General features: G+C 63.2%; 53 protein-coding genes (2 of these 53 only partly in view). 25 read left to right on the forward strand and 28 right to left on the reverse strand.

The window, feature by feature from the left end:
- From JF545_RS09170 to JF545_RS09215, 10 genes are all read left to right on the forward strand, one after another.
- Nucleotides 1–123, forward strand: the final stretch of a protein-coding gene (locus JF545_RS09170; RefSeq protein WP_206941454.1) for a TRAP transporter substrate-binding protein. Its footprint begins 930 nt before the window's first position; 123 of the gene's 1,053 nt are visible here — the last part of the coding sequence; its start codon lies beyond the left edge, outside the window; its stop codon occupies nt 121–123.
- Between the two features lie 114 nt (nt 124–237).
- Nucleotides 238–840, forward strand: coding sequence for a TRAP transporter small permease (locus JF545_RS09175; RefSeq protein ID WP_206941455.1), 603 nt, complete (start codon nt 238–240; stop codon nt 838–840).
- Nucleotides 837–2,111 (forward strand): TRAP transporter large permease, encoded by a 1,275-nt coding sequence (locus JF545_RS09180; protein ID WP_206941456.1) that lies wholly within the window; start codon nt 837–839, stop codon nt 2,109–2,111. Before JF545_RS09175 ends, JF545_RS09180 begins: the two co-directional genes overlap by 4 nt.
- Nucleotides 2,112–2,176: 65 nt before the next feature.
- Entirely contained in the window at nt 2,177–3,637 is a 1,461-nt protein-coding gene (locus tag JF545_RS09185; protein WP_206941457.1) for an aldehyde dehydrogenase family protein, read from the forward strand.
- Between the two features lie 62 nt (nt 3,638–3,699).
- Nucleotides 3,700–4,599: an NAD(P)-dependent oxidoreductase gene (locus tag JF545_RS09190; protein ID WP_206941458.1), complete on the forward strand. Its 900-nt coding sequence runs from the start codon at nt 3,700–3,702 to the stop codon at nt 4,597–4,599.
- A gap of 76 nt (nt 4,600–4,675) precedes the next feature.
- The gene (locus JF545_RS09195) at nt 4,676–5,896 is read left to right on the forward strand and encodes a mandelate racemase/muconate lactonizing enzyme family protein (protein WP_206941459.1); all 1,221 of its coding nucleotides are present in this window, start codon (nt 4,676–4,678) and stop codon (nt 5,894–5,896) included.
- A 316-nt stretch (nt 5,897–6,212) separates the two neighbouring features.
- Nucleotides 6,213–6,743 (forward strand): (2Fe-2S)-binding protein, encoded by a 531-nt coding sequence (locus JF545_RS09200; protein WP_206941460.1) that lies wholly within the window; start codon nt 6,213–6,215, stop codon nt 6,741–6,743.
- Nucleotides 6,730–9,111: a xanthine dehydrogenase family protein molybdopterin-binding subunit gene (locus JF545_RS09205; RefSeq protein WP_206941461.1), complete on the forward strand. Its 2,382-nt coding sequence runs from the start codon at nt 6,730–6,732 to the stop codon at nt 9,109–9,111. Before JF545_RS09200 ends, JF545_RS09205 begins: the two co-directional genes overlap by 14 nt.
- Nucleotides 9,112–9,173: 62 nt before the next feature.
- Nucleotides 9,174–10,172: an XdhC family protein gene (locus JF545_RS09210; RefSeq protein WP_206941463.1), complete on the forward strand. Its 999-nt coding sequence runs from the start codon at nt 9,174–9,176 to the stop codon at nt 10,170–10,172.
- A 39-nt stretch (nt 10,173–10,211) separates the two neighbouring features.
- Nucleotides 10,212–10,793, forward strand: a complete 582-nt coding sequence (locus tag JF545_RS09215) for a nucleotidyltransferase family protein (RefSeq protein WP_206941465.1) — start codon at nt 10,212–10,214, stop codon at nt 10,791–10,793.
- A gap of 20 nt (nt 10,794–10,813) precedes the next feature.
- Here the strand turns inward: JF545_RS09215 and denD are convergent, their stop codons facing one another.
- From denD to ltnD, 5 genes are all read right to left on the reverse strand, one after another.
- Entirely contained in the window at nt 10,814–11,788 is a 975-nt protein-coding gene (gene denD / locus JF545_RS09220) for a D-erythronate dehydrogenase (protein ID WP_206941467.1), read from the reverse strand.
- A complete protein-coding gene (gene otnI / locus JF545_RS09225; protein WP_206941469.1) occupies nt 11,788–12,603 on the reverse strand; it encodes a 2-oxo-tetronate isomerase in 816 nt (271 codons plus the stop codon). The genes denD and otnI overlap by 1 nt, the downstream gene beginning before the upstream one ends.
- Nucleotides 12,604–12,713: 110 nt before the next feature.
- A complete protein-coding gene (gene otnC, locus JF545_RS09230) occupies nt 12,714–13,361 on the reverse strand; it encodes a 3-oxo-tetronate 4-phosphate decarboxylase (protein WP_206941471.1) in 648 nt (215 codons plus the stop codon).
- Nucleotides 13,358–14,650, reverse strand: a complete 1,293-nt coding sequence (gene otnK, locus JF545_RS09235) for a 3-oxo-tetronate kinase (protein ID WP_206941473.1) — start codon at nt 14,648–14,650, stop codon at nt 13,358–13,360. Before otnK ends, otnC begins: the two co-directional genes overlap by 4 nt.
- A gap of 91 nt (nt 14,651–14,741) precedes the next feature.
- Nucleotides 14,742–15,689 carry an L-threonate dehydrogenase gene (gene ltnD / locus JF545_RS09240; RefSeq protein ID WP_206941474.1) on the reverse strand — a complete coding sequence of 316 codons (948 nt, stop codon included), beginning with the start codon at nt 15,687–15,689 and terminating at the stop codon, nt 14,742–14,744.
- 318 nt (nt 15,690–16,007) lie between these two features.
- Between ltnD and JF545_RS09245 the strand changes: the two genes are divergently transcribed.
- Nucleotides 16,008–17,039, forward strand: a complete 1,032-nt coding sequence (locus tag JF545_RS09245; protein WP_206941475.1) for a LacI family DNA-binding transcriptional regulator — start codon at nt 16,008–16,010, stop codon at nt 17,037–17,039.
- Between the two features lie 47 nt (nt 17,040–17,086).
- A complete protein-coding gene (locus JF545_RS09250; protein ID WP_206941476.1) occupies nt 17,087–17,230 on the forward strand; it encodes a hypothetical protein in 144 nt (47 codons plus the stop codon).
- A gap of 4 nt (nt 17,231–17,234) precedes the next feature.
- Here the strand turns inward: JF545_RS09250 and JF545_RS09255 are convergent, their stop codons facing one another.
- Together JF545_RS09255 and zapE are read right to left on the reverse strand one after the other, a co-directional pair.
- Complete coding sequence (locus tag JF545_RS09255; protein WP_222237691.1) at nt 17,235–17,705, reverse strand: GNAT family N-acetyltransferase; 471 nt, start codon at nt 17,703–17,705, stop codon at nt 17,235–17,237.
- A 112-nt stretch (nt 17,706–17,817) separates the two neighbouring features.
- Nucleotides 17,818–19,032: a cell division protein ZapE gene (gene zapE, locus JF545_RS09260; protein ID WP_206941478.1), complete on the reverse strand. Its 1,215-nt coding sequence runs from the start codon at nt 19,030–19,032 to the stop codon at nt 17,818–17,820.
- Between the two features lie 180 nt (nt 19,033–19,212).
- Between zapE and JF545_RS09265 the strand changes: the two genes are divergently transcribed.
- Together JF545_RS09265 and JF545_RS09270 are read left to right on the forward strand one after the other, a co-directional pair.
- Nucleotides 19,213–19,641, forward strand: coding sequence for a DUF2946 domain-containing protein (locus JF545_RS09265; RefSeq protein WP_206941479.1), 429 nt, complete (start codon nt 19,213–19,215; stop codon nt 19,639–19,641).
- A gap of 68 nt (nt 19,642–19,709) precedes the next feature.
- Nucleotides 19,710–21,068, forward strand: a complete 1,359-nt coding sequence (locus tag JF545_RS09270; RefSeq protein ID WP_206941481.1) for a PepSY-associated TM helix domain-containing protein — start codon at nt 19,710–19,712, stop codon at nt 21,066–21,068.
- Nucleotides 21,069–21,188: 120 nt separating this feature from the next.
- Here the strand turns inward: JF545_RS09270 and JF545_RS09275 are convergent, their stop codons facing one another.
- On the reverse strand, nt 21,189–22,124 hold the full coding sequence (locus tag JF545_RS09275; protein ID WP_206941483.1) for a DUF808 family protein: 936 nt from the start codon (nt 22,122–22,124) through the stop codon (nt 21,189–21,191).
- A gap of 95 nt (nt 22,125–22,219) precedes the next feature.
- Between JF545_RS09275 and JF545_RS09280 the strand changes: the two genes are divergently transcribed.
- The 5 genes from JF545_RS09280 (at nt 22,220) to JF545_RS09300 (ending at nt 30,214) form a co-directional block, all read left to right on the forward strand.
- Entirely contained in the window at nt 22,220–22,501 is a 282-nt protein-coding gene (locus tag JF545_RS09280) for a hypothetical protein (RefSeq protein ID WP_206941484.1), read from the forward strand.
- 219 nt (nt 22,502–22,720) lie between these two features.
- Complete coding sequence (gene wecB, locus JF545_RS09285) at nt 22,721–23,878, forward strand: non-hydrolyzing UDP-N-acetylglucosamine 2-epimerase (RefSeq protein WP_206941486.1); 1,158 nt, start codon at nt 22,721–22,723, stop codon at nt 23,876–23,878.
- Nucleotides 23,871–26,069 carry a glycosyl transferase family protein gene (locus tag JF545_RS09290; RefSeq protein WP_206941487.1) on the forward strand — a complete coding sequence of 733 codons (2,199 nt, stop codon included), beginning with the start codon at nt 23,871–23,873 and terminating at the stop codon, nt 26,067–26,069. Before wecB ends, JF545_RS09290 begins: the two co-directional genes overlap by 8 nt.
- A 68-nt stretch (nt 26,070–26,137) precedes the next feature.
- On the forward strand, nt 26,138–29,188 hold the full coding sequence (locus JF545_RS09295) for an NfrA family protein (protein ID WP_206941488.1): 3,051 nt from the start codon (nt 26,138–26,140) through the stop codon (nt 29,186–29,188).
- A 36-nt stretch (nt 29,189–29,224) separates the two neighbouring features.
- Nucleotides 29,225–30,214, forward strand: coding sequence for a DUF4434 domain-containing protein (locus JF545_RS09300; RefSeq protein ID WP_206941490.1), 990 nt, complete (start codon nt 29,225–29,227; stop codon nt 30,212–30,214).
- Between the two features lie 178 nt (nt 30,215–30,392).
- On the opposite strand, the gene astB is transcribed toward JF545_RS09300, so the two are convergent.
- From astB to JF545_RS09325, 5 genes are all read right to left on the reverse strand, one after another.
- Nucleotides 30,393–31,748, reverse strand: coding sequence for an N-succinylarginine dihydrolase (gene astB, locus JF545_RS09305; RefSeq protein WP_206941492.1), 1,356 nt, complete (start codon nt 31,746–31,748; stop codon nt 30,393–30,395).
- Between the two features lie 5 nt (nt 31,749–31,753).
- The gene (gene astD, locus JF545_RS09310) at nt 31,754–33,223 is read right to left on the reverse strand and encodes a succinylglutamate-semialdehyde dehydrogenase (protein ID WP_206941493.1); all 1,470 of its coding nucleotides are present in this window, start codon (nt 33,221–33,223) and stop codon (nt 31,754–31,756) included.
- Nucleotides 33,223–34,266, reverse strand: coding sequence for an arginine N-succinyltransferase (astA, locus tag JF545_RS09315; protein ID WP_206941494.1), 1,044 nt, complete (start codon nt 34,264–34,266; stop codon nt 33,223–33,225). The genes astD and astA overlap by 1 nt, the downstream gene beginning before the upstream one ends.
- Nucleotides 34,266–35,336: an arginine N-succinyltransferase gene (locus tag JF545_RS09320; RefSeq protein ID WP_206941495.1), complete on the reverse strand. Its 1,071-nt coding sequence runs from the start codon at nt 35,334–35,336 to the stop codon at nt 34,266–34,268. The genes astA and JF545_RS09320 overlap by 1 nt, the downstream gene beginning before the upstream one ends.
- A gap of 62 nt (nt 35,337–35,398) precedes the next feature.
- Nucleotides 35,399–36,613 (reverse strand): aspartate aminotransferase family protein, encoded by a 1,215-nt coding sequence (locus tag JF545_RS09325; RefSeq protein ID WP_206941496.1) that lies wholly within the window; start codon nt 36,611–36,613, stop codon nt 35,399–35,401.
- A 275-nt stretch (nt 36,614–36,888) separates the two neighbouring features.
- Between JF545_RS09325 and JF545_RS09330 the strand changes: the two genes are divergently transcribed.
- The gene (locus tag JF545_RS09330) at nt 36,889–37,545 is read left to right on the forward strand and encodes a class I SAM-dependent methyltransferase (protein WP_206941497.1); all 657 of its coding nucleotides are present in this window, start codon (nt 36,889–36,891) and stop codon (nt 37,543–37,545) included.
- On the opposite strand, the gene JF545_RS09335 is transcribed toward JF545_RS09330, so the two are convergent.
- The 7 genes from JF545_RS09335 to fabV form a co-directional block, all read right to left on the reverse strand.
- Nucleotides 37,516–38,520, reverse strand: a complete 1,005-nt coding sequence (locus JF545_RS09335; protein ID WP_242520759.1) for a GlxA family transcriptional regulator — start codon at nt 38,518–38,520, stop codon at nt 37,516–37,518. The two genes, JF545_RS09330 and JF545_RS09335, sit on opposite strands and share 30 nt — an antisense overlap.
- Nucleotides 38,521–38,578: 58 nt before the next feature.
- Entirely contained in the window at nt 38,579–39,133 is a 555-nt protein-coding gene (locus tag JF545_RS09340) for an isochorismatase family protein (protein WP_206941499.1), read from the reverse strand.
- 270 nt (nt 39,134–39,403) lie between these two features.
- Nucleotides 39,404–39,628, reverse strand: a complete 225-nt coding sequence (locus JF545_RS09345) for a hypothetical protein (protein WP_206941501.1) — start codon at nt 39,626–39,628, stop codon at nt 39,404–39,406.
- Nucleotides 39,629–40,111: 483 nt separating this feature from the next.
- Complete coding sequence (locus JF545_RS09350) at nt 40,112–40,333, reverse strand: hypothetical protein (RefSeq protein WP_206941503.1); 222 nt, start codon at nt 40,331–40,333, stop codon at nt 40,112–40,114.
- Nucleotides 40,334–41,011: 678 nt separating this feature from the next.
- Nucleotides 41,012–41,515 carry a DUF417 family protein gene (locus tag JF545_RS09355; protein ID WP_206941505.1) on the reverse strand — a complete coding sequence of 168 codons (504 nt, stop codon included), beginning with the start codon at nt 41,513–41,515 and terminating at the stop codon, nt 41,012–41,014.
- A 910-nt stretch (nt 41,516–42,425) separates the two neighbouring features.
- Nucleotides 42,426–43,403 carry a GlxA family transcriptional regulator gene (locus tag JF545_RS09360; RefSeq protein WP_206941507.1) on the reverse strand — a complete coding sequence of 326 codons (978 nt, stop codon included), beginning with the start codon at nt 43,401–43,403 and terminating at the stop codon, nt 42,426–42,428.
- A gap of 230 nt (nt 43,404–43,633) precedes the next feature.
- Entirely contained in the window at nt 43,634–44,830 is a 1,197-nt protein-coding gene (fabV, locus tag JF545_RS09365; protein WP_206941509.1) for an enoyl-ACP reductase FabV, read from the reverse strand.
- Nucleotides 44,831–45,027: 197 nt separating this feature from the next.
- On the opposite strand from fabV, the gene JF545_RS09370 reads away from it, so the two are divergent.
- Nucleotides 45,028–45,414, forward strand: coding sequence for a DUF7079 family protein (locus JF545_RS09370; protein ID WP_206941511.1), 387 nt, complete (start codon nt 45,028–45,030; stop codon nt 45,412–45,414).
- A 36-nt stretch (nt 45,415–45,450) separates the two neighbouring features.
- On the opposite strand, the gene JF545_RS09375 is transcribed toward JF545_RS09370, so the two are convergent.
- The 3 genes from JF545_RS09375 to JF545_RS09385 form a co-directional block, all read right to left on the reverse strand.
- Nucleotides 45,451–45,936: a glutathione peroxidase gene (locus tag JF545_RS09375; protein WP_206941513.1), complete on the reverse strand. Its 486-nt coding sequence runs from the start codon at nt 45,934–45,936 to the stop codon at nt 45,451–45,453.
- An 84-nt stretch (nt 45,937–46,020) separates the two neighbouring features.
- Nucleotides 46,021–46,599 (reverse strand): NUDIX hydrolase YfcD, encoded by a 579-nt coding sequence (yfcD, locus tag JF545_RS09380; protein WP_206941516.1) that lies wholly within the window; start codon nt 46,597–46,599, stop codon nt 46,021–46,023.
- A 137-nt stretch (nt 46,600–46,736) separates the two neighbouring features.
- Nucleotides 46,737–47,345 carry a LysE family translocator gene (locus JF545_RS09385; protein WP_206941518.1) on the reverse strand — a complete coding sequence of 203 codons (609 nt, stop codon included), beginning with the start codon at nt 47,343–47,345 and terminating at the stop codon, nt 46,737–46,739.
- A 234-nt stretch (nt 47,346–47,579) separates the two neighbouring features.
- Between JF545_RS09385 and JF545_RS09390 the strand changes: the two genes are divergently transcribed.
- The gene (locus JF545_RS09390) at nt 47,580–48,290 is read left to right on the forward strand and encodes a response regulator transcription factor (protein ID WP_206941520.1); all 711 of its coding nucleotides are present in this window, start codon (nt 47,580–47,582) and stop codon (nt 48,288–48,290) included.
- 132 nt (nt 48,291–48,422) lie between these two features.
- On the opposite strand, the gene JF545_RS09395 is transcribed toward JF545_RS09390, so the two are convergent.
- Nucleotides 48,423–48,827, reverse strand: coding sequence for a GreA/GreB family elongation factor (locus JF545_RS09395; protein ID WP_206941522.1), 405 nt, complete (start codon nt 48,825–48,827; stop codon nt 48,423–48,425).
- Between the two features lie 240 nt (nt 48,828–49,067).
- On the opposite strand from JF545_RS09395, the gene JF545_RS09400 reads away from it, so the two are divergent.
- Nucleotides 49,068–49,673 (forward strand): exopolysaccharide biosynthesis protein, encoded by a 606-nt coding sequence (locus tag JF545_RS09400; RefSeq protein WP_206941523.1) that lies wholly within the window; start codon nt 49,068–49,070, stop codon nt 49,671–49,673.
- A 564-nt stretch (nt 49,674–50,237) separates the two neighbouring features.
- Entirely contained in the window at nt 50,238–51,155 is a 918-nt protein-coding gene (locus JF545_RS09405; protein WP_206941524.1) for a LysR family transcriptional regulator, read from the forward strand.
- Nucleotides 51,156–51,180: 25 nt separating this feature from the next.
- Here the strand turns inward: JF545_RS09405 and JF545_RS09410 are convergent, their stop codons facing one another.
- From JF545_RS09410 to JF545_RS09425, 4 genes are all read right to left on the reverse strand, one after another.
- Entirely contained in the window at nt 51,181–52,731 is a 1,551-nt protein-coding gene (locus tag JF545_RS09410) for an aldehyde dehydrogenase family protein (protein WP_206941525.1), read from the reverse strand.
- The gene (locus tag JF545_RS09415) at nt 52,728–53,630 is read right to left on the reverse strand and encodes an NAD(P)-dependent oxidoreductase (protein WP_206941526.1); all 903 of its coding nucleotides are present in this window, start codon (nt 53,628–53,630) and stop codon (nt 52,728–52,730) included. Before JF545_RS09415 ends, JF545_RS09410 begins: the two co-directional genes overlap by 4 nt.
- A 137-nt stretch (nt 53,631–53,767) precedes the next feature.
- On the reverse strand, nt 53,768–54,922 hold the full coding sequence (locus JF545_RS09420; RefSeq protein ID WP_206941527.1) for a M20 aminoacylase family protein: 1,155 nt from the start codon (nt 54,920–54,922) through the stop codon (nt 53,768–53,770).
- Nucleotides 54,923–54,942: 20 nt separating this feature from the next.
- Nucleotides 54,943–56,241 (reverse strand): DUF3100 domain-containing protein, encoded by a 1,299-nt coding sequence (locus tag JF545_RS09425; RefSeq protein ID WP_206941528.1) that lies wholly within the window; start codon nt 56,239–56,241, stop codon nt 54,943–54,945.
- Nucleotides 56,242–56,657: 416 nt separating this feature from the next.
- Between JF545_RS09425 and JF545_RS09430 the strand changes: the two genes are divergently transcribed.
- Nucleotides 56,658–57,199, forward strand: partial view of a flavin-containing monooxygenase gene (locus tag JF545_RS09430; RefSeq protein WP_206941529.1) — the start only. It continues 790 nt past the right edge of the window; the window shows 542 of its 1,332 coding nt (coding positions 1–542); its start codon is at nt 56,658–56,660; the stop codon falls past the right edge of the window.

Genomic DNA, 57,199 nt, shown 5'->3' on the forward strand with positions numbered 1-57,199 from the left:
GTGGTCGAGGACATCGACAAGGCACAGTTCCAGGCAGCCGTCGAGCCGTCTTACTCGGTCTATACCGATGAGTACGGCTCCGAGATGCTCGATCGCATTCGCGCCAGCGACTGCGGCAACTGATCTCGCGGGGTCGTCCGGGGTGACTCGGACGCGCCTGGCCAGCTAGCGCCTGTCGCGGGCTGGCCAGGCGCTCCCCGTGGCCGACTCCCTGTCACTCGAGATGAGGAACGTCTCATGCTGGATCTGTTCTTCCGCTTCGAGCGCGCCGTTTCCCAGATCGCCCTGTACGCAGCGGTGCTGATGCTGGTGGCCTCGGTCAGTCTTGGCTTCTACCAGGTGCTGACGCGCTTTGTTTTCGATGCGCCGTCTACCTGGTCCGAGGTGATGGCCCGCTCCACCATGATCTGGTGCGTCTTTATGGGTGCTGCTGCCACCTTCCGCGGCGGCTACATGATGGCCGTCGAGGTGATCTACAAGCTGGTGCCGGCCCCTGCGCTGAAGGTGCTGGAAAGCGTGATTGCCCTGTGCTGCATGATCGTGCTGGCGATCCTGGTGATCTATGGCTATCAAATGACCCTGCGGGTACAGAACCAGATGCTCTCTGGGGTTGGCATTTCGATCGCCTGGATCTATGCCGCCATCCCGATCGGCGCGGCCTTCTCGCTGCTGTCGGTGATCACTCGCCTGGTCGCCCAGTTGACCGGGCGCGAGACGATCGGCGTGGCCGACGCCGAAGCCCCCCTGGCACCGCCGGCGACGCCTCCCTCTGCATCTACCAGCTCTGCATCAACTACCTCGACCGCCAGCGCTGCCGACGAGGGGAGGAAGACACCATGAACGCTGCCATTGGCCTGTCATTGATCATCCTGTTTGCCCTTGGCGTACCGATTGCCGTCTCGATTTTGCTGGCGTCGGTCATCGGCATCGAGTTCTTTACCCGCTTTCCGCTGCTGATGGTGCCCCAGCAAATGTTTGTCGGCATCGACAACTTCCCGCTGATGGCGATTCCCTTCTTTATCCTGGCTGGCAACCTGATGGCCGCCGGTGGCATTTCCCAGCGCCTGGTCGACCTTGCCAAGTCCATCGTGGGGGGCCTGCAAGGCGGCCTGGCCATGACCTGCGTGCTGACCTGCATGCTGTTCGCTGCGGTATCGGGCTCGAGCGTGGCCACCACCTTTGCCATTGGTTCGATCCTGATCCCGGCGATGGTCGCCCATGACTATCCGCGTCCCCTGGCCGCCTCCATTCAGGCGTCCTCGGCGGAACTGGGGGTATTGATCCCTCCGTCCATTCCGCTGATTCTCTACGGCGTCAGCACCGACACCTCGATTGGGCGCCTATTTATCGCGGGGATCGGGCCGGGGCTGCTGATCGGGTCGGCGCTGCTGCTGTTTCTCTACGTCTTCTGCAAGCTCAGAGGCTATGGCCTGCGTGACCGCGAAGATCGTGCCTCCTTTGGTTCCTCGCTGCGGCGCGCCTGGGCGGCCTTGCTGATGCCGGTAGTCGTGATCGGCGGTATCTACGGCGGGGTCTTCACCCCCACCGAGGCCTCTGCAGTGGCGGTGTTCTATGCACTGATCGTCGGCGGGCTGGTCTACCGTGAACTTCCCCTGCGCGAACTGCTGCCGATTCTGCGCCAGAGCGTCATCTCTACCGCCACCGTGATGCTGATCATCTCTGCCGCAGCTCTGTTCAGCTTCCTGATCAGCCGCTCGGGACTGCCTGGGGAAGTCGCCGCCTGGGTCACCCAGGTGTTCGAGAGCCCGGTGAGCTTCCTGCTGGCGGTCAACGTGATGCTGCTGGTGATCGGCATGTTTGTCGAAACCTCGGCAGCCATTCTGGTGCTGGCCCCTATCTTCACGCCTATCGCCGTGCAGTACGGCATCGACCCGGTGCACTTCGGGCTGATCGTGGTGGTCAACCTGGCGCTCGGCATGTTCACCCCGCCGCTAGGCGTCAATCTGTTCGCCGCCTGCGCCGTCGCCAAGCTGTCCATCGACCAGCTGATTCCGTGGCTCGCGCGCTTTGTTCTGGTCGTGCTGGCCTGCCTGATGGCCATCACCTACCTGCCCTGGATCTCGTTGGGCCTGGTGGACCTGCTGTACTGACACCCTGTACCTCGCGTTAGCCCGCGTCGCCCGGCGCGGGTCCTCTCATCCTTGCGGAGACCTTCATGAACACACTTCCCGTCCAGCCACCGTCCGGCGCTCTGATTGGCGGTCAATGGCATGCCACCAGCGAGACACTCGAGGTCTTGCGTCCCGCCAGCGGCGACCCGATTGCCCGTATCGCCGCCAGCACTGCCGACGATGTCGATGCCGCGGTGGCGGCCGCCCGAGCGGCATTCGCCGGGGAGCTGGGTAGCTGGGCAAGCTGGTCTGCCCGGGCACGCAGCGAATGGCTGTACCGCTTCAGCCAGGCCATCGACGCCGATGCCGACCATCTCGCGGCACTTGAATGCGCCGATACCGGCAAGCCCATCAGTCAGGCACGGGGCGACATCGCCGCCTGCGCGCGCTACTTCCGCTTCTATGCAGGCGCGGCGGACAAGCTTCACGGCGAGACGATTCCCTTCGACCCTGACTACGCGGTGATGACGCTGCGGGAACCCTACGGCGTCTGCGCCCAGATCATCCCCTGGAACTATCCCGCCCAGATCTTCGGACGCTGCGTGGCGGCAGCCCTGGCGGCGGGCAATACCTGCGTGTTGAAACCCGCCGAGGATGCCTGCCTCAGTGTGCTGCGACTCGCCGAGCTGGCCGTGGACACGGGCCTGCCAGACGGCGCCCTCAACGTGGTCCCGGGCCTCGGTCGCGTCGCCGGCGCTGCCCTGGCAGAGCATTCCGATATCGATCACCTGTCCTTCACCGGCTCCCCGGATACCGGCACGCTGGTCACCCAGGCGGCGGCGGTCCACCACGTCCCGGTCACCCTGGAGCTCGGTGGCAAGTCGCCCCAGCTACTGTTCGCCGACGCGGATCGCCAGAGCGCCCTAGACGCCGTGGTGCGAGGCATCATTCAGAATGCCGGTCAGACCTGTTCAGCCGGCAGTCGACTGCTGGTCGAAGCCAGCATCCATGACGAGGTGGTCGACGCCCTGGCCCGCCGCTTCGAGGCGCTGGTATGCGATGCCGGCGAGCAGGACCCGGACTGTGGCGCGCTGATCAATGCCCGTCAGCGAGACAAGGTGATGACCTTGATCGAGGCAGCGACAGAGGACGGTATCCAGATCGCTGCCCGTGGCCGCCTTGCCGACGATGCCCCTGCTGGCGGCCACTTTGTCGTGCCTCACCTGCTGACACAGGTCCCCGAAGGCCACGGCGTCAGCCGCGAAGAGTTGTTCGGGCCGGTACTGGTAGTGCAGCCGTTCGCGGATGAAGCCGAGGCGGTACGTCTTGCCAATTCTACCGACTTCGGCCTGTGCGCTGGCGTATGGACCCGTGACGGCGGCCGCCAGCTGCGCCTGGCCAAGGCCATTCGCTCCGGCCAGGTGTTCGTCAACAACTACGGCGCTGCAGGGGGCATCGAACTGCCGTTCGGCGGCGTCGGCAAGTCCGGGCACGGCAGGGAAAAGGGCTTCGAAGGCCTCAAGAGCTACACTCGACTGAAGACCGTGGCCATTCGCCACGGATGAGCCACGGAGGCGTCGCCTCTGTGCCGCCTCATGACAGCTTCATCTACCATAAGGAACCGGGAATGACCTCTTCTGTTCATGTAGGCCTGATCGGCGTTGGCCTGATGGGCCATGGCATCGCTCAGAGCCTGCTGCGCCAGGGACATCGGCTGAGCTATCTGGATCACCCAGGCAACCAGCCCTGCGATGACCTTCAGACGGCAGGCGCCACGCCACTGGAAACACCGCGAGACGTGGCGTCTGCTGCAGAGCTGGTTATCCTCTGCGTCACCGGCACCCCCCAGGTGGAAAGCGTACTGTTCGACCCCCAGGGGGTTCTGGAAGGACTCAAGCCCGAGCAGATCGTCGTCGACTGCTCCACCGCCATTCCCAGCTCCACGCAGGCGATTGAAGCTCGCGTGCGGGAGGCAGGGGGCCGCTTCGTCGACGCCGCCATGACACGAACGCCCAAAGAGGCCGCAGAGGGGCGACTCAACCTTATCGTAGGCGCGGACAAGGCGCTGTTCGACGAATTGACGCCGCTGTTTTCGGCGTTTGCCGAGCACATCACCCACGGCGGCCCCGTCGGGGCAGGCCATACCTTGAAGCTGCTGCACAACTTTGTCTCCTTGGGATTCACTGCCGTACTGGCCGAGGCCAGCGCCGCCTCGCAGAGGGCGGGCATCGACAACAGCGTGCTGCTGGAGGTACTGGGCAACGGTGGCGGCGGCGGTGTGGTGCTGGAGCGGCTGCGACCGTATCTGGTGGACGCCGATCCCTCGGGCTTTCGTTTCAGCCTGTCCAACTCGCTCAAGGACGTGGGCTACTACCACAGCATGAGCAAGGACCTGGGAGCCTCACGCCAGATGGGCCAGGCCGTCCATCAGCTTTATGCCGATATCGTGGCCGAGGGCAACGGCGAACGACTGCTGCCTGAGCTGATCAGTCTGCTGGCCGACGCCTCGACTCAGCGAGGGGACTGAGGAGTCGCCTCCCGCCATCACGGCCAGCGCATTTGACGCCCGCTTTCCACACCACTGACAATCGCCAGGAGTCTCCATGAAGATCCAGCGCATTGATACCTTGCGTCCGAAGGCTCGGCCCTCGCTGATCTGGGTGCGTCTGCACACCGAGGACGGGCTGATCGGCCTGGGAGAAAGCTGGTTTGGCTGCGACGCCATCGAAGCCGACATTCATGGCCGCCTGGCGCTCCTGCTGCTGGGCGAGGATGCCCGTCGCATCGAAGCCCTGCACCGCAAGATGCAGCCCTACGTGGGCTTCACCGGCACCAGCGCCGAAACCCGCGCGCTGTCTGCGGTCGACGTGGCACTGTGGGACCTGGCGGGACAGCGGGCGGGCTTGCCACTGCACGACCTTCTGGGGGGCAAGAGCCGTGACCGGGTGCCGCTCTACAACACCTGTGCGGGTCCCGACTACGTGTCCCAGTCTGCCGACGTACGGCCGGGAAATTTCGGTCTGGGCAGCGGGGCCGCAGCGGCATCCGTCCAGGCCCGACCGCGTTACGAGGATCTACAGGGATTTCTCGAACGTCCGGCAGAGCTCGCCTCGGAGCTGCTCGACATGGGCATTTCGGCGATGAAGATCTGGCCCTTCGATTTCGCCGAAGGCGCCCACGATGGCATGACCATCTCGCCCCAGGATCTCAACCGCGCCCTGTGGCCGTTCGAGGAGATCCGCCGAGTCCATGGCGATCGCATGCGTCTCAAGGCCGAGCTGCATGGACTCTGGAGCGTGAACGCCGCTGGTCGGATTTGCCGTGCGCTGGCGCCTATCGATCCCGACTGGGTTGAAGACCCGCTGTGGATGGATCGCTTCGATCCGTTAAGCGAACTGGCCGACATCGGAATACCGCTGGCAGGAGGAGAAACACTGGGCGGACTCGGCCAGATACGTGACCTGCTGCAGCGGGGCCGCATCCACACGCCGATCATCGATGTCACCTGGGGCGGAGGCATCACCTTTGCCCGCAAGGCCGCCGCCCTGGCGGAGGCAGAAGCGCGACCGATCGCCTTCCATGACTGTTCCGGCCCGATCACCCTGGCCGTTTCCACCCACCTGGCCATGGCCCTGCCCAACGTGGCCGAACAGGAGTTCACCCGCGCCTTCTACTATGGCTGGTACGGCGACTGCATCGACGGGCTACCCCCCATCGAAAACGGCATGATCCGCGTCAGCGGCGAACCGGGACTGGGGGTGAGGTTGAAGGTAGATACCGAAGGCGTGGATAACGCTGTCAACTGTACCACCAGCCAAGGCTGACGCGACATTTCAGACTCGCCGGACACTCGATCGCCCTCCATGTCACGTTACCAGTCGGCCAACCATTTCAACGGCCTGTCCAGCACGCCTCGTTCTGCTAAAGCACACTCTCGCATTTTCAACGTTGCCCTCTAGTCGACTGGTCTATAGTATCGCCGCAACGCTTTTAAAATGTCTTTCATGTGCTGCTGAACGCGCCAGGACAGGCGGTCACGCCCTGACCAAGGTAAAACGCGGTACACGACGGCGCCCATAACAACAACGTATCCAAGACCGCTCGACAGACCAGCAACGAGACTGCGAGGAACCCCTACCCATGACCAGCTTCACCCTTAACGGCGAGGCGGTAAGTGTCGAGGTGGATCCACAGACCCCACTGCTGTGGGTGCTGCGCGATACCCTTGGCCTGACCGGCACCAAGTTCGGCTGCGGCATTGCCCAGTGTGGCGCCTGTACGATCCACTTCAACGGCTCTGCCACGCGCAGCTGCGTGCTACCGCTGGCCGCCGCGGAAGGAGCCGAGATCACTACCATTGAAGGCCTGGATGCCGACGGCAACCATCCGCTACAGCAGGCCTGGCGGGAAGAGCAGGTGCCCCAATGCGGCTACTGCCAGTCAGGCCAGATCATGCAGGCAGCCGACCTGCTCGCACGCAAGCCCTCCCCCAGCGACGACGAGATCACTCAGGGCATGAGCGGCAACCTGTGTCGTTGCATGGCCTATGTGCGTATTCACCGAGCGGTCAAGCGTGCAGCGAACATGGCGCAGGCCGGTGTACAGAGCTGGGAGCCCCCCACGGGTGAAGCCAGTGATAGCGCGGAGGGCAACCAGCATGCCAAGGCCTAACGATCCACGGGTTGGCGATGTCCACGGCCGTGACCCGCAGCAGCGTTCATCCAGCAGTGCCTCAGGCATCAGCCGTCGGGGCTTTCTGATCGGCACCCTTGGCTCGACAGCGGTGCTGGCGTTTGGCCTTCCCGGCATTGCCCTGGCCCAGGACGCAACCGATACCGCCCTCAAGGAAGGCCAGTACGAGCCGACCTTGTGGTACGCCATCGATAGCAACGGCCAGGTCACACTGCACTGCACCAAGGCCGAGATGGGCCAGCACGTGGGAACCAGCCTGGCACGTCTGGTCGCCGAGGAGCTTGAGGTCGACCCGGCGACCATGCGTATCGAGTACGTCGACAGCGATCCCAAATGGGGATACATGATCACCGGTGGCAGCTGGTCGGTGAATCACAGTTTTCTGCCACTCTCCCGCGCGGGTGCCGCTGGCCGCGAAGCGCTGATCGACGCCGGAGCTCGTCTGCTGGATGTGGACCCCGCACGCTGCCACGCCCGCAATGGTCAGGTCATCTGCGACAATCAGCGGATCAGCTACGGCGAGATCGTTGCCAGCGGCACCCTGTCGCGTAGCTACAGCGCCGAAGAGCTGGAAGCGATTGCCCTGAAACCCGCCAGTGAGCGACGCGTACTGGGCAGCCCCGGTAGCGCCCAGGACATCCCCGACAAGACCACCGGAGCCGCCCTCTTCGGGATCGATGCCAAGATCGATGGCATGGTCTACGCGCGCCCGGTGCTGCCACCTGCCCGTTTTGGTTGCCAGGCCGTCTCGATCGATGACAGTGCTGCAGCAACGATCCCGGGCTATCAGCAGACGCTGCGCCTAGAGGATCCCTCAGGCCTATGCCAGGGCTGGCTTGCGGTAATTGCCGACAGCTTTTCGGCGGCCATGCGTGCGACCGATGCGCTCAAGGTCGAGTGGGACGTCGGTCCCGCTGCCGCCATCAGTGAAGCGGACATACAGCAGGAAGGACGACGTCTGACCGAGGCGCCGACCCGTGACAATGGTGCTCTGTTTGTGGACAGCGGCGACCTGGCATCCGCCTTTGAGCGTGCCGACGCCGACAGCGCGACCCTGGTCGATGCCACCTACACCACCGCAAGCGTTCTGCATTTCCAGCTGGAGCCAGTGAATGCCACGGTGGTCGAGCGCGACGGGCATTGGCACATCCATTGCGGCAACCAGCAGCAGTCCGCCTCAGTGCCGCTGGTGGCCAAGGCGCTGGAGGTCGACGACAGCCAGGTGACCTTCCATCAGTATTACCTCGGCGGTGGTTTCGGGCGACGCCTCTATGGCGACTATGCTGTTCCGGCGGCGCTTGCCGCCAAGGCTCTGGGCAAACCGGTCAAGATGGTGTTTACCCGCCCCGATGATAGCCGTCTCGATTGCGTTCGCTCGCCGTCGGTGCAGCGCCTGCGCTCAGCCGTCACGGCAAGCGGTGAGATCCTGGCCAGTGAGCATGCTGCTGCGGCGGGATGGCCCACCGCGGCGATCGCGCCCGGCTTTCTGGGCGAGTTCGTCGATGGTGGCGGCAAGCTAGATTCCTTCGCCATCAGCGGAGCGGACCACTGGTACCAGGTCGCTGCCCAGCGGGTGTGGGCTCAGCAGAATCACAAGGCCCACGAGGCCTTTGTCCCTGGCTACCTGCGTTCGGTGGGGCCGGGCTGGACCACCTGGGCAGTCGAGAGCCATATGGATGAACTGGCCCAGGCGGCAGGGCTCGACCCGGCCCGCTTCCGCCTGGCACTGCTCCAGGCGGAAGGGCGCAACGCCGGGGAAGCGCCGAACAGCGTGGGTGGCGCCGAACGCCTGAAAGCGGTGTTGCAGCGCGCGCTGGAGAAGTCGGGCTGGAGCGAACGCGATAGCTTACCGGAGGACACAGGGCTCGGCGTGGCACTCAGCTTCGGTCAGGAACGCCATATGCCAACCTGGGTGGCCTGTGTCGCCCGCGTCAAGGTGGATCGGAGCAGCGGCGACGTCACGGTCGAAAAGCTGACCTCGGTCGTCGACGCCGGCACCCTGGCCCACCCGGATGGCGCCATGGCCCAGCTGGAAGGGTCACTACTGTGGGGCCTGTCCATGGCGCTGCACGAAGGCACCGAGTATGCAGAGGGGCAGCCCAGCGATCTCAATCTCAACAGCTACACCCCGCTGCGTATGCATCAGGTGCCAGAGCTGGATCTTGAGTTCATGATCAACGACCACACGCCGGTCGGGCTCGGTGAGCCCGGCACCTGCGTGGTGGCGCCCGCCATCGGCAATGCTGTCGCGCATGCCTGCGGTGTGCGTTTACGCGATCTTCCGATGCGGGCACAAACCCTCAAGACACGGCTCGGCAACCGCGCCGATGACAAGATGACGAGCTGACAGCCGCAAGGGTGCCCTCCGGCCAACAACGGAGGGCTCCCCCCGAACAGGACACGCAACCCATGCAACATCTGGATCTAACGGTGGTGCGTCGTGCCCTTGAGTGGCTGCACGACGGACGCGAACTGTGGCTGGCCACGGTGCTGTCCACCTATGGCTCTTCCCCTCGTGAGCCCGGTGCCTGGCTGATTGCCACCCAGGACGGCGAGCATGTCGGCTCGCTATCTGGCGGCTGTGTCGAAGACGACTTTCTTGAACGCCTGAGTCGTGGTGAGTTCCAGCAGCCAGTGACCCGCGTGCGCTACGGCGCAGGAGACGACGTCGACTATCCCGCACCGACATTACCCTGTGGAGGCGTGCTGGAGGTGTTGATCGAGCGCTTTGCGCCTGACGAGGCAGCCGTGACCCACTTCACTGCACTGGCAGCAGCACTGGAGGGCAAGGGTCCGCTGCGACGACGGGTCTCGTGGTCGACGGCAGAGCGGCAACTGCTCGATGACGATGGCATCGGCGACCGCGTGCAGCTGCAGGAGATCGAGCAGCAAGCCTTACTGCGAGTAGGCCCCAGCGCCCGCCTGGTGCTGGCAGGCGTCTCACCGGTTGCGGTGTTCTGCGCCCAGTTCGCCCTGGGTCTGGGCTTCGAGGTCATCGTCTGCGACCCGCGGGAGGGCAAGCTGGAAGAGCTTGTCGAGGCTCTGGGCGAATCCGCAGCACGCATCGACACCATCGCCCGGCTTCCCTCGCGCTTCATCGCAGAAGGCGGATGCCACGCGGCGACCGCCGTCGTAGCGCTGACCCACGACCCGCGCATTGATGACCTGGCGATGATGGAAGCCGTGCACTCCCAGGCGTTCTATATCGGCGTGATGGGATCGAGGCAGACCTCCAGCGCACGCGCAGCGAGGCTCGCCCGCAGCGGTGGTCTCAGCGAGGCCGACATCGCGCGGATCCATATGCCGATCGGTCTGCACCTGGGCAGCAAGACCCCTGCAGAAATTGCGCTGGCGGTGATGGCAGACGTGATCAGGGTACGTCGTGGCAAACCACGTGATGGGCTTTAAACCGATGTCACAACCGATAAACCGGAGGAGCCTCAGACGATGACAACCCTGTGGTGCGTGATGGCAGCTGCCGGCAGTTCGCGCCGGTTTGGCAGCGCCGACAAGCGCCTTGCCCGCCTGAGCGACAGCCGCACACTGCTGGCCGCAAGCCTGTCCGCCAGCGCCGCCCTGTCGGCCAGACGACTGCTGGTGATCGGTCCACATGACACCCTGGCTGGCTTGTCCGTCCCCGCGTCCTCCGGACTCGAGGTGCTGACCCTGACACAGACCAGCTGCAGCCTAGGGGATAGCCTGGCCCAGGCGTTCAACTGGCTGGAACACCATGCATCAACGGCCGAGGCGGCGGCGGTGTGGCTCGCCGACATGGCCTGGGTGACACCGGCCAGCTGCCATCGTCTGGCGGCGCAATCCCGGCGGGATCGCCTGGTCAGGCCGACGTATCAGGGCCAGCCGGGACATCCAGTCATCATTGGCCGCGACTTCTGGGGCGAGATGGGAAGCCTGCATGGCCAGGAGGGGGCCAGATCCGTACTCGCACGCCACCCACAGGCGCGGGTGGACATTGCGGTGGACGACCCGGGCGTGGTGCGTGACCTGGACCGTCCGCAGGACCCTCGCTAGCGCCTTCGACCTGATCCGCGCTAGCGCGCCCTGGTGTGTTCCGCCATAAAGGCATCGACAATGGCGTCAAAGTCGCTATCGCCTACAAAGCCAAGGGCATCTGCCTTGGCCGTGCGGAAGCGACCCGGCCAGCTGGAGACGATGGCATTCACCCGCTCGTCCGGGCGAAAGCTCACCCGAGCCCGCGCTTCGGCGCCGCCCTTGCGTTCGAGGGCGTCCAGCATCTCGGCCACGCTGACGGTGATACCCGGCAGCATAAAGGCGCGGAAATCCCCCAGGGAGTCAGCAGCCACCGCCGCCCCATGCATCAACGCCTCCACTACCTTGCCCGGCGACATCACGAAGAGCTCGAGCTCTGGGGACACGGGACACACGGCGTCTTCACCATTGAGAGGTTCACGCAGGATACTCGACGCGAAGCTCGACGCCGCCGCGTTGGGCCGCCCCGGGCGAATCACGATCGTCGGCAGACGCAGGACCAAGCCATCGACCAGGCCTCGGCGGCTGTAATCCTGGATCAACAGCTCGCACATCGCCTTCTGGGAACCATAGGAGCTTTGCGGCCGTAGCGCGGTCATGTCATCGAGCACGTCGGGCAGCTCGCCTCCATACACCGCCACGGAGCTTGCCATGATCACCCGGGTATCGCTCATCCCGCGCTGATGGCAGCCTTCGAGCAGGCGACGGGTGGCATCAAAGTTGACCGCTTGACCGAGGGCAAGGTCCGCCTCGGCAGCGGAGCTGACAACCGCCGCCAGGTGATAGATCACCTGTGGCCGGCCTTCCAGCAAGGCATCCCAGGCACCGTCCTCGGTCAGGTCTCTGGCGGTCGTGGTGATCGCCACTGCCCCTTGCGCGGTCGGGTGGGGCGGCGTGCTCTGGTCGACCAGGGTCAAGCGGGTCAGTGGCTCGCCACGACACTGCCCGGCCGCCAGCAGCGCCTGGGTCAGGCGCTGGCCAAGAAAACCTGCCGCACCAGTGATCAGAATATGCATCAGGGCGTCTCCTCAGCGTGTCCAGCGATGATCCCATAGGGGCGCGCCCAGCCTAGTCCTGCGACAGTGCCCGCCCCGGGGCGGTACTCGCAGCCGACCCAGCCGTCGTACCCTTGGGCGTCGAGGTGCTCGAGCAGCGCGCCGATATTCAACTCACCCTGGTCAGGTTCGTGACGTTCCGGCACCCCGGCAATCTGCACATGCCCCACCTGAGCGAACTGCTGCTCCAGGGTGCGCATCAGATCACCCTGCATGATCTGGCAGTGATAGAGGTCGAACTGCAGGCGCAGGTGCGGCGATCCTACGCGTCGAATCACCTCCCGCGCCAACGCCTGGTGCTGCAACAGATAGCCCGGCATGTCGCGCCCATTGATGGGTTCGATCAGCAGCGTGCGCCCGTCCTGGCCACAGCGCTCAGCGGCGTAGCTCAGGTTATCGACGTAGGTCTTCAGGTAGGCGTCGCGGGTGGCGGGGTCGGCGTTGTCGGGCAACAGCCCGGCCATGGCGTGCACCCGCGGGCAGTCCAGCGCCTGCGCATATTCGAGAGCACGTTCCAGTCCGTCGCGAAACGCCTGCTCCCGACCCGGTAGGCCAGCCAAGCCGCGCTCGCCGGCCTCCCAGTCGCCTGGGGGCAGATTGAACAGCACCTGGGTGAGTCCCTGGTCATCCAGTCGAGCGCGCAGCTCGCTTGCTGGGAAGTCATAGGGAAACAGATACTCGACACCGCGAAAGCCGGCCTTGGCGGCGGCGGCAAAACGGTCGAGAAAATCGTGCTCCGTAAACATCATGCTGAGATTGGCGGCCAAGCGAATCATCGGGCGCTCCTGCTGCTGTCGTTGTCGTTATCGCTGTCATCGCCCCGGCACCCTGCAACTGGCACCTCACATCTGATCTGGCGCCCATAACGGGCACCGGGGCGGCAGACTCAGTCCCGCGGGAAGCGCGCCTCCAGCTCGGCGACCTGCTCCGGGGTCAGGCCTCGGGGATTCTGCCCGCGCAACAGCAAGAATAGCTTGGCGGTCTCCTCGAGCTCTTCGGTGGCGTACACCGCCGCCTCCAAGGACTTGCCGGCCACCACCGGCCCGTGGTTGGCCAGCAGTACCGCGCTATGCTTGCCCGCCAGTCCCCTGACAGCATCTCCCAGCGCCGGATCTCCCGGTACATGGTAGGGCACCAGCGGCAAGCGACCGACACGCATCACATAGTAGGCGGTCAGCGGTGGAATGCAGTCGCAGTGATCGACGTCCGGCAGGCAGGATACCGCCACCGAATGGGTCGAGTGCAGGTGCACGATGGCCTCGGACTGGGGCCGCTCGGCGTACATCGCCATGTGCAGAAAGCTTTCCTTGGTCGGCTTGTCGCCGCCGAGCCACTCGCCGCTTGCTGACAGCGTCGAAATGGTCGCTGGGTCCAGGCGTCCAAGACAGGCGTTGGTCGGCGTCATCAGCCAGCCCCCATCGTCCAGGCGCACGCTGATGTTGCCACTGGAGCCCATGGTCAGCCCGCGGTCGAACAGTGACTTGCCGTAGGTGGCGATCTGTTCACGCAGGCGGTTGACGTCGCGAGTGCTCATCGGGTCGCCTCCTCGAGCACGGCAAAGCCGCGGGTAAAGATATCGATACCCCCAAAGTTGCCCGACTTCAGCGCCAGCGACAGCGTTCCTGCTGCCACACTGGCCTGGGTCCAGGGCACGCCAGCATCGATCTGTGGGCCAATTCGCAGCCGATCCAGCGACAGCGCCGACACCACCGCGCCGGAGGTCTCGCCCCCCGCGACCAGCAGACGGCCAACGCCTTCCGCCACCAGGGTGGTCGCCAGTGAGGCCAGGGCCCGCTCGACCAGTTCACCGGCCCGGGCCACCCCTAGCTGCTGCTGAGCCGCCTTGACGCGATCAGGCGCCGCGGAGGCATACACCAGCACGGGCTCGTCGGGGGACTCCGCATGCTGTCGGCGCACAAAGTCGAGCGCCTCGGCGATGGGCTGGTCACCCTGCGCCAGGGACAGTGGGTCCAGGGCAAATCCTGGGCGATGCTCGAGAAAGTGCTCGACCTGAGCGAGGGTTGCCTGCGAACAGCTACCCGACAGCACCAGTGACCGCCCCTGGGCCGGCGCCAGTCGCGCCGCATCCTCAACCGGTGCCAACCAGCCCTTGCGCCGATACTCTGCCGGCAACGCCTGACCAAGGCCGGACCCACCGGTCACCAGGGGCAGCTCTACGGTCGCTGCGGCCAGCACGTCCAGATCATCGTCATCCAGCGTATCGCAGATGACGTGGCGCACTCCGCTGGCATCGAGCTCACCCAGGCGACGGCGGCATGCCTCGGCGCCAGCGCGAATGACCGCGTGGGAAACGAGCCCTACCGGATGCGAGGTCTGGGCCCCCAAGACCCTGACCAGGTCGGCATCGGTCATGGGATTGAGCGGATGATCCTGCATCCCGCTGTCGTTGAGCAGGCGATCTCCGACGAACAGATGTCCTTGGTAGACGGTGCGCCCCGTGGTGGGAAAGGCCGGAACCATCACCGTCTGCCGCCCGCCAAGACGCTCTAGCAGGGCATCGGCGACAGGCCCGATATTGCCCTCGGCGGTGGAGTCGAAGGTCGAGCAGTACTTGAAGAAGACTTGCCGCACGCCCTGCCCGCGCAGCCAGTCCAGTGCCGCCAGGCTGTCCTTGAGGGCCTCATCGAGTGCACAGCTGCGTGACTTGAGCGCCACGACAACGGCGTCGACGCCCTCGGGCAGGGGCTTGCCGGTGGGGTCCCCCAGTATCTGGACGGTGCGCATGCCCGAGCGCACCAGGTTATTGGCCAGATCGGTGGCTCCCGTGAAATCGTCGGCAATAGCGCCGAGTACCAGGCTCATGCGAGATCCTCTTTAACACCATCAAAGTGACAAACGCGAGGGGCAGAGACAGCGGGAACAAGCGCGCTGCTCACAACGACGGAACCGACCGTCACTGCGCCGACTCGTCATTGGCGGCAGGCAGCGCCACGCCCCCCGTTGCAGCATAGACCTTGACCACCGCTGAATCGTCCTCGCGCCCCAGCCCCATGCCGCTGGCAGCGGTAAACTGCTGCAGCGCGCTGGAGGCCACAGGCATCGCCAGACGCAGCTCACGGCCGGTGTCGTGCACGATATTCAGGTCCTTGACGAAGATGTCGACCGCCGACAGCGGCCGGTAATCCCCGTCGAGAATGTGGGGTACGCGATTTTCGAACATCCAGGAATTGCCCGCCGACTGAGTGATCACCCGGTAAAGCGCGCGGCCATCGATGCCCATCCTGAGCCCCAATGCCATGGCCTCGGCGGCGGCGGCGATATGTACGCCGGCCAGGTGCTGGTTGACCAGCTTCACGCTTGAGCCCGGGCCGGGAACATCGCCCAGGTGATGCACGGTAGCGGCCATCGCATCGAGTACCGGTGCGGCCTTGGCGAAGGCCTGGGGCGTCCCGGATGCCATCACCGACAGCTCCCCCGTGGCCGCCTTGGCCGCACCACCGCTGATCGGCGCATCCAGCATCAAAAGCCCCGCCTGATCCAGCCGCTGACCCAGTGCCTCGGCCACGCTGGGCGCTACCGTCGCGCACTGAATCACCAGACTCCCCGCGGCTAGCTGGGTCGCCAGCCCGTCGTCTTTGTCTTTGCCATCGCCAAACAGCACCGACATCACCTGGTCGGCATTGACCACGACCAGCAGTATCACGTCGCAACGCGGGGCCAGCGCGGAGGCTTCCGCCACACATTGGCCCCCTTCGTCCTCGAAGGTCTTGCGCGACGCGGCAGACACATCACAGCCGACGACCTCGAGACCTGCGCGCTTGAGGCTTCTGGCGATGCCCATCCCCATGGCACCGAGTCCAACCACACCGCACACAGGCAATCCTGAAGACGCGTCGCTCATGTTGCACTCCCGAGAAGTTGTCGTGGCGAATGACGTTGAGATTTGAATGTTAGCGCTAACATTTGTAGTCGAGAGCCCTCTCAAGCACAAGTGTCAGACGCATCACATCGACCATGGTCTAATCCCAGGAGCGGCGTCTTAACCGCCATCCTCAACGGCCCTTCAAGGGCAGACCGGCCTGCCTATCCAGCGCAGCCAAGCCCTCTCGGCGTGAGGAACAGCACTCAAGGTCCTCAAGACGACCGGTTCGGCATAAAATAGACATAGGTGGCCATAAGGCGGGCATAGCCATAAGCAGCGCCCAACAGGGAGAGCATGATGAGTGAGCCACAAGGCGGCGACCGGCGACGGCGCAAGGGACTTGATAACCCCACCCTGGACGACGTCGCGCGGGAAGCGGGGGTATCGGCCATCACCGTCTCCCGCGCCATCCACCGTCCCGACAGCGTGCGCGAGGCCACCCGCGAGAAAGTGGAAGCGGCTATCGCCAAGGTCGGCTACGTCCCCAATATGGTCGCTGGCACCCTGGCCTCGGCCAGCTCGCGATTTATTCCTGTCATCGTGCCGTCGCTGTCCAACGTGGTGTTCGTCGAAGTCATCCAGGGACTCCAGGCCGTCTTTGACCAGCACGGGTATCAGATGCTGCTGGGCAATACCGACTACAGCATGGAGCGCGAAGAGGAGCTGATCCGCACCTTCCTTGGCTGGTCCCCCACCGCCCTGGTGACCACCGGCCTGCGTCACCGGGAGGGACTGAGCGAGCTGCTCAAGCGCTTCCCCCGCCCGCTGGTGGAGATCATGGAACTGGGCCAGGCAGTGGACATGAACGTGGGCATGGACCATCAACGGGCCGGCGCCACCATGGCCGACCACTTGCTGGCCCAGGGCTACCGCCACATCGTGTTTGCCGGCACTCGACTCGCGCATAACTATCGCGCCGCCCAGCGCTACGAAGGCCATCGCTCACGCCTGATCAGCGAAGGCCTGGATGCCCCCTTGATGGAATGGCAGCAGGACAGCCACTACGACCTCGGCGGTGCAGCGCTGGACGAAATACGCCGCCAATACCCGCAGGTCGAGGCCATCCACTTCATCGATGACGTAATGGCATCCGGTGCCTTGCTCGAAGCACAGCGCCAGGGCCTGCGCGTGCCCGACGACATCGCTATCGCAGGTTTTACCGGACTGCCCTTCGCACGCGCCCTGATTCCCCGCCTGACGACCATTGTCTCCCCCCGCGAAGCCATCGGACGCCTGGCCGCCCATCAGATCATCGATCGCCTGGAGGGTCGCCAGCCAGAGGCCTGCATCGACGTCGGCTTTACGCTGCAAAGAGGCGAAAGCACATAAACAAATGGGTGATAAAAAACACATGAAACACTGAGCCGACTCGCTAGTTGGCCCCCCCGAGCTCACCGTATGACGCACGGGAGGAGATCGGCAGGCTGTTCATCGGTCGCAGTGCCTGGCGCGCCGAAGGCCTGGTCCAGATCGCCGAGAAGGCGCTACGCTCCCGCTTCGGCGAAGCCGGATCCGACTGACCGTCTAGCCCAGGTCGCGGCGCATGATGGTCACGCGCTCCCCCAGGTAGTCGACATCCTCGACGGCTTCCCATCCGCCCCGCCGATACAGCGACTGCTGGTCGGGTGTGTAGAGGTGCAGCCGTGCGATGCCGTGCTCACGGGCTTCCTGTTCGACGCGTCGAACCAGGGCCGAGGCGATGCCCTGCCCACGCTGCTCCGGCGGCACGAACACCGATGCGAGCCAGGGGCCCAGTTCCCGCCGAATGCTCATGTCATCCGGCGACAGGCTGGCGGTGCCCAGTGGCTGGCCGCCCGCCATCGCCACGAATACCGAGGGGACCCCGTCGGGGCCGCACAGCTCGGCGGTGGCTTCGCGCCAGCTCTGCAGAGTGGCGTCCTGGTGCTGGTGGCCCCAAGCGCCGAAGGTCCAGCCAGCGACCTGATCGAGATGTGGCGAGTCGGCCCGCAGCCGCTCGATGACGTAATGGCTCACCTGCTCACTCCCTGTGTGACATGTCCCTGGCCCGCCCTGGGGGCCGGGTCCCGTGACGAAAAACATGATGCGTGCCGCCCTGGGGATTCACTCAGCCCCGGCGCCTCGCCCACTATCGATGCGCAAAGCGCTCAAGCTGCATTTCCCCAAGCCGGCTTAGCGTACGCTGAAACGCAAAGGACAGGTAACCGTGGGAGTACAGTGATGGCATCGGCACGGCTGCCTCAATGACCAGCGGCACACGTCGGTCATAGCACTCGTCCACCAGCGCAATGAAGCGCCGCACGCTGTCGTCCTTGATGCTCAAGGGTGGCAGCTCACGCTCCCCTGCCGATACCTGCTCGCTGGCATCTTCGGTGCCGCGAGCCAGGGCACGCGGCCGGGTAGACGGGGAACGCGCGGATGGCGCTTGCTCAGGTTCAGGCTCTTGCTCGGTAGCCAGACAGGGCACGGCGCCCAGCAGCAGTACATCGAAGCGGTCGCATAGTTCGATAAAGTCCAGTGCCGATAGTGGCGCCTCACACAGCTGCGCGAAATCCCCATACAACACCCGCTGGGCGGCTCCACGAAGGCACAGCGCTCGTCCGCGCAGCTCCAGCGAGCAGGAACGTGCGTGCTCGCCGGAAAGTGCCACGAAATGCTGCGGCAACACGCTGCTTTCTCCCGGCTGACGCACAAAATAGCGTTGATGGGGCGCCCCAGGGTGGTGGCGATGGTCCTGACCACCATCGAGCTCCATCACCTCGAGATGCGTCTCCATCGTCGCGATGGCTGGCAGCAGTCGCTCCCGATTGAAACCGCCGGGGTAGAGTCCCGACGGCGGCTGATTGGACGTTGCCACCATCACCAGACGCCGCGCCAACAGGCGCTCGATCACGCCTCCCAAAAGAATCGCATCCGCAATGTCGTCGACGTATACCTCATCGAGGCACAGCACCCGCACCTGTGCCGCCAGTTCATCGGCCAGCAGTGTCAACGGGTCTGGCTGGCCCCTCAGTTGAAACTGGCGCTGGTGCACCCAGCGCATGAAGTGATGAAAATGCCAGCGTCTGGCGGGCACCGGACAGCGCTCGACAAACTGATCCATCAGCCAGGTCTTGCCGCGGCCCACCGGCCCCCACAGATAGCAGCCCCGTGCAGGTTGTTCGTCCCGCAACGCCTTGAGCAGTTGATCGAGGGAGGCGATCGCCCGAGTCTGAGCGGCATCGGCAACAATCTGACCGGTATCGACCCATCTCGCGTAGTCGTCAGCCAGTGGCGATACGCCTTCTGCATCAGACGAGGCCCCCGCCAGCGCCTTCTGGCAGGAGGGTGCGACCCTCTCCATGTCCTGTCCTCCCTTGCCGTGGACCTGACGCCACGTGGTGGCTTCAGCCGGGTATTGGCTATCTCGATTCCTGCCGCGTACCGCTACTCCCAAAGGGCGAGGGTTGCCGATGGGAATGCAAGCCCAGCTGGACTATAGTGGCGCGTCACTGTTCCCGCGTCGATCTTCAGGCTAGCGACCATGTCATCCACACCTCACAGGCTCCGATTATCGCCACGCTTCCAGCGTCGGGTCTGCCTGTTGGCCGTGGCCGCCATGCTGATGCTGTTCGTCGGCCCCTTGGCCAGTCAGCTGCAGCGACTGCTGGAGCCTCCCGCGGTCTCTTTGCACCATCACCACCATGCCCATGGTGGCGCACTGACGTCGGACGAAACCGCGGTCCAGACCGAGAGCACATCACTGGATGCGGGCCATAACCATCTCGCCGCTTGCGGTTATTGCGTGCTGTTCGCTCAGGTGCCAGCGCTGTCGATGATAGCGGTGACGGCACTCGCCGGCGCCGCCCCCCGCGCCCCACCTGGCCCGTCGACGTTCAGGGCATTCCTGCCGCTGCTGCAGCGATTCACGCTGCCGACACCGCGCGCCCCTCCCGGTCGTTCCGTCCGCTGAACGAGGCATCGCCCTCTCCTGGCCATGGCTGCCTGTCACGGCCTCCACCGGATTTCACGAGAACGACCATGACAACGCGAACCACCCATGCTGGACCGGCGCTCAAGACGCTGTTCATTCGGCTGCACTTCTATATCGGCCTGCTGGTCGGCCCCTTCATCTTCTTTGCGGCGCTGACGGGCACGCTCTATGCGCTCACTCCGGCCCTGGAGCAGGTGCTCTACAAGGAGGCACTGACCACCTCGTCGTCCTCCGGCACACCTACCCTGCTGTCCCGCCAGGTTGCCGCGGCTCAGGACTATCTGGGGGTCGATACGCCTCCCAGTGCGGTACGCCCCGCACCGGAGCCGGGTACCACGACGCGGGTGATGTTTGCCGACCCGCTGCTCGGCGCCAGTGAACACCGCGCTATCTTTATCGACCCGCATAGTCTCGAGGTGCGTGGCGACATGACGGTCTACGGCACCAGCGGTGTCCTGCCCCTGCGCCGGATCATCGATCAGATCCACCGTAGCCTGATGCAGGGAGATCCCGGCCGCCTGTACAGCGAACTGGCCGCCTCCTGGATGTGGCTGGCTGCCCTCGCTGGCCTCGCCATCTGGGCCCTGACCCCATCGCCCAAGGTGGATCCAGGCAAACAGTCCGCGACCGCCCGCCGCTTGCGCACCCGTCGTCGCCATAGCGTGCTGGGCCTGTTTCTGCTGGTCGGCCTGCTGGCACTGTCGGCCACCGGCATGACCTGGTCGAAGCACGCCGGTGACAACTTCTTCACGGTCCTCAAGGCGGCCGGTTGGGGCACCCCAAGGGTGTCACAGTCCTTGGACGGGCACGCGGTACACCAAGCCGACGCCCACGCGGATCATGGCATGGCACAGGCCGGCGCTGCCGAGCGCTTGGCAGACTTCGACATCGTCGAAGCCACCGCCAGAGAGGCAGGGCTGGACGCCGGCAAGATCGAACTGCTGGTGCCGGGCCCGAATCAGGCCTGGAAGGTGCGGGAGATTGATCGCAGCTGGCCTTCACAGGTCGATGAGGTGGCGGTGCATCCGTCACGCTTCACGGTGCTGGATCAGGTCAGCTTCAGTGACTACCCGCTCGCCGCCAAGCTGACCCGCTGGGGCATTGACGGCCATATGGGCATCCTTTTCGGGCTGCCGAACCAGCTGCTGCTGGCGGCCCTGGGCATCGGCATCATGACCATGGTGGCCTGGGGTTACGCCATGTGGTGGCGGCGTCCCTCGGCCAGCAACGGCCAGACCTTGTGGCCGGCGCTGCTGGCGCTGCCCCTGCCCGCCATGGCCCTGGTGATCATCACCGGCGTACTGCTCGGTCTGGCGCTGCCCGTCATGGGAGCGAGTCTGGTGCTGTTTCTCGCCGTAGACGCAGTGCGCTCACTGCGCTTCGCCCGACAACGCGCCAACGCCTGAAGCAAGCACAAGGGCGACCCGCGGGTCGCCCTTTTTCATGGTTTACCATGTCACCACTCAGGCAAGCGCTGGATACGTCAGCCCAGCGTCATGAGGCGCAGGCATTGATGCAGTGTTTCCTCAGTGGGTCTGCTGCTTTCCGCGCAATCGCTGCAACCCCGTCCACACGGCGACCAGCACGGCGCCCACCGCCAGCCCGAACAGCCCATTGCCCAGCATGGGTACCAGCCCGTGGAGAATCGCATCGACTCCCGGCAGGGCAACGTCGGTCTCGGCCAGGCCCTCGATCCAGTGGCCCACCATCGGTACACCGTGAGCCAGAATACCGCCACCGACCAGGAACATGGCCAGGGTGCCAAAGATCGATAGCCCCTTCATCAGCAGAGGAGCACCGCGCAATAGTCCCTTGCCGAGCGTCTGAGCCAGACCACTGTCACTCTTGGTAAGGTGCAGGCCCAGGTCGTCGAGCTTGACCAGACCTGCCACCAGGCCATAGACCCCGACGGTAATCAGCAACCCAATGGCGATCAGCACGGCTATCTGCTGAGAGAGAGGAGCCGCCGTCACCGTCCCCAGGGCGATCACGATGATCTCCGCCGACAAGATGAAGTCCGTGCGAATCGCTCCTTTTATCTTGTCTCGCTCGAACGCCTGCATGTCCACATCATTGTCGGCCAGGGCGGCAAGGCGAGCGTCGTGCTCATGCTGGTCATCCTTCTTGTGCAGAAACTTGTGCGCCAGCTTCTCTGCGCCTTCAAAGCACAGAAAGGCGCCACCCAGCATCAGCAACACCGTCACCAGCCAAGGGACAAAGGCGCTGATCAACAGCGCCCCCGGTATCAGAAAACACTTGTTGAGCAACGAGCCCTTGGCGACCGCCCAGACCACCGGCAACTCGCGCTTGGCGGCGACACCGGTCACCTGCTGAGCGTTAAGGGCAAGATCATCCCCCAGCACTCCGGCGGTCTTCTTGGCCGCCACCTTGGTCATCACCGAAACGTCGTCGAGCAGGGTGGCGATATCATCGATCAGGGTTAACAGACTGCTTCCTGCCACTGGGGCTCCCTCCTTGGCGTGGGGTATGGTGAATAGCCTCAGCATAACCGTTGATCTTCTCTTGCGCTGCAGCAATCGCCCGGGAGCCCTGTGCCATGTCAGCAACTACTGCCGATCTCGCCACGCTGCTAGGGCGCCTGCCCGTGGGCTACAGCGACGTACTGTTTCGCGGCCAGCGCTATGGCGTGACGCTCAAGATCTACAACGCGGGGCGCTCGCTCAAGCTGCTGGCTCAGCAACTCGGCGGTACTGACATGGTCAGCTTGAACGCCTACCTGACCGGATCAGAGTGGCGGCTGAAACCCTGCGAGATGAGCGAGCGCAAGGTGCTCGACTTTCTTGCCGAAGCACAGCCGCTCCCTCGCATCGAGCCTTGAGTCGCCGCACTCCCTAGGCTGCGGGAGCCAGCCATCACCAAGCCCTGCTCCTGCATAGCGACCACCTCGAATGACCCCACCCATCCTGCCCACTTGAGGTAGGGACCCGCCGCCTAGCACGGGAAAAAATGAACGTTCGTTGACGTGAGCCAGCTCTCACGCCCGGACCCTTCATTGTGGGTACCCCCTCATGGTGGGTATCTCCGGCTGGACAGCCCCATGCCCGTAGTCATGCTCGTTGTCGGTACTCGCCCCGAGGCCATCAAGATGGCCCCGGTCGCCCTGGCGATCCACTCTTCCGCCATCCTCTCCCTGCATCTTTGCGCCAGCGGTCAGCACGACGAAATGCTCGACCAGGCACTGTCGCTGTTTGACCTTGTGCCAGACAGCAACCTGGCGGTCATGACCCCCTCTCAGACGCTCAATGGCCTGATGCAGGCCTTGCTGGGACGGCTGGACAGCGTCATGGCCGAGGTGATGCCCGATCTGGTGATGGTACATGGCGACACCGCCACCTGCTTCGCGGCCAGTCTGGCTGCCTTTCAGCGCAAAGTGCCGGTGGCTCACGTCGAGGCCGGGCTGCGCACCGGCAACATCGACTCACCCTGGCCAGAAGAGGCCTATCGCAGCATGGTGGCGCGTATCGCCCGCCGCCATTACGCGCCAACCCCGTCCGCCAGGGACAACCTGCTGCGCGAACAGGTGGCGCCAGGCAGCATTCTGGTCACCGGCAATACCGTGATCGATGCCCTGATGTGGATGAAAGACAGCCTCGATGCCCACGGCTATCGGCCGTGGCCGGACAGTCCCTTGGCACGACTACGCCCCGGCGCCCGGCGGGTGCTGATTACCGGGCATCGCCGAGAAAATCATGGTGAAGGCATTCGCACCATCTGCCAGGCCATCGCTGAGCTGGCCGGGCGCTATCCCGATACCGACTTCGTCTATCCGGTGCACCTGAACCCCGCCATCAAGGACGTGGCCGAGCGTGAATTGGCCAATCTCCCCAACGTGCACCTGACTCCCCCCCAGGACTATCGCGACTTCGTCTGGTTGATGGGGGGCGCCACCCTGATCCTGACCGACTCTGGCGGACTTCAGGAGGAAGCTCCCGCCCTGGGAGTACCGGTACTGGTCATGCGCGAACATACCGAGCGCATCGACGCCCTCGATGCCGGGACCGTCATGCTGACCGGCAGTGCCAGCGACGCCATTGTGGCCGTTGCCTCGCGCCTGCTCGACACTCCTGAGGAGCGCCAGCGGATCGCCCAGATCCCCAATCCCTATGGACAAGGCGACGCCGCCGACAAGATCGTCCGCGACATGGAATCCTGGCTGCTGTCGCGTCGGGCAGATGTCGAGGCCAGGCATGGCTGAACTACCGCCCGACCTGACGCTGTGGTTGCTCGACGCCTCGCTGCACGCCCTGTTCGCGCTGAAATACGTTGCCATCACCCTGTGCCTGATGATGCTGGCGCTGGGGATCGATGACCTGTTTCTCGACATCGTCTACTGGACGCGGCGCAGCTGGCGCTACTGGTCCATCTACCGCAAGGTGCCCTACGCCGATGAGGAGCGGCTGTATCAGGCCCGCGAGAAGCCGCTGGCGGTGATGGTCCCCGCCTGGCAGGAAGTCGGCGTGGTCGGCCAGATGGCTCAGCTGATGGCCAGCACGATGGACTACGAAAACTACCAGATCTTCGTCGGCACCTATCCCAACGATCCGGACACCCAGGCCGAAGTCGACGTGGTCTGCCAGACTTTCTCGAACGTCCACAAGGTGGTCACGGTGCGCCCGGGCCCCACCAGCAAGGCAGATTGTCTCAACAACGTGATCGAAGCCATCGCACGCTTCGAGCAGGCGGCCGGTATCGAGTTCGCCGGCTGCATCCTGCACGATGCCGAGGATGTGATCTCGCCGATGGAACTCAGGCTGTTCAACTATCTGCTGCCGGCCAAGGACTTGATCCAGGTGCCGGTCTACCCGTTCAGGCCCCGCTGGTATCAGCTGTCCGGGGGCCACTACATCGACGAATTCTCCGAGTATCACGGCAAGGATGTACTGATCAGGGAGGCCATGTGCGGCCAGGTCCCCAGCGCTGGCGTCGGCACCTGCTTCAGTCGCCGCGCCTTGGCACGCTTGAGAGAGCTCAACGATGGCATCACCTTCGACATCTGGAGCCTGACCGAAGACTACGACATCGGCTTTCGCCTGCACGAGAGCGGCCTTTCCTGCATCTTCGTTCGCTACAGCATCGAGCGCGACGACCTGTCACCCCGGCGCGAGCATGCGCCGGGGCAGTCGCTGCGAGAAAGCAAGGTGATCTGTGTGCGCGAGCACTTTCCCACCGCCCTGGCGGCGGTGGTTCGCCAGAAGTCCCGCTGGATCACCGGCATCGTCTTCCAGGGCTATCAGCATCTCGGCTGGAGCCGGACCAACTGGCGCCTCAACTACTTCCTCTGGCGCGACCGGCGCGGCCTGATCGCCTACCCGCTGGCATTGGTGGCGACGCTATTGCTGCTGATCATGTTCGGCCTATGGCTCTATGCCGCCCTGGTGGAGGACGCCTGGCGCTTTCAGTCCATCGTCGGCGGCTCCCTGCTGGAGGTACTGCTGTCCATCAACGGTGTGTTGCTGGCCAACCGTGCCTTCCAGCGGTTCTACTTCGTCAAGATCTACTACGGCTGGCGCCAAGGCCTGCTGTCCTTTCCCCGCATGCTGTGGAGCAACGTGGTCAACTTCCTGGCCAACGTTCGGGCCTGGAAGCTGTTCTTCACCCGCGCACGTCACCGCACCTTTGCCTGGGACAAGACCACCCACGACTTTCCCCATATCGATGGCGCCCAGCAGGTGTCGCTGCAGACGCTGTTGCTGGAAGCGGAGCTGATCGCTGACGCTACGCTGGCGGCGACCCTGGATGAGGTCGGACCACGCCGACTGGCGCGTGAACTGGTCATCCGCGGACAGCTGCCGGGAATGGCCCTGGCCGAAGTCCAGGCCCGCTATCGCGGCCTGGAAACGACCGCGTTGCATCCGCTCAAGGTACCCGCTGCACTGGTTGAGGTGCTGCCTTCCCATGTCGCCATCCGCTACGCCGTGCTGGCCATCGGCGAGCAGGACCAGCAGCTGATCCTGGCCACCGAAACGATATTGAGCCCGGTCGCCCTTGGCGCCATCAGCCGACGACTGCAGCGCCCGGTGGTCCAGCGTCTGGCCGCGGTGGGAAGAGTCTCGCTGGGCCTGCGCCACTGGTACCTGGGAGGTCTCGATGAGGACACCCAAGCCAGTCTCCAGCAATGGGACGAGGCGACTCCCGACGGTAACGCGCGGCTGGATGCCTTCTGTTGCCACCAGCCCATGCTCGGCGAGCTGCTGCTGGAACACGAGCTGATTGCGCCGACACTGTTCGGCCAGGCCATGATCGACTTCGACCCTGAGCAGAGCCGCCTCGGCGACTTCCTGATCGCTCGCAAGATGATCGATGACACCACCCTGGCACGCGCGCTGGCCCTGCAGCAGCAGCATCGTCGCGCTGCCATGGCGGCCGTCGTGGAGGCCCCCGCGTGAAGCCCCAGATAAAGCGGTCAAGCAACCGACTGAGCCGATGTCTGAGGCGCCCCTGGTGGCTTGGCATAGTGTTGATCGTCTGCCACCAGGCCCAGGCACTCAGCGAGTTTGACGAGTTTCGCAGCTACCCCTACCTCGACCGGGCCTACCGCGCCGCAGAAGCCAGGGACTGGGCCGAAGTACAGCGACTGATGGAGCATCTGATCGGACAAGTGCCTGGCAATATCGAGGCATATCGCCTGCTGTCACAGGCGCTGGAAAAACAAGGCAACCTGGACGGCGCCGTGGCGGCGCTGGGGGCGCTGGACGCCAACCTGGCCGCGGTGCAGATCAATGCGCTGCGCCGCGACTGGATCGCCGACGGCCATGCCAGCGCCGACCAGATCGACCAGTGGCTGGCCGAGACTTCTGGGGCGGCACGCAGCGAGCTATGGCGTACCCGGGGGGACTACCTGCGCGCCACCCGCGGGGCCCCGGAGGCGCTTGTCTGGCTGCGCTCCGTCCAGGCCAAGGACGACGGCCTGGCGCTGGACCGCTATCGCGCCACCCTGGCAGAGCGGGTCCAGGACTGGGATCAGGTGATCGATGCCCTGGTGCCCCACGCGCTGGAAAACGTGCTGGAAGAAGACGACTGGCGACGCCTGGCGATTGCCATGGTCCAGTCCGACAACGAGAAGGGCGTCAACGCCATGGTGGCGGCCCTGCCCGATGGTGATATTCGGCGGTTCGTGCTCAAGGCGGGAGCGGATCGTGCCATTGCCCTGGGCTATCCGGAGCCCGCCCAACGCTGGCTCAAGACCCTCGAGGACAGCGGCCAGCTACTGCCCAGCGACGAGGACAAGCTGCTGCAGACGTCCTTGGCACTGGGCGACACCGCCAAGGTCAGGGAGCTGGCACCTCGTCACGACATGGATTGTCTGACGCTGGTCGACTGGCTTTCCCATCAAGGCGACCCCGACGCCCTGGCGACCTTCGCCGAGTGCGATCCCGCCGACAATCCCGAAAGCTGGCTGGTACTGGCCGATCGGCTCGATGCCATCGCCCTGCTGGAGACCACAACACTCCCCCGGCGGTGGAAGGCGCGGCAGGACGCAGTGTTACTGGATCGCTATCGTGCCGACGGCCATCTGACCAAGGCACTGGCGCTACTGCAGCGACAACCCCAGACCGCTGCCACCCTTCGCGAGCGCGCCGAACTGACCCAGCGCTTGTCGCGCCCACTCGCCGCCGCCGAGCTGTGGGAACGCCACTATCTGCTGAGCGGCGAAACCCGCTCGCTGGACCAGGCAAGCTACCTATACCTGTCCTCGGATCACCCCCTGGCGGCCAGGCAGATCCTGCAGCAGGCCCTGCTCGCCGCCCCTGACCGGCTTTCACCCCAAGCCCTCGATCGCCTGGCCTTCCTGTACCGCGAAGACACCGCCAAGATACCCGACGGCACCCTGGCCATCCTGATCCAGCAGCCACGTCTTGGCAGCATGGCGCGGGAGGGGCTGCTCGAACAGCTTGCACGCCAGGATCGCTGCGCTCTGGTTAAAGAGTTCGCCGTCTCACCGTCCCCTCCCTGGGGGCCGCTGGGCATCTGCTCGCGAGATAGACCGGGCCAGGCCGCCCGCTATTTTCAACGCGCGCTGGCGCAGCGCCTGGAGCAGCAGGCCCCCATCGGCGACGTCAACCAGGCGCGCAAGCGGCTTGCCTATGCCCTGTTTGCCGCTGGCGACCCCTCCGCCGCCTGGCGCGAATGGCAGGCGGTCGAGGTCAACCTGCTGGAACAGCAAGATCGCCTTGCCGGCGCTCGCAGCGCGCTGGCCAGCGGTGACACCGAGGAGGCCTGGCGCTGGTGGAATGCCAGCAGCGCCAGCGCCGAGCATAGCCTGCTCGGGGCGCGCATTGCCCTGGCCAACGGCGAGCCACCGACAGCACTGGCCCTCGCCACAGATGCCATCAGCCAGGCAGCGCCTGCGGATTCGGCCACTTTCGAAGGTGCCAGCCAGCTCGCCCAACAGGCCGGCGACGATGTCCTCGCCCGCCGCTGGCTTGAGCAGGCCCAGGCCGCAGCGCCGGATTCACCGAGACTCGCACGGGAACTGGGGCTGACATTGGCATCCAGCGACACCCAGATATCGCGCCAACAGGCGATACCTCTGCTGGAACGTGCACGCCACGCCTATCCCGAGGATATCGTCAGCGCGAGCACCCTGGGGGATCTGTACGCTGCCGTCGGCGACAACGCCCGCGCGCTAACCCGTCTTGAGCAGGCCATCGATCTGCAGCCCCTGGACCTTAGGGTGGGAGACGACAGCGCCGAGCGCATGGCTGAACGCCGCTATCGCCAGCGCCGCCAGCACGAAAGCCTGACTCGGCGCGACCGCATCACCCTGTCCTCAAGCTGGTCTCCGGCGAGCCCGACACCCGGTATCCGCAGCGATAGCGAGGATGACAGCGCCAGCGGCCACGATATCAACACCCAGATCCTGCAGTGGGATCATGCCCTTGGCCACGATCCGCTCAGTCAGGGGCGCCAGCTGGCGGGCTACGTGCGCACTATCTTCGGCGGCGATGACCGGGATGACTATGGGCGAGGCCGCTCTCTGGGCATGGGCCTGCGGGCCAAGCCGCTAGCCCGTCACAACATCAATCTCTACGCCGAGGTGTTTGCCGAGTCCCAGAAAAACGATGACCAGCATACGGACATCGACCTGCTGCTGCGCGCCAGCGGCTCCTTGCTCGACCAGGGTGGCTACAGCAATGAATGGCGGCCTACCGAGGACCATTGGCACGAACGCTCGCTCTATCTGGACGGTGCCTGGTGGACCCAGCGCGGCGACGTGCAACTGTTCAGTCGTTACCGCCAGGGCTACACCCTCAAGCTGCCGACCGACAGCGCTCAGACCCTGATGCCCTACGCCAGCCTCCAGGCCACCAGCCATGACACCGATGGCTGGGACGAGGATGTGCGGGTCGCAGCGGGCCTGCGCTGGGAGCTGTGGTACGACGAGGATCACTACAACGCCTTTCGCCGGAAACTCAGCGTCTCGACGGAGTATCAGCAGTCCCTGGGCGGCAACCTCTACGATGGCCGGGACGGCTGGATGATTCACCTGGAATGGAGCCTGTAACACGAGGCCTCGCCCTTGATCATGGGAGTACCTGCCATGTCCTTTGTTGCCACAGTCGCTGAGCCGCTAGCGTCGATCGCCCACCCTCCACGCCCACGCGCCAAGGCACGAGCCGGGCACTCTGTGGTGATCGCCGCCGTGCTGCTGACAAGCCCGCTAAGCGGTGTCGCCAGCGCTCCCGCAGACGATTTGGTCGGCTATGCCACAAACCATGCCGCAGCCCATGCCGCAGCCCATGCCAGCGCCTACTCTACTCCTATCCTGTTCTATCAGCCCCAGAATCACGATGAGCTGCTGACCCGCGAGCGCTGGCAAACGTTATGGCAACAGGCCGCCGATCATGGCGTCGATACGCTGATCGTGCAGTGGACCCGCTATGGCGACGATACCTTCGGCGGTGCCGAAGGTTGGCTGGCCGACGCCCTGGTGGAAGCAGAGCGCCAGGGGCTCGAGCTGATCCTCGGTTTGCACCAGGACCCGGCCTACTACGATACGCTGCCGGACAACGCTCGCTTTGCCCACTACTGGTATCAGCTGCTGGCAAGGTCCGCCGCACAGCAGCAAGCGATTCTGCAGCAGTGGCCGTTGACCCCGGTGGGCTGGTATCTGCCGCAAGAGCTCGACGACTGGCTGTTTCGTGACCCTGGCGTGCGCGATGAGCTGGTGTCACAGCTGGCCAGCGCCAGCACGGCCTTGGCCGGCCCGCTTCACTTGAGCATGTTCAGCGGCGGCTTTGTCACCCCACAGGTCTATACCGCCTGGGCCGAAGCGATCAGTGACAGTGGATGGCAGGTCTGGTGGCAGGATGATGAAGGCACGCGCAATCTCGACCCCCTTGTGCGCAGCGACTACCGCCATGCCTTGAGCTGTCGTGTCGGTATCGTGCGTGAAGCCTTTTCACGCACCAGTGGTGCTACCGAACCCTTCCAAGCGATTCCCACGCCGCCCCGTCGTCCGGCACGGGACTGCCACCCTGACGCCGTGTTTTCGCTGCGCTATATGCCCTGGGCCCAGGATCTTCTTTAAGGCCTTGAAGAAAGCCTTCGATGCTTCGTGTGGTCGCTCGTGGGCGGGCCCCTGACACACGGTAGCGGCTCAGCCAGTAGCGATATTAAAGAAGACCCTACCGGAAGGTAGGGTCGAAACATGCGATCGATCTAGAGCAGCCAACAGTACACGCACGCTCATTTAAGCCGATCGCGTCTTAGCCGGCTGCTCCCTGGAAGGGATACACCGGCCCCAGCTCAAGGAGGGAGGTCAGTTCGTCCAGAGCTGCCAACGTCTCTTCGGCAAGCCGTGGATCGGCCAGATCCTCCGGGGCCAGCCGCTCGCGGTAGTGGCGCTTGACCCAGGCCACCAGGTCTTCGTACAACGCATCGTCGAGCAGCACGCGACCGGTCAGCGCTGCACGCTCGGCTTGGCTCAGCACAACGCGCAACCTCAAGCACGCAGGACCTCCGCCATTGCGCATGCTCTGCTTGACGTCCTTGACCACCACTTCACTGATGGGGTTGTTGCCCGCCAGCAGATGATCCTGGATGCAGCGCCATACCGCTTCCCGCTCCTGGCATTCGCCTGGCACGACCAGGGTCATGCTGCCATCGTCGTTGGACAGCAGCTGGGAATTGAACAGATACGACGCGACGGCATCTTCCAGGCTAACCGCCTCCAGCGGTACACGCACGGGAATCAAGGGCGTCGACATCTTGTCACGCAGCGCGTCCAGGGTGCCCTGTTCGTCACGGAACGCCAGCTCGTGGTACAGCAGCACCGGGCCATTGCCCACGGCAATCACATCATTGTGAAAGACCCCTGCATCGATGGCATCAGGATGCTGCTGGGCATAGACCACCTGATGGTCGCCCAGCCCGTGCTGGCGGGCGATGGCCTGGCTAGCCTCCAGGGTCTGGCGGGCAGGGAAGCGGCTGGGTTCGACCCCATCACCGCCAAAAGCCTGGCGCCCATACACGAACAGATGCACGCCCGGCTCGCCGTGTTCGCCACACAGCCTGGTGTGATTGGCCGCCCCTTCATCGGAAAACGCCGGGGTCGCCGGCAGTACCGGGTGATGGGCAAAGCGGGTCGGGTCGGCGAAGATCGCGGCCAGCACCCGTGCGGTGGTTTCCGGCTCCAGAAAGCGATGGAAGCTGGACTGCAGATTGGCCGGGGTAAAGTGCACGCGCCCATCCGCAGCGTCACCGCTGGGGGTCACCGTACCGGCGTTGGCCGTCCACATGCTGGAGGCAGAGCAGACCGCGCGCAGCAATTGCGGGGCCTGTTCCGCCGCCTGGGCCAGCACCTCGGCGTTGTCACCGGTGAACCCCAGCGAGCGCAGCGCGCCCAGGTCCGGGCGCTGCTGCGGCGGCAATACGCCCTGGGCGTAGCCAGCGTCTTTCAGGGCCTTCATCTTGGCCAGGCCCTGCAGCGCTGCCTCACGGGGGTTGGACACCAGGCCCCCGTGGGACATGGACGCCACATTGCCGTGGGCCAGGCCGGAATAGTTATGGGTCGGGCCGACGAGGCCGTCAAAGTTGACCTCGACCACGTCTTGTTGACTCATATCCTTCACAGGCTCACCCCCGGCGGCAGCTTATCGGGCAGGTTCAGCGCTTCACTCTCCACTGAAGCGACCGGGTAGGCGCAGTAGTCGGCAGCGTAGAACGCACTGGGACGATGGTTACCGCTGTCGCCGACCCCGCCAAACGGTGCATCCCCGGACGCACCCGTCGTCTGGCGGTTCCAGTTGACGATGCCAGCGCGGATGCGCAGCAGGAAGTCGTCCCAGTCGCTGCGCTCGCCGCCGATCAGGCCGGCAGAAAGCCCGTAGCGCGTGTCATTGGCCAGGGCGATGGCCTCATCCCAGTCGCGGTAGCGATAGACCTTGAGCAACGGCCCGAAGTGCTCTTCATCGGGCACCTCGACGCCGGTCACGTCTACCAGACCTGGAGACAGCAAACTGGTGCCCTCCTCGAGCTGACGCATCCGTGCCAGCACCGTGCCACCTCGTGCTTCCAGATCCGCCTGGGCCGCCAGCAGTCCCTCGGCGGCCGCTACGCTGACCAGACCGCCGTAGAAAGGCGCGTCTTCAGCGAAGGGCTGTGCCACCCGCAACCGTCCCATGGCCTCCGTCAATGCCGCCAGCAAGCTGTCCCCAGCACTTCCTTCGGGCACGATCAGGCGACGGGCACAGGTACACCGCTGACCGCCGGACAGAAACGCGGACTGCAAGATGGTCAGCACGGCGGCGTCCTCATCCGGCACATCCTTCACCACCAGCGGGTTGTTGCCGCCCAGCTCCAGCGCCAGCACCTTGCCCATCTGGCCGGCAAACTGCTGATGCAGCAGCCCGCCGACCTTGGCACTCCCCGTAAACAGCAGGCCGTCGATGCCGGCGGCCGCCGACAACGCCTGCCCCACCGGGGCAGCGCCCTGCACGAGATTGATGACCCCAGCGGGAAGGCCCGCTTCAAGCCAGCATTTCAAGGTCAGATCGGCGGTCAGCGGCGTCTGCTCGCTGGGCTTGAAGACCACCGTGTTGCCTGCCAGCAAGGCGGGCACGATATGGCCATTGGGCAGGTGGCCGGGAAAGTTGTAGGGACCAAACACCGCCATCACACCATGGGGACGATGGCGCAGCACGGCGCGTGCATCTCCCAGGTCACGCTCGCGCTCACCGGTGCGCTCCTCACGGGCGCGGATGGACAGCGCCACCTTGCCGATCATGGCGCCAACTTCGGTGCGTGCTTCCCAGATCGGCTTGCCGGTCTCGTGGGCAATGCTGGCGGCCAGATCCTCGCGATGATTTTCCAGCACGCCACGGAAACGCTCGACCAGCGCCTCACGCTCGGCCAATGGCGTTCTGGCCCAGGCAGCGAAGGCGCGCCTGGCGCTGTCCACCGCTTGCTCCACCTGTTCGGCGCTGGCCGCGGCACCCTGCCACAGCGTCGCTCCGCTGATGGGATCACGCTTGCTGAAGGTCTCTGCATCACCAGACACCCACTGACCGTCGATGAGCAATTGTTGGGTGGGTTGCATCACGCCTCCTCGTCGGAATTCAGCACACGCAAGGTATCGCCGGAGCTGACCTCCAGCCTGCGTGCTTCGTTGTCATTGAGTACCAGGATGCCGGCGTCGTCGGGCCCTCGTCCGACCCAGGCGGCGCGGAAGTCGGCCATGGACGTGGTGGCCGCCAGCCACTGGGGACGTTCGCTGCTGACAGCATCAGGATCGACTTCCACCCGCACATGGCGGGACAGCCGAACGCCCTTGACGTCGTCGATATAGGCCTCGACGGTGGGCCCCCCGTCGAAGATGTCGATATAGCCTTCCCAGCGCAGTCCCTGCTTCTTGAGCATCGCCAGCGCTGGTCGCGTATGTTCGTGGACCTGACCGATGCAGGCACGCGCCTGTTCGGACAGGAAGGGGGTGTAGATCGGAAACTTGGGCATCAGTTCGCCGATAAAGCTCTTCTGACCCAGACCGGTCAAGCGATCCGCTTCATCGAAGTCCATCGGGAAAAAGTTGGCGCCCAGGCACTCCCAGAAGGCACTGCGACCGTTGTCGTCGAAGCGTCCGCGCATCTCGGCCAGGACCTTTTCCGGAAAGCGGTCGCGAAACTCCGCCATGAACAGCCAACGCATCATCGACAGCAGCGCACCGTTGCGCTGATGGCGGCGGTCCGCGCCCCTGAACTCGGGGCGCAGAAACAGTGACGCCACCTCGGCGTCGCCGGTGTGATCAGAGCTCAGAAACAGCGTATCGACGGTGCGATGCAGGTCGAGCTGCTTGGAGGAATGCGCCAGGGTGCCGACGCGATAGTGATAGAACGGTACCTCGCGCCCCACCTGGCCCTCGATGGCACAGCAACCGGCCAGGCGACCGCTCTCTTCGTCCTCCAGGACAAAGAAGTAGAGCCGCTGATCCACCGGGGTCTGCTCATTGAAGGCGCTGCTGGCAGAGGCGATCTTGGCGGCCAGGAACTCGCGATTATCGGGCAGGGAGGTGAAGCCGACGCCGGTCTCCCGGGCCAGCGCCTGGAGCTCGTCCAGGTCCCCTTCCTTGATCGGACGCATACGCATTACAGCTCTCCCTCGTCATATCCCGGGTCGAGGCCATCAGCCGACAGCGCCAGGGGCGCGGCCAGCACCGCACGACCTTCTTCGACCCCCAGCAGCTCGGCATGGGCCGGTGACAGCATCAGCTGACCTGTGGGGGACAGCGCGTAGCGGGCCACCGTGCAGCAGAAGCCATCCAGGCGCTGATTGGCCACCATGGCCGGCTCGGCGTCGGGAAGGGTGTGCTCGGGACGAATGCGCACCGGGTGCCAGGCCGCGCGCCGAAAACTCTCCAGCCGAGCACGATCGCCCTTGATCACGGGACCTGCATCGAACAGGTCCACATGGCGGGAGCGCAGGAAACCTTCAGCCAGCATTTCCTCGAGCGCGTCTTCATGGGCAGGATGCTCGCGACCGATGGCCGCGCGAGCCTTGGGCGTCAGCATGGCCAGGTAAAGCGGGAACTGGGGCATCACCTCAGCGATGAAGCTCTTGGAGCGCACGCCGGCGATGTAGTTGATTTCGTGATAGTCACGCACGAAAAAATGACGGCCCACGCTGTTCCAGAACGGCGACGCACCGTCCTCGTCCAGATAGCCGGGGAAGGCCATCGCCAGCACGTCGGCGAACCGCTCCGGGTACTGGGCAATGAACATCAGCCTGGCACGCCGGAGCAGGCTCTCCGCACTGGTGCCCTTGTAGCGCGGGTCCAGCGACAGGGCACACAGCAGGCTGGCATCGGACACTTCGTGGGACAGCGCCAAGGTCTGCACCTCACGCCTCACATTGAGCTGCTGCGAGGCGTGAATCAGCGTCTCCTGGCGATAGGTGTAATAGGCCTCGTTAGCGCCGGCCAGGGCACGAATGGTGGCCGTGCCCACGACGTCGCCACGTTCCTGGTCTTCGAGTACGAAGGTGTAGTGCTCGTCTCCCGGCACTTCGACCTCCGACGCGAAGGCCCGCTGGGAGCGCGCAATGCGCTCCTCAAGACGATCGCGGTGGGCCGGCAGATTGGTCAGGCGCGGCTGGGCACTGCCTGCCAGACGCTCCAGCGCCGGCAGGTCACCAGGCCGCACAGGGCGAACAGCCAACATGGGATGCCCTCCTGTCGCAGCTTGCTCAAGATCCGATGACATAGTCTGTGGCAGGGGCCTGCTCACGATGCGCTCACCAGACGAGCGATGGCACGCTCCAGGCGCTCGAGGCCCTCGACGATGTCTGCCTCGGGGATCACCAGTGACGGCGCCATGCGCAGCACATTGGGTCCGGCGATCAAGGCCATCAGGCCCTCTTCAATGGCCAGCGGCAGAATGTCCTTGGCACGGCCTTCGTACTCTGGCGCCATCTCGGCACCGATCAGCAGCCCCATGCCGCGCACTTCCTTGAACACGCCGTGCTTGCGGTTGATGGCTTCGAGGTGCTCGCGGAACAGCTCATGACGCTTGGCGACGCCACCCAGCACCTCCGGCGTATCGATGTGGCGGATCGCGGCCAGGGCCACGGCAGACGCCAACGCGTTGCCGCCATAGGTCGAGCCGTGGGTGCCCAGCACCAGCACCGGGGCCACGCGATCGGTCGTCAGCATGGCGCCCACGGGGAAACCACCGCCCAGGCTCTTGGCGCTGGTCAGGATATCGGGGGTGATACCGTAATCCATGTAGGCATAGAGAGAGCCCGAGCGACCCACGCCAGTCTGCACTTCATCAAACACCAGCAGCGCATCATGCTGGTCACACAGATCGCGGAGTCCCTGCAGGAATTCCTGAGTGGCCGGAACGACACCGCCTTCACCCTGCATCGGCTCGACCACGATGGCACAGGTGTCATCCCCTACCAGCTCGCGGACGCTGTCCAGGTTGTTGAACTCCGCATGCAGGATGCCGCCCGGGACCGGACCGAACCCCTGCGAGTACTTGGGCTGGCCACCTACGCTGACGGTGAACAGGGTGCGTCCATGGAAGGACTGGCGGAAGGAAATGATCTTGTCCTTGTGCTCGCCGTGGGTGTCATGGGCCCAGCGACGTGCCAGCTTGAAGGCCGCTTCGTTGGCCTCGCCACCGGACGAACACAGGTATACCTTGTCGGCAAAGGTGCGCTCGACCAGCTCCCGGGACAGCTCGAGCGCCGGTTCGTTGGTATAGACGTTGGACAGATGCCACAGCTTGTCAGCCTGAGCCTTGAGCGCATCCACCAGCACCGGGTGGCAGTGACCGAGAGAGTTGACCGCGATACCGCCGGCAAAGTCGATGTACTCACGCCCCTCCTGGTCCCACAGGCGGCTGCCCTCGCCGCGCACCGGGATGACCTTCTGGGGCGCGTAGTTGGGCACCATGTACTGATCAAAGTCGGCACGGCTCGGGGTGTGGCTCATCGGTGATCTCCGCTGTCATGGGTGGTTGCCGTCGCGAGACGGCTGAGCATGTAATGCGCGAAATCGCAAAACATGCAATCAATCGATCACTCGAGTATAGGGACGCCATCGCAGGAAGGCTTTCAGCAATGGGACCGGCTTTTTCACAAAGCACAGCCACGTCCGCGCAGCATCGTCACCCTCGACAACCCACAGCCACGTTTCTTCTGCATGCTTCGGCCCAGCGCCTCGTCTAGTCTGTAGACAGCCAGTCTTCCACTACTCAGTGAATCCTCATGATCAACACCACTCGCTGGAATCGTTGGCGCTACTCGCTGTATGCGCCTGTGTATGACGTGGTCGCCGAAAGAGCCTTTCGCCGGCCGCGCCGTCAGGCACTGGCCCAGGTGCGCTGGCAATCCGGCATGCGGGTATTGCTGGTGGGAGCGGGCACCGGGCTCGACCTGCCGTGGCTACCACGAGATATCGAGGTGCACGCCAGTGACCTGTGCCCCGCCATGGTCAAGCGACTCAAGGTCAGGGCCAATCACCTTGGGGTGGATGTGGAAGCACGAGCAATGGACGCCGAGCAGCTGGATTACCCGGATGGCTATTTCGATGTGGTGGTGATGCATCTGATTCTGGCGGTCATGCCGCAACCGGACAGGGGGCTGGCCGAGGCCTATCGCGTGCTGGCCGGCGATGGACAGCTGTGCATCATGGACAAGTTCCAGGACGACGAGCGGCCTTCCGGGGTGCTGCGACGCAGCCTCAACCTGGCGACCACGACCATCGCCACCGATATTACCCGCCAGGCCACACCTCTGCTGACAAAGGCAGGCTTCGTCATTGAACAGGACACTGCGGTACTGATGGGCAAGGTATTTCGCGCCCTGCTGGCCTGCAAGGCGCCACCCACATCATCAACAGACCCGGCAGGCGTCCTGCGCTGAGCTGTCACGCTGCCGTTGACGGCGCCACTGCGCCGGCGTACCCGCTTCGAAGCGCTGCCATAGGCGCCTGAGCTGGTATTCGTCCGACACGCCCACCTTTTCGGCAATGGCTGCGAGGCTAAGCGATGATTCCTGCATCAGCTGGCGGGCCAGCTGAAGGCGAATTCTGGCCAGATAGTCCAGTGCGCTCATGCCGGTCAGCTCGACGAAGCGGCGCCGCAGGTGGCGCTCTCCCATGGCGGACTCCCTGGCCATAAGCGACATGGACCATGTATCAGCCGGGGCAGCAGCGATGCGATCCTGAAGCCGGTGGATACGCTGATCGACATGATTTCTCCCCGTCAGCCACACACCAAGCTGGGGTTCCTGGCCGCTACGACGAAGATACAGCACCATATCCCTCGCCACCGTTACCACGATGTCGTGTCCGACGACTCGCGTCAGCCAATGCAACATCGTATCAATCCCGGTGGAAATGCCAGCGCTGGTAAACAGCCCACGGTCCTCGGTGAATATGCAGTCCTGCTGAACGAGAGCCCTGGGTGCCAGACACCGCAGTCTGTCGAGGAGTTGATGATGGGTGGTACAACGGCGGCCATCCAGCAAGCCTGCCTGGGCCAACAGTAGCGTACCCGAACACACGCTCATCACGGCACGAGCCTGGGGCGCCACTGACCGCAGCCACCGCACCACCTCATCCTGAGCATCGGCTTCCATGGCGGCGCGATACTGGCCAGGCACCAACAGCAAGTGGCAATCCCCCAGGGAGTCGGGCAACGGCGCTATACCCGACAACGATAGCGGCCCCATCCAGTCAAACTGAGAACGGGGCCCAATGAAGTCGATCTCAAAGGGTTGCCTGATCGATGCACTGCGTAACACCTGCCATGGCCCCACGAGGTCGAGGGGCACCATCCCGGGTACCAACACGATACTCACTCGAAGGGGGCCATCACCGGCGGCACGAGTTTCCATCATTCTCCTTGGCACCCCACCCCTCTTGTCATATGGCTCGTTCACAGAGGGCCGCTGGTCAGGCCAGCTCACAGCGCTCATTGTGCAAGGCACTTACCGGCACCACACGGGCAAAGCGCCCATCCAATACCAGTTCCGTGCGCTCACGGATCTCTGCTGCGGAGAACACTCGTCCTGCTCGAGACATCGAGAACGTCAGCGTCGCCTCGGCGACGAACACCACATCATACCCGAGATCAGACCCCACTCGAGCCGTCGTCTCGCAGCACTGCTCGGTACGGATGCCACTGATCCAGAGCGTCGTGATTCCCCGCCCACGAAGCCAGCGGTCCAGTCCGGTATCGGTAAACGCGTTGTGCGCGGTCTTGTAAAACGTGGCGTCCGCAGGATCATCAAAGCCCGGCAAAGGTTTGACGAACCCCTGATCTGGATCGAAGGCTCCACCGCTCCCGGGTGCGAGATGGAAGATTCTTACGAGGGGTATGCCTGATGCCTTGGCCAGGTCGATCAATTCGCGCTGGGCGTCAGGCCAGCGCCCCAGTTCTTGCGGGTTCCAGTAAGGACGCTGGGGAAAAGACGCTTGAACATCAATAAGCAGTAGTGCAGATGACATGGAAAGACTCCTGGTCCGCAGAATGGGAGAAAGCAATGGGTGTACAGCTACGATAAGTGGCCCCATCCACGGACCGAAGTGCCAAAGCGGTCACACCGGTGGCAAATTCGGACATGATCATCAACGCCCACCACCACTACGGCTACCCGCCCCTGCGCACCAACCTATAGAGCGCTAATCTATGCGGCACTCACTAACAAAAAAGGCCCACCCATAAAGGTGAGCCTTTGTCATCACGTCATGCCACCAACCGCTGGCACTGCGACGATGTTACATATTGGCTTCCTGGAAAGCCTCGACGGTCTCTTGCAGCAGTGCCTTCAGATCGGCAACTTCCTGCTCCAATGCGGCTATTTTTTGCTCCTGCTGCGTGGCTTCGGACTGCTGCTGAATCGCCTGCATGCGCTGCTGCAGCGTATCGGAATCCATCGCCTGCGCTGAACCCACTGCCATCATGGAGGCCAGGAGTGCAGCTGCCATCATTTTGATCTTCATGTCTTTCTCCTCGTCTTTGTCGAACGTCCTTCGACCTGGTTCCCTGTCCATTACCCATGAAGGCCGGTGGGCACTGCTGCAAGGCAATGGTAGGACATCGTCTTGATGATTAGCGGAGCAACGTGACCTGCAGGGCGTATCCTTAGGGCGAGACAGGAAGGGAATGCCAACCACCCCGTCACGTCCAAGACACTCACCCTTCACGAAGCCCAATGAAAAACAGTGTTCAAAAACTCGTTGAGTCAATCTAATAGGGGGATATTACAGTTAGCAACCTGTGTTTATTCGAAAGACTAAAAAAGCACAATTCTTGGACTTTATGGGACATTCCCACGTCGACACAGTCCCGTCTGACGTATGAAAACACCTAATACCCGTCTGACGTATGATGCTGTCCAGTGCCGGCAAACCAATGGCTTACCAGCGCTGCAGGCCGCAGCTGATCTCGTGCTGCAAACCTGCGGCGCTGACCATCATGCAGGATTACTGGGACTCATTGAGACTGTCTACGGTCATCTGAAGAAGGTCCTTCAGCTCTGCCACTTCCTGTTCAAGCGCTTCGACTTTCTGCTCGTCGGAGGCCGCCTCACTGCGCTGTTCAATTTCCTGCATGCGCTTCTGCAGGGTCGCTGAGTCCATGGCAAAGGCGCTACCCGCGGCCAGCACAGACACCATCATGACAGCAAAGATCATCTTGGTTTTCATGTCACTCTCCTCGACTTTCCTATTGTGGCCGACCGCAGAAGTCTGGCCTATTGAGGGATCCACCTCTGTGGGGGATCCTATGCTTGCCTATCGTTGACTTGTCTTCCCCTGCAAATTCAGCAAAGAAGAGACAAGCTACTGGTGCAATATGCTGCTTCAGCGCATTTGCCAACTGGGTGTCTACATCCATCCGCGCCCACCTCAGTTCACTTGTCGCTCATATCCTTTCATCCCGATCCGCTTTCGCCCCGATCCGCTTTCGCCCCGGTCCGCTTTTATCCCGGTCCACTTTCATCCAGGTCCACTTTCACCCCATTTGGCGGATGCTCGATATACGTTCTTATGATTTTCCAGCAAACAAAGTGCGAATCTACGACTCAAGAAAATAAACAAAAACATCACGTTATGAGCAGGAAGACCAGAAAAACTGACCGAATCTAAACGTAACATTTTGTTAACTGATAACAGAAAATCTAATTCGCATCTCACATATTGGCAATTGCAGATATGTTCATAAAATCATTTCGGCACAATTATTCTGTAAGATATTGAACATAGCGGCGTAAAAATATCTCGCATTACGTCGGCAGCTATGGTCTTTCCTTTCACGCATGGTGGACCCGCATGAAAGTCATGCGCCAGCAGCACTGCTCGTTGCTGCTGGCGCATCATCAGCCTTTATGCTGATTCAGCAATCAAGTGATCGTGTTTGGCACTCGCCTCTTCACTTACCGCCTTCCAGGCAGCCCCGGTGATGGCAAGGGAAGCCCCGAGAAGAACCAGGTCCTTCGCCAGAAATCCACCGAACAGCGATGGGAAGGCCAAGGTATCGCCCGACAGACTGCTGACATGCAAGACACCAGGGGTGGTCAGCAAGAACGTGCTGGTCGTCAGGAAGATGACGCTTGCAAGCGCTCCCCCCACCAAGCCAGCTTTCTTGGAGATGGGGTATGCCGCAACAAGAAAGCCAACGACAATTTCTGCCGTACCAATAGCCGCCGACACCTGATTGACACTCGCAATGCTGTACAACCAGGACATCAACGGAGAGCTGGCAACGATGCCCTGGATAGCGGCCGCTTCATCTGGGTGATACTTGAAGAAACCGATCCATAGAAGGATCGCGACCACACCGTACAGCGCAATATAGAAGCCAGCACGAGAAAGGGTATTGTGATTCATGTCTCACTCTCCATCTTTACTTTTTTCGTCATTTTTTATGAATAGATGGCAGACGCATCCTCATCTTTCCTCTATTCATCTTCCGATCTACTGCTACCACCTTCTGCCGAAACAGCCACCATCGCTTTCCATACACCGCATGATGTCCGGAGACACTCTCTGATCGAACGTCATCCTTTTGCTCAGCTTCTACTCAGCTATGGCTCCGGCACCTTGCTGTCTTTCCTCTCTGTGTACGATACATTCGATTTACTTACACTACTGTTGATAACTACGCTCATTCGATTTTTCTGATCTGCATGAAGACGTGGTATGTCGCTCTGTGTCTCCATCACCTGACACCTTCTCTGCGTACTCTCCGCACGCTCTGTAGCCATATCATCACGCCTCATGGTGAGGTCGCTTCTGTCGACTACATCACCGTTTCCTTACGTCACTTCATCCAAAGAACTTTGCCAAAACGAGCATGCAACATGTCTTCACCATCCTTTCCCATCGATGCTGAACCTCGAGCAGCCAACACAAACAAGGAGGACGTGGGGACCTCAACCTCAACGTTGAGCTGACATGCTGTGGAAGCTGATGGTGGGGAGAAAGGCAATGACACGACAGACAGGCAGGGAGGGAGGAAGGGAGGCAAAGAGCCAGGGAGAAACGAAGAGAGGAAGCGCCGCGCCTACGAGACGTAGACTGTCGCGCCCGGCTCACGTGAGCAGCCGGGGTAAACCGTGGTACCGAAACATGCCACCGCACATCGATTCCGCTCGATGTCGGCAACGCATTCAGCGTCGAACCCATACAGGTCGAACCCAGCAACGATGAGCGATGCAGGTCAAAAGGAGAGTGTTCAGGGAGCTATGCAGATACAGGGAAGGTGCGGTTAGCCCAATAAACCGTATCGGGCCAGTGACTAGCCCAGTCGCTCTTCCCTGGGGGTCATACCGAAGTGATTGCGATACGCCGTCGAGAAATGCGCCGCCGATGAGAAGCCGGTCTGAAGCGCGATTTCACCGGCAGGCTGATCACTCTCGCGCAGCATGCGGCGAGCCTTCTGCAGACGCAGATCGAGGTAATAGCGACTCGGCACCGACTTCAGGTACTTCTTGAAGAGTCGCTCCAGCTGACGCCTGGAGATGCCCAGATGTTCGGCAAGTTCGTGAGTCGACAGCGGCTCTTCGATGTTGGCTTCCATCAGCTGCACGGCCTCGACCAGGCTGGCCGGCGCATGGGCGAGACGCGAGCGCAGGGGAATCTGCTGAGGTTCGTCACCCATGCGGATCCGCTCCATCACGAAATATTCCGAAATTCGTGATGCTAGAGCGGCACCATGATGACTTTCGACCAGGGTGATCATCATGTCCATGGCCGCCGTGCCGCCACCACAGGTCATCCGGTCACGATCGATCTCGAACAGCTGTTGTGACAGCCGCACCCGGGGGTGAGCCGCCGCGAAGGCCTCGAACCGTTGCCACGGCAGCGTGGCCTGATAGCCATCCAGAAGCCCCAGCCGCGCCAGCGCTTCGGTGCCCCCGCCGATGCCGCCGAGTAACACGCCAGAAGCCGCCAGGCGTTTGAGCCAGGCCGCCAGATCATCGGGGATCCCCCCAGGCAGCTTGGCAGGCCCGCACACCAACACCATGTCGGGGTGAGTCTCCACCTCTGCTAGCGCTTCCCGGGGCAGCACGGTCTGCTGCGACGCACTCGTCACCGCATCGCCGCCGCTGGAGTAACTGGTCAGTCGATAGAGGGTACGACCGTGAAGCAGGTTAGCCACATGCAGCGGCTCGGTGGCACAGGCATGCGCCAGCAGCGAAAATCCAGGCATCACCACGATCCCTACTTGGCGCAGCAATTCGGATGAGCGTGATGGATGGGAAGACGGCGGCATGAACCTTCTCGACGAGAATATGCGAGCCATAGTCTACGCCACTCACGCCATGGATTCAGCGCCCATGTCCGTTGTGCATGGGCCACGCCTGCAGCGAAGACGCATCAGTGACACGACGACAACGGGCCGCGACCTCTCGGTCACGGCCCGTTGGCAAAGGCGAGTCTGTCAGCCGCCGGCTCGCTCAGTGCTGGAGCGACGGGGCCGACATTCAGGGCCTTTTGGGCGGATTAGAGCTGAACGACGTCGAAGCTGACGTCCGGATTGACGTCGGCGTCGTAGTCCACATCGCTACGCTCGAAGCCGAACAGCTTGAGGAACTCGTGCTTGTAGCCAGCGTAGTCCGTGATATCGAACAGATTGTCACTGGTCACCTGCGGCCACAGATCCTTGCATGCCTGCTGGACGTCATCACGCAGTTCCCAGTCATCCAGACGCAGGCGGCCGACGTCATCCGTGGTGGCTTCACCCCCGTAGAGGCGCTCCCCGAACAGGCGGTTGAGCTGGTCGATGGTGCCTTCGTGGAGGCCCTGCTCCTTCATCACCCGATAGACCATCGCAATGTACAACGGCATGACCGGGATGGCGGCACTCGCCTGGGTCACTACCGACTTGAGCACAGCGACGTTGGCACCACCTCCAGACTGTTTCAACTTGCCATCGATGGCGGTGGCTGCACGATCCAGGTCTTCCTTGGCCTTGCCCAACGCACCATGCCAGTAGATCGGCCAGGTGATCTCGGTACCGATATAACTGAAGGCAACACTGCGGGCACCAGAAGCCAGTACATCGGCCTCACTCAATGCCTGCATCCACAGTTCCCAGTCCTGACCGCCCATGACATCGATGGTATCGGCGATTTCCTGCTCGCTGGCAGGCTCGACCTCGGCTTCGATGATGGTGTCCTTGTTGGTGTCGATAGCAGTGGCGCGGTAGGTCTCGCCAATGGGCTTGAGGCTGGAACGCTTCAGCTCACCGGAGTCCGGCATCTTGCGCACGGGAGACGCCAACGAGTAGACCACCAGGTCCACCTGCCCCATGTCCTGCTTGATCAATTCGATCGCCTTGGCGCGGGCTTCGTGGGAGAAGGCATCACCATTGATCGACTTGCTGTAGAGGCCTTCCTGCTTGGCGAACTTGTCGAAGGCCGCGGCATTGTACCAACCCGCCGTACCGGGCTTCTTCTCGGTGCCGGGCTTCTCGAAGAACACACCGAGGGTGTCGGCGCCATAACCAAAGGCAGCAGTGACGCGTGCCGCCAGGCCGTAACCGCTGGAGGCACCGATCACCAGCACTTTCTTGGGCCCCTTGGATGACGCCAGGCCACGTGCGCGGGTTGCCTCGATCTGCTCGAGTACGTTTTTCTCGCAACCGACAGGATGGGTGGTGGTGCAGATGAATCCGCGTACCTTGGGCTTGATGATCACGACAGACCTCTTTATTGCTCGTGGCTCCCGTAGGAGAGCCATCCAATGTGTAATGCGTGGTGGCGATATTCTAGCGGCACACGGCGATCCTGTCCGCCTTTGCAGACAATGGGCCTCACGGGCGGGGCTACTGAGCGATACTTGCTCGACGGCGGCGGCTCGGGCAGGATGCAGTCCATCGCTTGAGGAGACCACCGATGGATGCCCAGACTCTGGTCGATGAACGCGGCGAGCTATGGCTCGCATTGGCCCCGATGTGGCTGGAACGGGAACCGCGAGAATCCGACTACGCGAGAATGGTAGAGGTGATAGAACGTGACGGCATTGCGCTCAAGGACCTGGAATGGGTCTTTCGCCTCGAACTCGCCCCCGTACTTTCTCGACAGCAAATGTCGGTCGCGGGTGAGTGGCGCAAGTTCGACGACTACCAGTTGATGCGCCGCCTGGTCGCCCACAACCTCCGACTGACCGGCTGGCGCCGCAAGTTCTGGGCCCTGTTCTCAGGCTTGACCACCATGATGGTGCGTCACCGCTACAACGCCCTGGTGGAGCATCTGGTGGTCAGCCGAGGAGAAGCGCGCTAGGGCCAGCGGCCGGTCTCAGGCTACAAAGCCTAACCCTCACGTCTCGTCGAGGGCCCGTTCCAGATCCGTCAGCATCGCCGCGGCACCATCCCGAGGCCCGAACCTCTTCAACACGCGCCCGTCTCGCGCCACCAGAAACTTGGTGAAATTCCATTTGATGGCGCGCGTTCCCAGCCAGCCCGGAGCTTCGGCTTTCAGGCGCTGAAACAGAGGATGGGCACCGCGTCCATTCACCTCCACCTTTTCCATCAGGGGAAAGGTGACACCAAACTGACGCTCACCAAAGGCACAGAATTGCTCGGCAGACTCTGGCGACTGCTTGGCAAACTGGTTGCAAGGAAACCCCAGCACCGTGAAGCCCCGTTCGCGATGCTCGCGATACAGCGCCTCCAGTTCGCCCAACTGAGAGGTAAAACCGCACTGGCTTGCCACATTGACGACAAGCAGCACCTGCCCCCTCAATGCACGCAGATTGAAAGGCTCACCTTGATGGGTATGACACTCGACGTCATGCAGGCTCATGGGCTGAACTCGCGCTCCTTGTCTTCACGATGACACGCCTTTACGGCTCTCGCCAGAGACGCAGGCCCACCGGCGAAGTCGCCTTCATCCTTGCGCTTCCTGCTTCAACAGCAGGGCCAGCGCGAGGTGCGTGTCCGGTGTGGCCTCAGCCAGTTCAATGGCCTCTCCAGGCGGCATCCAGGTGACGCTGGCGACCTCTTCCGGCTGCAGCGCCAGAGGACCGTCCCAGGTCACGCAAAAGACACTGCCAAAGATGCGATAGCCCTGGTCATCGTAGCGAAAGCTCAGGCAGGGCGTCAGCGGGGCATGACAGATACCAAGCTCCTCTGCCAGTTCACGACGGGCAGACACGTGGACCGCCTCACCGGCCGCCACCACGCCACCTGCAGCGAGGTCAAGACCACCGGGAAAGGCTTCCTTGGTCAGTGTCCGTCGCTGGACGCACAGCTCTCCCGCGCCATTGCGCACCACAATGTAGGTCGCGCGATGCCAGAAGCGATAGCGGCGCATGTCGGATCGCCAGGCGCTTCCACAGGGGCGATCGCGGGCATCCACGATCTGCACTCTCTCGCGCGCGATGACCGGCGCCGGCACGTCACCCGCCGGAGCCTTCAGCGATGACGCCACCGGCAGCGACAGCTCAGGTGAGGCAACCTCACTCATCACAGGACTCCGCCATTAAAGCGTCAAGCCTAACGATCCGCGCCCGCGACGTCACCCTTCGCCCAGTCTTCGATACCTGCCAAGGTACCTGCCAAGGCGCTTGATATCTGGCTGTGCGCTTGATACCTGGCAGGGCCTTAGCCCAGCAGCACACGAACCGCTAGTCCCAGCAAGAGCACGCCCGTCACCCGATTGATCCAGTGGGACCGAGCCTGCAGCCAAGGCAGCACACTGGAGTGAGACAGGCCAAGCGCTACCAGCACGTACCAGCCGCCGTCGATCACCATGGCCGTCACGACCACGATGCTCCGTTCAACCACGGACATGTCAGGACTGACGAACTGACTGAGCAAGGCAACAAAGAACAGGATCAGCTTGGGATTGCCCAGGGCGACCAGCAAGCCTTCCCGGGCGGCGGTCAGGTGACTGGCAGCGGCGGGCTGCGGCCGCAGTGCCCCCGCCTGGCCCGCGCGCAGCGCCTTGATGCCAAGCCAGGCCAGATATACGGCCCCTGCCAGCATCACCACGCGGAACCCCTGAGGATGTCGTTCGATGACTTCGCCCAGGCCCCAGACGGTCAGCAGTGCGTAGAGGCCCACACCCAGAGCATGTGTGATCGCCGCCACGACACCGGCGGCCCTGCCACTGCCCAGGGTATGGCGGAGTACAAGTGCCAGGCTGGGGCCGGGGGACATGGCTCCCATGGCACAGATGGCTGCCAAAGAGAGCCAAAGCGATAACGGCATAATTTCTCCTCAATTACTTCGACGCCTGGCTCACACAATCTATGCAGACTTACGCATTCAAATGCTTTTTCTTACAAAACCAAGCATACAATCACGAAAAACCTCACTCTAGGGATGGTGAAGTTCAGGATATATCGTTATTTACAAACGTATGAGCTTCGATAACGATACTCATGCACGTCCTACAAAAAAAATGATCATCATCCATCATTGCAAGGGAACAGGGAGGGGACGATGTCTGCCTCGCAACAAGCCTCAATCGTCAGATTGATCACGCACCCCAACGTGCAGTCCCAGCTATTTACCCACCACCTGAGTCAGGTGCTGGATTGCGAGGTCAGCACATTGGCACCCGAAGCGGTGCCCTCTCTGCAGGCCGAGCTCGCCCGCACACCTGATCAAGCACAACTCTGGCTGCTGGATGCCGACCAGCTATCGCTCAGCGATATGCACCACTGTCACGAACTAAAGGCACAGTACCCAGAGATCCTGCTGGCTGCGTTCAACCTGGCCGACCAGGAACAGGCCGCTGAACTGCTGGCGTCACTGCATTTGCAAGGTATCTTCTATCGCCGTGACGAACTCGACAACATCTGCAAAGGCATCATCCAACTACTGGATGGCGCGCTGTGGATGTCTCGCCCGCTGCTCCAGCAGATGTTCGAATACTTCCGTCGCCAACAGTTCAACACCTACCGCCCGGTCGCTGGCCTGACGCAACGGGAGCTGGAAATCCTTGGCTTCATTGGCAATGGCGCGTCCAACCAGGATATCGCCAGCCAGCTGTTTCTCAGCGAACATACCGTCAAGTCGCATCTTTACAATATCTTCAAGAAGATCAAGGTGCACCACAGAACCGAGGCCGCCCAGTGGGCACGCAAGCACCTCGGTATTCCACCGCCTATGAGCAAGGGCAACCAACGCGATCGCCAGGCCCAGCCTTGATGCCCTTCCCTAGCCCTTCCCTGTCACGCCTGGGCTAGCGGAAAAAGGGCGCCGGGAAAAGGGCAACCGGTGACAGATAGCGGGCAAAGGTGCAGCACTCCCCCGCGGGGAAGCCGCGGCACCGGATCGGCATCATCGATGAAACTGACGCTCACGCTCTGGCTGCCACAGAATCTTCTCCAGTTGCCAGCGCTTGGTACGCCCCGTTAGTGGGGTGACCTGCCATTGCTCTCCCACTCGGCGGGTCAGCAGTTCAGCTCCCAGCGGCGCCATCACGGACAGTCCGTCGGCGGTTGCCGACAAGGCATGGGGATATACCAGGGTCCGCACCAGCTGACGGTCTTCATCGAGATCGCGCAGTACCACTTGGCTATTCATGCTGACGACATCATCGGGCATCTCGTCAGGGTCGAGAATCTCGGCGCGCTCCAGCAGCGCCTCAAGCAGATCGGCTACCGCACGATCCTTGTCATCTGCATCATCGATCAGACGCTGAAGTCGCTCTGCGTCAAGACGATTGGCTAGCCTCAACGACATCCTTGTCACCTCACTGGTCTCTTACAGGCCTTTAGGGGCGTCACCCCGTCGAGGTGACCGCCACGCAACAAAAAAGCCCTCCCCGATAGTGGGAAGGACTCGATCACCTGAAGCATACGACACTGGCAGTAAACAAGAAACTGCTTATATGAAAAAGACAGGCCGGTTGGACATCCCCCTTGCAGGGTCCGCATACTGCTGGCCTCGACGCCTTTTCTTCATTCCTACATCAGAGCCACGATGCCCTCCACGCCTGACGCCTTCGACACGCCTCCAGAAAACTTGAACCAACTGCTCGACCAACTCAGCCAAGCCAGTGCCGAACGCGATCAGCTGTCCCTCGCCGAAGTGATGGACGCCGTCGGTCGCCGCAGCTTTGCTCCCTTCCTGCTGGTCGCAGGCCTGGTCACCCTCACCCCGTTGATCGGCGATATCCCCGGTGTGCCGACGCTGATGTCGCTGCTCGTGGTGCTGGCGGCGGTACAACTGTTGGCAGGCAAGCAGAGCGTGTGGCTCCCAGCGTGGCTCGCCAGGCGCAAGGTAGCCACCACCAAGGTCGAGCGCACCATCACCCTTCTGCGCAAACCTGCTCGCTGGGTTGACCGGCTGATCAAGCCCAGACTGAGGCTGCTGACAGGCCGCGTGGCGCGCTATCCCATCGGTCTGGCCTGTCTGGCCATCGCCCTGGTGACGCCCCCGATGGAGCTGATTCCCTTCAGCGCGACCTTGGCTGGCGCTGCCCAAAGCATGTTCGGCCTGGCGCTGCTCGCCCGGGATGGGCTAATGGCGCTGGCAGGCTACGCCTTTACCCTATCCACCGCCTGGGTCATTGTGCTGGCCATCTAGCCCGCTGGACGTGCCGGTAGTGGGACGCCGACGGTGATCGAGCGGGTCCTGCGAGGCTTCCTACTTCGCGTTGCCGCCCTTCCTGTGCCGAGCTTCCTGTGCTGACCTTCCCTGCGCTGACCGCGCTGCGGACAGGGCTGAGCTGACCAGGATCAACTCCGCCATCAGCAGGGTGCGATACGCTGGCGAAGCCGGCCAGGGACGTGCGGCATTGTGCTTAGCGATGGCAGGGATGCCATCCACCCATCTCTTGACGCTTCCTCCTCCTGCCCCAGGTTCATCTGCAAGCAGGTCTATGCTTCATGGCTCTGATGCAAGGCTCTGATGCGAGGCTCTGGTGCATGTATCCGCTGCACGGTTGGCTACCGCGCTGCTGCTACGAGTTTCCAACAGGCGTGATCATCCTGCCCTTATTGCGTTCCTAGTAAAGCCTGCGTCCTGCCATTAGGCCGCGCGGCTGCCGTTATTGCGGCCCAGCAGCGGTCCCTGATTCACTGGGCACCAGAGCGCCGAGTCAGCACATGTGAGGATTGATATACTTGGCCATCATCACAAGGCGGCGCCATGGATATCCCACATCAGCGGCTGGTCTACTTTCAGGTCACGATCGAAGCAGGGTCGGTGCGACAGGCCGCTGCGCGCCTGGATATTGCCCCGTCGGCGGTCAGCCGCCAGCTGTCACTGATCGAGGATGCGTTGGGCGCTCCGCTGCTGGAGCGCTCGCGCCAAGGAGTGGTGCCGACAGCGGTCGGCGAAATGCTGCTGGATTACTGTCGCCGGCGCTCAGCCCTGGACGACACCTTCAGCGAACAGCTCGACGCCTATCAGCGTCTCGAGACCGGCCACCTGTCGTTGACCGTGGGCGAGGGGTTTGTCGGCGACCTGCTCGACACGCCCCTGCGAACCTTTACCGAGCGCTACCGTGGCGTGCGCCTGGACGTGAATACGGGTAGCACCAGCGAGATCATCGAGGCGGTGATTCAGGACGAGGCCCACCTTGGGCTGATGTACCACGAGCGCGTTCATCCACAGCTGCGCTTCTGGCACTCCAGCCAGCAGCCCCTGGTGGCGCTGGTGTCGCCGTCCCACCCGCTCGCTGGCGCTCGTGAGGCGCTGACCATTGCCACCCTCAGTGATCACCCCATGGCCCTGTGGCGTACCGGCCACGGGGTACGCCAACTGGTGGATGAAGGCTTCAGAGAAGCCGGGCTGCGGCCTCAGGTCAACATGCAGACCAACTCGCTTTCGGTGCTGTTGCACGCCGCACGCTCAGACCTGACGCTGACCCTGCTCCCCGCCTTTGCCGCTGCGCGAGAGCTGGAGGACGGCAGGCTGGTGGCGCTGGAGGTGGATAGTGAACGCTTTCGCCAGGCCCGAGCCCATATCGTCACACGAGTAGGACGACGGATGCCTCGGGCCGGACTTCAGCTACTTCGCCATCTGGAACGCTGGATGCGGGCCTTTTCCTCACGCGTCCCGTAGCGCTAGTACCAGCAGGGCCTCGGCATCAGCCAACCCCATTGCCATACCCCATGGCAACACTGGCGGCATCGGCTGTTTCCACCCAGACGCTTTGAGCGACTGTGTATTCCTTGAGACCTTCGACGCCGCTGGAACGCCCGAAGCCGCTGTCATCGAAACCGCCAAACGGCGACATGACATTGATCGCCTTGTAGCTATTGATCCAGACCGTACCCGCACGCAGGCGGCCCGCCACCCGATGAGCGCGGGCGGGGTCCTGGGTCCACACAGCTCCAGCCAGGCCGAAGCGAGTGGCATTGGCCAGACGCACCGCCTGCTCCTCGTCATCGAAGGGCATGACCACCACCACGGGGCCGAACACCTCCTCCTGGGCAATCGTCATGTCATCGCTGACATCGGCCAATACGGTAGGTGCCAGGAAATAGCCCTGAGCCTCCTCCGGAAGTCCCGCCGGTCGCGTGCCACCACACAGGACTCTGGCCCCCTGACGACAGGCATCGTCAATCATGCTGGTGACGTGACGGTATTGCCTGGCATTCTGGACCGGGCCCATCTGAGTCGACGGCTCAACCGGCAACCCGACCGTTATCTGCGCTGCGGCTCGCGCCAGCCGGGTGCAGACGGCATCGAACACCTCGCGTTGCACCAGCAGCCGAGAACCCGCCACGCAGCTCTGCCCCGCCGCGGCAAAGATGGCCGCCTGAGCGCCAGCCACCGCATCATCGAGCCTGGCATCGGCGAAGACGATATTGGCAGACTTGCCGCCCAGCTCCAGCACGCTGGGCACCAGGCGCTCGGCACCGGCCTGGGCGATCCGACGACCGCTGTCAGGAGAGCCCACGAACACCAGCTTGCTGATGCCACGATGCCCGGTCAGTGCTGCCCCGGTCGTCGGGCCGATGCCGTTGACGATATTGATCAGTCCCTTGGGCAGTCCGCTGCTCTCCAGCAGCTTGGCAATCACCACTGAGGTGAACGGCGTCATCTCGGACGGTTTCAAGACAACGCCATTACCCGCCGCGATGGCCGGCGCCACCTGCCAGGCGCAGGTGAACATGGGCGCATTCCAGGGCGTAATCTGGCCCACCACCCCGTACGGCACGTGCCGAACATAGTTGAGATGGGAGGTCGGCACGGGAATCACTTCCCCATGCTGCTTGTCACACCAGCCTGCGTAGTACTCGAACATCTCGCGGACCTTGACCACCTCTCCGCGACAGTCCCGGATGGGTTTGCCCGCCACCACGCTTTCGAGCTGTGCCAGCGTCTCGTCGTAGCCTCGTAGCGCCCAGGCAGCCTCGGTCATTCTGCGGCCTCGCTCACTGGCACTCAGCGACATCCACTGCTGTTGGCCACGTGCCGCCGCTGTCACGGCCTGTGACACCAGCTCGCTGCCGGCATCCCGGTAAGACAGCAGCGCTTGCCCCGTTACCGGGTCGATCAATTCGATGGCCTCGCCCTGCCCCGCCACCAGATCGCCGCCCACCCAGTTGCTCAGCGGCGTATCAGCTTGCATGTCGAAGGCCTTGAGCAGGGAGTTCAGGCGCTCGATCGCCTCCATGGTCAAACGATTCATTGCGCGTCCTCCTGGGAACCGTCAGCGTCCTGAGCCGAGGCAAGCCCCAGCACGCTATCGGTAATGCGGTTGAAATCAGCGTGGTCGGGTAGCCCGTCCGGGTCGGCATGCCAGCGCGCGACAACCTGCTCCAGCAGGGTAAGCGGCAGCCCGAGATCAGCGGCCGCATCGCGGGCCAAGCGCAGGTCCTTGCGCATCAGCCCAGTGGTGAAGCCTGAATCGAACGAATCGGACTGGATCCACTTAGGAAAATTGACCTCGCTGACGGCACTGCGTCCTGACCCGCTATTGAGCCCTGCCAGGCAGGCAGCCGGGTCGACACCCGCCTTGGCCGCCAGGGCGACCGCCTCGGCGGTGGTCAGCAGGTGTGCGGCACACAGATAGTTGTTGGCCAGTTTGACCACATGGCCGCTGGCTGCCGGGCCAACGTGGGTATAGCGGGCCGCCATGGCATCCAGCATTGGCGCTAGCCGCTCGATGGTCGATGACTCTCCCCCCAGCAGCATGCCCAGACTGCCCGATGCCGCTCCCGCGGGCCCACCGCTGACCGGAGCATCAAGCCACTCCAGTCCCGCCTCGACCACCCGTGGTGCCAGCTCCCGCGTCACCGCCGGGTCGCTGGTAGAGGTGTCAACGATGACGCTGCCCTTAGGCGCCAGCGACAGCAGTCCCGGCGACGCCATGAGCACCTGACGCACGTGGTCTGACGTGGGCAGCGACAGCAGATAGACGTCAGCCGCTGGCAGGCTGTCCGGAGCGGCCACCGGCAGCCCACGGGATTCCAGACGTGCCCGTGCGTCGTCGCTGACATCAGTACCTGTCACATGAAAGCCCGCGGTATGCAGGGTCATGGCCATATTGCCACCCATCTGGCCGAGGCCGATCACGATAATGTTCATGCGTTCTCCTTGTTATGTTGTCGAACAAAGCCCTTGCGCCAGGTCTCGGGCACGCCGGGGGTGGGCCATGCCGTAAACGGCATGGCAACATCACGCTATTGCAGGGAGGCGAGCGCAGTAATGTATCCAGTACTGCCTTAAGACTGGCCCAGCAGGGTGCGTACCAGCGCACACCAGTAGGCCACCCCCAAGGGGGAGAGCTCGTCGTTGAAATCGTAGTGAGGGTTATGCAGTGCCGCGCTGTTCTCGCCATTGCCGAGCCAGATGTATGCCCCGGGGCGCTGCTGCAGCATGAAGGCGAAGTCTTCCGACGCCATCGAGGGCGGCAGGTCCCGATGCACCTGGCGAATGTCCGGCAAGGCAGTCAGCACGTCGGCACAGCGCTGCGCATGGTCGGGGCTGTTGAAGGTGGCGGGATAGCGCGACTGGTAGTCGATGTCTGCGCTGAGACCATGAAAGGTCGCGGTGGCCTCGATGGCCTGCTTGAAGCGGGCCTCGAGCCGCTGGCGCAGTTCAGGATCAAAGCAGCGCACAGTGCCGCACAGCTCCACCGCCTCAGGCATGACGTTGTAGGCATCTCCCGCGTGGAACTGGGTCACGCTCATCACCGCCGTCTGATGCGCCGGCGTCTCGCGACTGACAATACCCTGCAGCTGGTTGACCAGCTGACAGGCAGCCAGCACGACATCCTTGCCCAGGTGCGGCATGGCGGCGTGACAGCCGTGCCCTGTCAGGGTAAGGCGAAACACATCGAAGGCGGCCATGACCGCCGTGTCGTGCACCGCGGCTTCGCCGACCGGCAATCCTGGCCAATTGTGCACGCCGTAGACGGCCTGCATCGGGAAACGCTCGAACAGCCCTTCCTCTACCATGACGCGCCCACCGCCCTCATTCTCTTCCGCGGGCTGGAAGATGAAGTAGACCCGGCCTGCAAAATCGGGAGACTGTGCCAGGCAACAGGCCGCCCCCAGCAGCATGGTGGTGTGGCCATCATGACCGCAGGCATGCATCTTGCCGGGAATACGTGAGGCATGGGGGGCATCACTGGCCTCGTTGACATCCAGAGCATCGATGTCAGCCCGCAGGCCAATCGCGCCATCACCGTCATGACGGCCGTCTACCCAGGCCACTACCCCGGTCCCGCCCCCCAGCCCCGTCACCATCTCGATACCTGCTTCTGACAGGATCTGGATGATGCGAGCGCTGGTGCGATGCTCCTCGAAGGCGGTTTCCGGTTGGCGATGGAAGGCATGACGCCATTCACGCAACAGGTCTGGGGTCACTGTGGTCATGCTGGGTCTCCTCGTTTGCGTTACAGAAGCGCCTGGGCCACCAGCGCAGAGCCGACAAAGGTGCCGGTAAATACCAGCAGCGACACGATGATCAGCTTCCACCCCACCTGACGGAACATGGTGAATTCACGGGGGGACAGGGCCAGACCGGCATATGCCAGCACCGGCGTCACGATCGCCAGGAAGCTGACCGCGGAAAGCTGCTCGACGATCCAGCCGCTGCCGGGGAACCAGGGCAGCGTCATGGCAATACTGACTAGCGAAACCCAGGCCACACCGGGCAGGTAGAACGGCGCAAACCTCGTGATGAGCAGTCCCAGCATGGTCATGGCGTACAAGATCAGCATGCCCGGCAGCGCCTCGAGCAGTGGCGCACCATTGATGGTGTTGCTGATCCAGCCCACCGCGCAGACCACCGCCATGACGATCGCTGTCTGGCCCAGGCGGCGTTCGGGACGTTCATCGTCGCTGACGCTGGGTGCCGGCTCGGCTTCCACGGTGGCCCTTGCGCCAACCGAGGTCGCCGCCCGAGAGCCCGAGCACCACTTGAAGATGCGCTCGGCCATGGGCAGGGCGATGAACAGTGAGATATACAGGCCGGTGGCATAGGTCAGCAGATTGCTGGCGCCAGCGAAGGCCAGCAGTTCATCCTTGAGCTCAGGCAAGGCACCGGCAATCGCCCCGGAACAGGCGGCGACCATACTGCCACTGCCGACGCCGCAGGCCATGGCCAGTGCACGGGGGTCGAAAATGTCGAGAGTGGTCAGATAGCCGGCCATCAACGCAAACCACAGGGTGCCGAACATGGTGCCAACGACGTAGACCCCCATGACACCGATGCCCTCAGGGCCTTTCAGGCCGTACTTGTCCGAGATGATGGCGATGTTGGGCTCGCGCGCGATGGAATAGGTCGCGCCAATGGCCTCGCGGCCCATCTTCAGCACCAGCACCGCAAACGGCATGGCGATCAGCATGGTGCCGAGGTTGCCAAGCTCTTGAAGGATCAAGGCTGGTCCCGCGCTGAGAATCTGCTCGATAGCCGGCCCGATGGTGGAACCAAAGCGCGCAATGAACGGCATGATCGAGAGCAGAATGATCGGCGCGGCGGCCTCGCTCAGCGTGACCGGAACCAGGCGGGACGTGGCAGAAAACAGATGAGGGTTCAGCAGCAGACCGATGATGAACGCGTAGAACAGAGGCAGCAGCAGCAGGGTACCGGGCCCAAGCGGGATCTTGATGATACCGACCACTTCTGAAATCAGCGCGGCAACCGCCACGATGGCATGCAGACGCCAATCGACAAGGAGCGAAAGCTTCATGGAGATGTCCTGTTGTTGTAATTACCGTTGTCATTGCTGATGTCAGCGCTATCGCCACGCACAACGATCACGAGAGCACTGAACCGGGCCGGCAGCCGGCAGCCGCCAACCCCAGTCAATCCGAGTATTGAAGCAGGTCACGATCTAATAAAAGGAGATTTGTGTGCTGTTTTTTAGCTCACGTGAGAGCACCCCACTGTCACAACACTCGCACAGCACTCCCACGGCACTCGCACAGTACTCTCACAGCACCCTGCTGGCGCCACTAAATAGCTTTTAATGATCCAAAAGACAAAATAACTATATTTTCGCTATTCACTCGCAGCTCTTAGGGTAAATGCCATCGGATGGCAAACCGCGGCAGCTCACGTGGCTCCCTCGATACCTGACCGCAATGACTGACAAGGGCTCGAACGATGACAACAAGAACGAGTGACAATACCGACACCCTGGTAGTGGGTGGTGGACAAGCTGGTATCGCGATGAGCGAGCACCTCAGCCAGCTTGGTGTACCGCACCTGGTGCTCGAGCGCTCGCGGATCGCCGAAGCCTGGCGAACCCGACGCTGGGACTCCCTGGTCGCCAATGGCCCTGCCTGGCATGACCGTTTTCCTGGCAAAGCCTTTGATGGCATCGGGCCAGATGACTTCGCCAGCAAGGACGACGTGGCCGCCTACTTTGAAGCCTACGCGCGCATGATCAACGCACCTCTGCGGACTGGCGTCGAGGTTCAGCGGGTCACTCGCCACCAGGGACGCCCCGGCTTCAGCGTCGAAACCTCCCAGGGCACCATCGACGCCAAGCGCGTTGTCGCCGCCACGGGCCCCTTCCAGTGCCCGGTCATTCCGTCCATTGCACCGGATGACGAGGACCTTTATCAGATTCACTCTGCCGACTATCGACGTCCAGAGCAGTTGCCTGCCGGCGCAGTGCTGGTCGTGGGCGCCGGATCCTCCGG

It is taken from the genome of Halomonas litopenaei (assembly GCF_017303055.1).
GTDB lineage: Bacteria > Pseudomonadota > Gammaproteobacteria > Pseudomonadales > Halomonadaceae > Halomonas > Halomonas litopenaei_A.

What these genes read in the sequence shown, in the direction of transcription:
- JF545_RS09175 (WP_206941455.1), top strand. Translation starts at nt 238, where the DNA reads ATGCTGGATCTGTTCTTCCGCTTCGAGCGCGCCGTTTCCCAGATCGCC.
- JF545_RS09180 (WP_206941456.1), top strand. Translation starts at nt 837, where the DNA reads ATGAACGCTGCCATTGGCCTGTCATTGATCATCCTGTTTGCCCTTGGC.
- JF545_RS09185 (WP_206941457.1), top strand. Translation starts at nt 2,177, where the DNA reads ATGAACACACTTCCCGTCCAGCCACCGTCCGGCGCTCTGATTGGCGGT.
- JF545_RS09190 (WP_206941458.1), top strand. Translation starts at nt 3,700, where the DNA reads ATGACCTCTTCTGTTCATGTAGGCCTGATCGGCGTTGGCCTGATGGGC.
- JF545_RS09195 (WP_206941459.1), top strand. Translation starts at nt 4,676, where the DNA reads ATGAAGATCCAGCGCATTGATACCTTGCGTCCGAAGGCTCGGCCCTCG.
- JF545_RS09200 (WP_206941460.1), top strand. Translation starts at nt 6,213, where the DNA reads ATGACCAGCTTCACCCTTAACGGCGAGGCGGTAAGTGTCGAGGTGGAT.
- JF545_RS09205 (WP_206941461.1), top strand. Translation starts at nt 6,730, where the DNA reads ATGCCAAGGCCTAACGATCCACGGGTTGGCGATGTCCACGGCCGTGAC.
- JF545_RS09210 (WP_206941463.1), top strand. Translation starts at nt 9,174, where the DNA reads ATGCAACATCTGGATCTAACGGTGGTGCGTCGTGCCCTTGAGTGGCTG.
- JF545_RS09215 (WP_206941465.1), top strand. Translation starts at nt 10,212, where the DNA reads ATGACAACCCTGTGGTGCGTGATGGCAGCTGCCGGCAGTTCGCGCCGG.
- denD (WP_206941467.1), bottom strand. Translation starts at nt 11,788, where the DNA reads ATGCATATTCTGATCACTGGTGCGGCAGGTTTTCTTGGCCAGCGCCTG.
- otnI (WP_206941469.1), bottom strand. Translation starts at nt 12,603, where the DNA reads ATGATTCGCTTGGCCGCCAATCTCAGCATGATGTTTACGGAGCACGAT.
- otnC (WP_206941471.1), bottom strand. Translation starts at nt 13,361, where the DNA reads ATGAGCACTCGCGACGTCAACCGCCTGCGTGAACAGATCGCCACCTAC.
- otnK (WP_206941473.1), bottom strand. Translation starts at nt 14,650, where the DNA reads ATGAGCCTGGTACTCGGCGCTATTGCCGACGATTTCACGGGAGCCACC.
- ltnD (WP_206941474.1), bottom strand. Translation starts at nt 15,689, where the DNA reads ATGAGCGACGCGTCTTCAGGATTGCCTGTGTGCGGTGTGGTTGGACTC.
- JF545_RS09245 (WP_206941475.1), top strand. Translation starts at nt 16,008, where the DNA reads ATGAGTGAGCCACAAGGCGGCGACCGGCGACGGCGCAAGGGACTTGAT.
- zapE (WP_206941478.1), bottom strand. Translation starts at nt 19,032, where the DNA reads ATGGAGAGGGTCGCACCCTCCTGCCAGAAGGCGCTGGCGGGGGCCTCG.
- JF545_RS09265 (WP_206941479.1), top strand. Translation starts at nt 19,213, where the DNA reads ATGTCATCCACACCTCACAGGCTCCGATTATCGCCACGCTTCCAGCGT.
- JF545_RS09270 (WP_206941481.1), top strand. Translation starts at nt 19,710, where the DNA reads ATGACAACGCGAACCACCCATGCTGGACCGGCGCTCAAGACGCTGTTC.
- JF545_RS09280 (WP_206941484.1), top strand. Translation starts at nt 22,220, where the DNA reads ATGTCAGCAACTACTGCCGATCTCGCCACGCTGCTAGGGCGCCTGCCC.
- wecB (WP_206941486.1), top strand. Translation starts at nt 22,721, where the DNA reads ATGCCCGTAGTCATGCTCGTTGTCGGTACTCGCCCCGAGGCCATCAAG.
- JF545_RS09290 (WP_206941487.1), top strand. Translation starts at nt 23,871, where the DNA reads ATGGCTGAACTACCGCCCGACCTGACGCTGTGGTTGCTCGACGCCTCG.
- JF545_RS09300 (WP_206941490.1), top strand. Translation starts at nt 29,225, where the DNA reads ATGTCCTTTGTTGCCACAGTCGCTGAGCCGCTAGCGTCGATCGCCCAC.
- astB (WP_206941492.1), bottom strand. Translation starts at nt 31,748, where the DNA reads ATGAGTCAACAAGACGTGGTCGAGGTCAACTTTGACGGCCTCGTCGGC.
- astD (WP_206941493.1), bottom strand. Translation starts at nt 33,223, where the DNA reads ATGCAACCCACCCAACAATTGCTCATCGACGGTCAGTGGGTGTCTGGT.
- astA (WP_206941494.1), bottom strand. Translation starts at nt 34,266, where the DNA reads ATGCGTATGCGTCCGATCAAGGAAGGGGACCTGGACGAGCTCCAGGCG.
- JF545_RS09320 (WP_206941495.1), bottom strand. Translation starts at nt 35,336, where the DNA reads ATGTTGGCTGTTCGCCCTGTGCGGCCTGGTGACCTGCCGGCGCTGGAG.
- JF545_RS09325 (WP_206941496.1), bottom strand. Translation starts at nt 36,613, where the DNA reads ATGAGCCACACCCCGAGCCGTGCCGACTTTGATCAGTACATGGTGCCC.
- JF545_RS09330 (WP_206941497.1), top strand. Translation starts at nt 36,889, where the DNA reads ATGATCAACACCACTCGCTGGAATCGTTGGCGCTACTCGCTGTATGCG.
- JF545_RS09335 (WP_242520759.1), bottom strand. Translation starts at nt 38,520, where the DNA reads ATGGAAACTCGTGCCGCCGGTGATGGCCCCCTTCGAGTGAGTATCGTG.
- JF545_RS09340 (WP_206941499.1), bottom strand. Translation starts at nt 39,133, where the DNA reads ATGTCATCTGCACTACTGCTTATTGATGTTCAAGCGTCTTTTCCCCAG.
- JF545_RS09345 (WP_206941501.1), bottom strand. Translation starts at nt 39,628, where the DNA reads ATGAAGATCAAAATGATGGCAGCTGCACTCCTGGCCTCCATGATGGCA.
- JF545_RS09350 (WP_206941503.1), bottom strand. Translation starts at nt 40,333, where the DNA reads ATGAAAACCAAGATGATCTTTGCTGTCATGATGGTGTCTGTGCTGGCC.
- JF545_RS09355 (WP_206941505.1), bottom strand. Translation starts at nt 41,515, where the DNA reads ATGAATCACAATACCCTTTCTCGTGCTGGCTTCTATATTGCGCTGTAC.
- JF545_RS09360 (WP_206941507.1), bottom strand. Translation starts at nt 43,403, where the DNA reads ATGCCGCCGTCTTCCCATCCATCACGCTCATCCGAATTGCTGCGCCAA.
- JF545_RS09370 (WP_206941511.1), top strand. Translation starts at nt 45,028, where the DNA reads ATGGATGCCCAGACTCTGGTCGATGAACGCGGCGAGCTATGGCTCGCA.
- JF545_RS09375 (WP_206941513.1), bottom strand. Translation starts at nt 45,936, where the DNA reads ATGAGCCTGCATGACGTCGAGTGTCATACCCATCAAGGTGAGCCTTTC.
- yfcD (WP_206941516.1), bottom strand. Translation starts at nt 46,599, where the DNA reads ATGAGTGAGGTTGCCTCACCTGAGCTGTCGCTGCCGGTGGCGTCATCG.
- JF545_RS09385 (WP_206941518.1), bottom strand. Translation starts at nt 47,345, where the DNA reads ATGCCGTTATCGCTTTGGCTCTCTTTGGCAGCCATCTGTGCCATGGGA.
- JF545_RS09390 (WP_206941520.1), top strand. Translation starts at nt 47,580, where the DNA reads ATGTCTGCCTCGCAACAAGCCTCAATCGTCAGATTGATCACGCACCCC.
- JF545_RS09395 (WP_206941522.1), bottom strand. Translation starts at nt 48,827, where the DNA reads ATGTCGTTGAGGCTAGCCAATCGTCTTGACGCAGAGCGACTTCAGCGT.
- JF545_RS09400 (WP_206941523.1), top strand. Translation starts at nt 49,068, where the DNA reads ATGCCCTCCACGCCTGACGCCTTCGACACGCCTCCAGAAAACTTGAAC.
- JF545_RS09405 (WP_206941524.1), top strand. Translation starts at nt 50,238, where the DNA reads ATGGATATCCCACATCAGCGGCTGGTCTACTTTCAGGTCACGATCGAA.
- JF545_RS09410 (WP_206941525.1), bottom strand. Translation starts at nt 52,731, where the DNA reads ATGAATCGTTTGACCATGGAGGCGATCGAGCGCCTGAACTCCCTGCTC.
- JF545_RS09415 (WP_206941526.1), bottom strand. Translation starts at nt 53,630, where the DNA reads ATGAACATTATCGTGATCGGCCTCGGCCAGATGGGTGGCAATATGGCC.
- JF545_RS09420 (WP_206941527.1), bottom strand. Translation starts at nt 54,922, where the DNA reads ATGACCACAGTGACCCCAGACCTGTTGCGTGAATGGCGTCATGCCTTC.
- JF545_RS09425 (WP_206941528.1), bottom strand. Translation starts at nt 56,241, where the DNA reads ATGAAGCTTTCGCTCCTTGTCGATTGGCGTCTGCATGCCATCGTGGCG.